Genomic DNA, 56,898 nt, shown 5'->3' with positions numbered 1-56,898 from the left:
AGCTCCATATCGAAGGCATTCGAATGGGTCACGAACGGCCGGGCGCTCGCCCCGCCCTGCAGTGCCTGCAGCATCGGGGTTTCCACCTCGATGTAACCGTGCTCGTCGAAGGTGTCCCGCAGGGAACGCACCACGGCCGCGCGGTTCCGCACCGTGTCCCTGGCCTGCGGGCGCAGGATGAGATCCACGTACCGCTGGCGGATGCGGGTCTCCTCGGCGAGGTCCTTGTGCGCGACCGGGAGCGGGCGCAACGCCTTCGAAGTGATCCGCCATTCGTCGGCGAGCACGGAAAGCTCACCGCGTTTCGAGGTGATCACCTCGCCGTGCACGAACACGTGGTCGCCGAGATCGACCTCGGACTTCCATTCCGTGAGCGATTCCTCGCCGATTTCCGCGAGCGAGAGCATGGCCTGTATTTCGGTGCCGTCGCCCTCTACCAGCTTGGCGAAGCAGAGCTTGCCGGTATTACGGATGAAACGCACCCGGCCGGTGATGCCGACCGACTCGCCGCTTCGCGTATCGGTTTCCAGATCCGCGTACTTTTCCCGCAGCTGACCAAGGGAATGGGTACGCCCGACCGCGACCGGATAGGGGTCGACACCGCGAGCGAGCATTCGCTCACGCTTCTCCCTCCGGATTCGCATCTGCTCCGGAAGGTCTTCACTGGGTTCACCGGATTGCGCCGTCACGGTGGCCAGGGTAGATCAGCCCCGATTACGTTCGAACACCAGCCGCAATCCGTAGAGAGTGAGCTCGGGGACGTGCCGGTCGATCACCGAGGTTTCCCCGACGAGCAGTCCGGCCAGCCCACCGGTGGCGACCACGGTCACCTCGTCGAGCCCGAGTTCCGTTTTGATCCGCCCGACGATTCCGTCCACCTGACCGGCGAATCCGTACAGCATTCCGGACTGCAGGCATTCCACGGTATTGCGCCCGATCACCGCGCGCGGGCGGACCAGTTCCACCTTGTGCAGGGTCGCGGTGCGCATGGCGAGGGCGTCCAGGGAAATCGTCACCCCCGAAGCGATCGCCCCGCCGAGGAATTTCCCATCAGCCGAGATGACGTCGATATTGGTCGAGGTGCCGAAATCCACCACGATGCACGAGGTGCCGAACAGTTCTCGCGCGGCGAGCGTGTTGACCAGCCGGTCGGCTCCGAGTTCCCGCGGGCTGTCCACGTGCAACGCCACCCCGGTGCGCACCCCCGGTTCGACCAGGACGGTCGGCAGGCTCGCGTAATAGCCGGAGAGCATTTCGCGCAGTTCGTGCCGCACGGTCGGCACCGTGGACAGCGCGGCGACCCCGGTGATGCGGTCCGCGTATTCCCCGAGCAGCCCGCGCAGCTGGAGCGCGAGTTCATCGGCGGTGATCGCGGGTACGGTGCGCATCCGCCAGAGCCGGGTCAGCTCCGGCCCCCTGCCGGGCTCGTCCGGGTAGAGCCCGAGCGCGGTGTTCGTGTTCCCGACGTCGATGCACAGTAACAATGGTTCGGCTCCTCATTCGCTGCGCTCCTCGCTCGCCGGGGCTCGCTACGATGCTCACTCGCCCGCGCCGAGGGTGAGCCCCGAATTGTCGATCAGCCTCGTCTTGCCGAGCTTCGCGGCGATCAGCATCCGCGCCTGACCGGAAACCGGTGCGGGGCCCAGATCCGGGGCACGCAGCTCCACGTAGTCGGGTTCCACCTCGGGCCGGGCGGCGAGTACCTCGTGCGCCGCGGCCAGCGCGGCGGCACCGTCGTGGCGCCCCGCGGCCCTGGCCGCGGTGAGCGCGGCCGAGATCGCCAGCGCCGATTCCCGCTCCTGCGCGGAGAGGTAGACGTTCCTCGAGGAAATCGCCAGCCCATCGGGCTCGCGAACGGTGGGAATACCGATCACGTCGACGCCCATGTTCAGTTCCGCGGCCATCCGCTTCACCAGGACGAGCTGCTGATAGTCCTTCTCGCCGAAATACGCGTAATCGGGGCGCACGATGTTGAACAGTTTCGCCACCACGGTGAGCATCCCGGCGAAATGCCCTTCCCGATGCGCGCCCTCCAGTTCCGCGCCGAGCGGTCCGGGCTGCACGGTGACCTGATTCCCGCCTTCGGGATACATCTGCTCGACCGGGGGCGCGAATACGAATTCCGCTCCGGCACTGGCACAGGTCGCCACATCGGAGTCGAATGCGCGCGGATAGCGGTCGAAATCCTCGTCCGGGCCGAACTGCAGCGGATTCACGAAAATCGAGACGACCACGGTCGTTCCCGGTACCCGCCGGGCTCGCGCGATCAGCTCGGCGTGCCCGGTGTGCAGCGCGCCCATGGTCGGCACGAGCGCGATCCGGCGCCCGGTGCCGCGCAGCGCCCGCATCAGCTTCGCCAGCTCGGCCGGGCTCCGGTACACGGTCGGTTCGGTCATGCGAGCGGGTCCTTTCCGCGCATCGCAGCGAGCCCCGGCGAGCGAGGAGCACAGGAAAGACCCGATCGGAACAACACGGTCATGAGCGCCCTTCGAGTGCGTCCAGAATGTCCTGCTCGCCTGTCGCGCCGAGCAGCCCGGCCCCCTTCGCTCGTGTGGCGGTTCGCTTGGCCAGTTCGCGATAGGCGGCCACGGAGGCCGGAGCGTGTTCGTCGAGCTCCCGCAAATGGGCCCGCACCGTCTCGGCGTCCCCACGCGCGACCGGTCCGGTCAGCGCACGGTCGCCGAAGCGCAAGGCGTTGTCCAGCGAGGCGGACAGCAGCGGGGCGAGCAGCCGCTGGGGCACCTCGGCCGATGCCGAGCGCAGCAGTTCGGTGGCTTCGGCGACCAGGGTCATCAGGTGGTTGGCCCCGTGAGTGAGTGCGGCGTGGTAGAGGGCGCGCGCGGTCTCGGGGATGCGCACCGGTTCGGCTCCCATCTCCATGACGAGGGCCTCGGCCACGTGCCAGGCGCCCTCGTCCCCGTCCCGCGCGGTGACCCCGAAGCAGCAGGAGGTGAGCCGTTCGATGTCCTCCGCGCGCCCGGTGAAGGTGAGCACCGGATGCAGCGCGAGGGTGAGCGCACCCAGTTCCTCGGCGGGGCGGAGCACCTCGATGCCGTGTGCCCCGGAGGTGTGCGCGACGATCTGGCCGGTCCGTAGCGCCCCGGCGGCGACCAGCCCGCGCACGGTACCGGCGAGCGCGTCGTCCGGGATGGCGAGCAGCACGAGATCGGCGGGAGCCGCGGTCCGGTCCGGCGGTTCCACCGGAACCCCGGGAAGCAGCTGCTCGGCGCGTTCGAGCGAGGCCGCGGACACCCCGGAGACCGCCGTGATCGTGTGGCCCGCGGTGCGCAGCGCGGCACCGAGTACCGTGCCGACCCGGCCCGCCGAGACGATGCCGATCGCGAGGCGCGCTGGCCTGCTCATGGTTCGTACCTCCTCGGCGCCACAGTAGCCAACGCCCGCACCCGCGCAGCGGCCGCGTCGAGTTGGGCCAGCAGTTCCCCGGTGCGCTGCTGCACCTGCCATGCGGGGAGTCCGCGGCCCATCGAGCGGCGCAGAAAGGCCAGTTCGGTGACCGCTGCCTGGTATTCGCGCACCGCGTTCCCGGCCTGCCTGCCGTGCCGCGCGGCCACGGTCTTGCGCCATTGTTTGCGCCCGCGCAGGCTGGCGAGCAGTTCGACCTCGCTCGGCGCGATCCAGCCCGCCTCACTCATCCATGGCAGCGCGGAGCTGATGGCATGCTGCTCACGGCGGCGCTGCCAGCCGAGGAACACGATCACCCCGATCCCGACCGGCACCATCACCAGCAGGTACAGCCACACGAAGCCGCGCATCCCGCCGAAGGTGGCGCTCGCGTTCCACGCCGCGTGCAGCCCCACCGCGAGCGCGTAGCCGAGGATCGGGGCGAGCCAGCGGTGCTTGCGCCTGCTCGCCGCGGCGATCCCGATACCGATCCCGGTCATCACGGTGAACAGCGGATGCGCGAACGGGGAGAACACCCCGCGCACGATGAAGGTCTCCACGAGCGCCCCGTGTTCCCCGGAGAGCCCGGCGACGTCGAAGGCACGCCCGAAGTACGTGATGTTCTCGGTGAACGCGAACCCGGCCGCGGTGATGCCCGCGTACACCACGCCGTCGATCACGCCGTCGAACTCGGCGCGCAGGAACAGCCAGATACCGAGCACGAACGCGGCCTTGACCGCCTCCTCCACCAGTGGCGCGGAGACCAGCGCGGTGCCCGGCACGTCCCCGGTACCCCCGCTGACCAGGTAGTCGGCCGTGCTGTTGATGGCGAGCGCGGTGAGCGCGGCGACGCTGGCTCCCCAGCCGAACGCGGCGAGCAGCAGCTTCGGCGGCTCGGCCTCCCAGCGATCCAGCCACAGGAAGACCCCGACGACGGGGCCGACCGGGATGAGGGCGAGCGCGGCCCCGGCGGGCAGTCCGCCGTCGTTGCCGAGCACGGCGAGCAGGACGAGGGCGAGGGCGGCGACGACGCACAACACGAACACGACGGTGAGCACGGTCGTGGTGCGCCTGCGGAAGTACGAGGCTTGGCTCACTACTGGAAACCTACCGATACCCCCGCGGCGGGCCGGTCACCCCCGTATCGGGTGAGCGGAGTACGTCGGAACTCTCGTCCGTCGCGAGCGGGTGTCCAGCGTGGATGAGGTGTCCTGCGGGACACCCGCACCTGAGGCAACGTCGGCGGAATGAGTCGCAGCGAGTTTCTGTGACGATTGACGACAACGCATGCCGTGCGCGCCGGCACCGGAGGCCGTCAGAGCACCGCGCTGGCCCCGCGCAGCAGGACATGGAGCTTTCAGGCGTGTTCCTAGTCCTCGCGCCTGCGCCGGCGGCCGGTCGATCCGGGATCCTTGCGCCCGTGCGCGGCGAGCAGATCGGAGACCGCGACACCCGCACCGTGCGCGCCCGGCTCCTGCTCGGGTTCCGGTTCGGGCTCGGGTTCCGGTTCAGGCTCCGGTTCGGGCTCCGGTTTGGCGTGTCCACCGCTCTGGGCGGCCGGAACCCCGTGCCGTCCGCTCGACTGTTCGGGGCGCGGCAGGCCGCCGAACGATTCGGTGAAGCTCACCCCGTCCGGGCGGCGGCGGCGACCCCCGGTCTCGGCGGCGGGCTGGGGGGTCTCGGCGCTGTCCCGGTCACCGCCCGGGACGGGACCATCCGGCGCGGTGTTATTCGGCGCGGTGCTGCTCGGGACGGAGCCGTTCTGCGCTGCCGCATTCGCCCCAGCACCGTTGGATCCGGCACCGTTCCGGATGCCGCCCGCGTGCCCGGTCGAGCCGTTGGTGCCGTGCCCGTTGGAACCGTTGCCGCCCGCGACACCGGACAGATCGGGCTGCCAGGAGTTGGCCCAGTCGCCGGAGGCGGGCTGCCTGGCCTCCCGGTCCTGCCGGTGCCCCGCCCGGTTGGCCGATTCGGCCGCTTCCCAGGACGGGGTCCAGCTGGGATCGATCGTGGGCACGTGGCCGTTGCCGTTGACCCCGAACTGTTTGGGGGCCTGCCTCGGCTCCTGGCGCTGCGGTTCCGGCTGGCGCTGCGGTTCCGGCCGACGTTGGGGCTCGGCGGGTTTGGCCACCGGCTGCTCGGCAGGATGGTGCTGCGCCGCCGGGGGCTGCTGGCCGGGCTGGCCGGGCTGATTCGCCTGGCCCGGCTGGTTGGTCCGCGGCAGCGAGGGCCACATCGCCGAGGCGGGCTGTTCGGTGCGCGGTGCGCGGCGCTCGGCGGAGCGCTGGTGTGGCGGCGGGGTGTTCGGCGCCTGGGTGCCGGTGGACTGGCTGTTCGCGGCGGCGGCTCCCGCGGCCGAACCGTTCACCACCGGGTTGGGACCGCTGACCGGGTCGTGGCGCATCGTCTGCTCGCTCGCGGCGAGGTTGGCTGGTCTTCGGGCGGGTGCCGCGCGACCGGCCGAGCCGAGCTGCTGGTCGAGCGGTTCCTCCTGGTTGCGGTTGCTGTCCCCGAGCCCGAGCATCCTGGTCGATTCCGCGTGCAGGGCGACCCGTTCCACGAGCACCTCACCGCCGAGCAGGGTCTCCAGGTGTTCCCGCAGCGTGCGCAGTTCCGCGCGCAGTGCGGCGATCTGTTCGGTGGACGCCGTTTCCGCCCGTTCCTTGGCCTCGGCCTCGATCTGCTGTTCGCGCTCGCGATGGGCAGTGATCTCCCGCTCGAGTTCGAGTTCGTAGGCGGTGTGCAGGGTTTCGATCTCCGCGGAGCGCACGGTGGCGTCCCTGCGGTAACGGGCGGTCACATAGGCACCGGCGAGCGCGGCCCACAGTGCGGCGATCAGGCCGAACCGGAGCAGATCGAGGCTGTTCGCGAGGACGAGGGCCAGCGTCGCACCGATCGCGAGCACCAGGCCGACGACGACGAGCACCCGGACGAGCGTGACCTGGGGTAGTCGCTTCGCTCGGTCCTGCGCACCCTCCTCGGCGGGCGCGAAGTCTTCGTCATCGGGCATGTCCCCTACGATACCTGTTCGTTATCGAGAACCAAGCACCCTTGCCCTGACTAGCGTTTTTGATCTTGCTCCGCGTCGTCATCGGGGCCCTTCGGGACTCGGCAGCAGTGCTCGAGCCACAACCCGGCAGCGGCGAGCGCGACCGCGCACAGGCCGCCGACGACACTGGACGTGACGTCGTGACCGATCACGTCCGAGCGCCCTTCGCTCGGCAGCAGGTAGGCGAGCAGACCGGCCCAGGCGCCGAGCATGAGCGCGCCGAGAATCGCCGAAGCCTTCGCGGCGGCGAGCACCCGCAACGCGGTCACCGCGGCCACCGGGGTGGTGCCCTTGCGCCGTTCGAACCGCGGCCGGAACGCGATGGCCAGCAGCACGTCGATGATCGCGATCGCGAGCAGCACCAGGCCCGCGATGATCGGCATCCGGGGCAGCGAGTCGTAGTTGAACCACACGAGCAGGTGCACGAGGACGAGCACGATCACCGCGACGATGACGAGGTCCCGGATCCGCGTGGGTTTCACGGCAGCTCCAGGTCCGCGCGGACGAGCACCCCGGAGCGCTCGGTCTCGGAAAGGGCGGCGGCGAGCTCGGCGACCGGACCGTGCCCCGGCAGGTTCGCATCCGGATCGGCGGCCAGCCAGGGCAACAGCACGAATCCGCGCAGCTGGGCCCGCGGATGCGGAAGGGTGAGTTCGGGATCCGCGCTGCGCTGCTCGTCCACGGTGATCACATCCACGTCGAGGGACCGCGGTCCCCACCGGCGCCGGCGCACCCGCTGCGCCTCGGCCTCGCATTCCCGGCCGAGCTCCAGCCAATCACGGGCCGACGCGGTCCCCTCCTCGGCGATCAGCACGGCGTTGAGGAAGGCGGGCTGATCGGTCACCCCCCAGGGCGCGGTCTCGAACACCCCGGAACTGGCCAGCAGCCGGGTACCGAGCCGCGCGGTCACCAGGCGCAGATTGGCCAGCCGGTCCCCCAGATTGGAGCCGATGGAGAGCACCGCACGCGTCATACCCGGCTCCGGGAAACGGTGACGGCGACATCGGCGAACTCGTGCGGGATCGGGGCGCTCGGTTTGTGCACGGTGATCTCGCAGCGGATCAGGCGCTCGTCGTGGTCGAGCACCGCGTCCGCGATCCACGCGGCCAGCTTCTCGATCAGGTTCACCGGTTCACCGGTGATGTGGGCGACGACCAGATCGGCGACCGCTCCGTAGTCGATGGTGTCGGCAAGCTCATCGCTCGCGGCGGCCGCGGTCATGTCGAACCACAGCCGCAGGTCCACCCCGAATTCCTGGCCCTCGCGGCGTTCGTGGTCGAACACCCCGTGATTGCCGCGCGCCCGGAGACCGGTCAGCGTGATGTGCTCGGTCGGGGTCAATGGTTCGCTCGCAAGCTCGCTCACGGTGTCCCCCGCCGCCAGGCGGCGGCCACCGTCACCGCGTCGACCGAGCGCCGCACATCGTGCACCCGGACCGCGGCGGCGCCGTGTACCGCGGCGAGCGTGGAAATGGCCGCGGTGGCGTCCTCGCGGCCCGAAGGCGGCCGGGGTGCCCCGTGCTCGGCGAGCAGCGCGCCGAGGAACCGTTTGCGGGAGGCGCCGACGAGCACCGGGAACCCGAGCGAACACAGCGTCTCCAGGCCGTGCAGCAGGGCCCAGTCGTGTTCGGCGCGCTTGGCGAACCCGAGCCCGGGATCGAGCACGATGGCTTCGCTCCGCACCCCGGCGGTGAGCGCGGCCTCGATCCGCGCGCTCAGTTCCGAGCACACCTCGGCCACCACGTCGGTGTAGGTGGCCAGCTCGGTCATCCGCTCGCTGTGCCCGCGCCAGTGCATGAGCACATAGGGCACCCCGGCCGCGGCGGCGGTCTTGCCCATCTCGGGGTCGGCGAGCCCGCCCGAGACGTCGTTGATCACCCCGGCGCCCGCGTCCACGGCCGCTTCGGCGACCGCGGCGCGCGTGGTGTCCACCGAGGTCGGCACGCCGGCCTCGGCGAGCGCGGCGACGACCGGGACCACCCGCCGGCGTTCCACATCCGCGGCGACCCGTCCGGCACCCGGCCGGGTCGACTCGCCGCCGACGTCGATGAGGTCGGCCCCCTGGGCACGCATCAGCTTGCCGTGTTCGACGGCGTCGGCGACGTCCAGATAGCGCCCGCCATCGGAGAACGAGTCCGGGGTGACGTTGAGGACCCCGACGACGGCGCACCGATCCTCGCGTACCAGCATCGCGGTCACCGGCTCCTGATCAGCTGGAGCGCCTCAGACCTCGATGTCGCCGAACTCTTGTGGATCCCGCGTACCGCCGAGGTCGTGGTGCGCGAGCCGGCCTTGCGGATCCCGCGCATCGACATGCACAGGTGCTCGGCGTCCATGACCACGATCACCCCGCGCGGGTCGAGCCTGCGCACGAGCGCGTCGGCGACCTGCGAGGTGAGCCGCTCCTGCACCTGCGGGCGGCGCGCGTACAGGTCGACCAGCCGCGCGAGCTTGGACAATCCGGTCACGTGCCCGTGCGCGTTCGGGATGTAGCCGACGTGCGCGACGCCGTGGAACGGGAGCAGGTGGTGCTCGCAGTGCGAGTAGACGGGAATGTCGGTGACGAGCACGAGTTCCTCGTGGCTCTCGTCGAACGTCTTGTCCAGCACCTCGTCCGGTTCCTGGTAGAGCCCGGCGAACATTTCCTGGTAGGCGCGAGCGACCCGGGCCGGGGTCTCCCGGAGACCGTCCCGATCCGGGTCCTCACCACAGGCGCGTAACAGCTCGGCTACCGCACGCTCGGCGCGCTCGGCGTCGAATTCCCTCGTCACGTCCCCTCGCGACCGTTTTGCTCCGGATCCCTGTTCGACCAGTCCGCGCCCTGGTTCCCGCCGTTCCACGACGGGGTCCACGGCTGCGGATCCCGCTGCGGCTGCGTCGCGGGCTGCCAACCGGGAGGCGCGTCGTAGTACGGCGGGCCCGCACGGTGGCGGCGCGGCTGCTCACCCGGCTGCGGCTGGTAGCCGTTCGGGGTGGGCTGCTGCTGTTCGGCACCGGTGGGCTGCGGCTCGGCCGGAGCGGTGGGCGCGGGGGTCCTCGGCTGTTCGTCGGTGACCGCCGCGGCGGGCAGCGACTCGCCGCGCTCGCGGGCGAGCTCGACGCGGGTCTTGATCGGCGGCTTGTCCGAGGGGACGCGGTCACCGAAGTCGTTGAAGTCGGTGATCCGCGGGCGCTTCTGTACCCGCGTGAAGATCCGCTCCAGGTCCCTGCGGTGCAGCGTCTCCTTGTCCAGCAGTTCGAGCACGAGGTCGTCGAGCACATCGCGGTAGGTGTTGAGCACCTGGTAGGCCTCGGTGTGCGCGGCCTCGATGAGTTTGCGCACCTCCTCGTCGATCTCGTGCGCCACCTCGAGCGAGTAGTCGGTCTGGTTGCCCATGGACCGGCCGAGGAACGGGTCGCCCTGTTCCTGCCCGTAGCGGACCGCGCCGAGGCGGCCGCTCATGCCGTACTCGGTGACCATCGACCGGGCGATCTTGGTGGCCTGATCGATGTCCGAGCTGGCACCCGTGGTCGGCTCGTGGAAGACCAGTTCCTCCGATGCGCGCCCGCCGAGCGCGAACACCAGCCGCGCGATCATCTCCGAGCGGGTCATGAGGTCCTTGTCGTCCTCGGGGACGGCGAGCGCGTGCCCACCGGTCCGGCCACGGGCGACGATGGTCAGCTTGTAGACCGGTTCGATGTCCGGCATCGCCCACGCGGCGAGCGCGTGCCCGCCCTCGTGGTACGCGGTGATCTTCTTCTCTTTCTCGGAGATGATCTTGCTCTTCCGCCGCGGTCCGCCGACCACCCGGTCGACCGATTCCTCGAGAGAGGCCCCGTTGATCGCGTTGCCGTTCTCCCGCGCGGTCAGCAGTGCCGCCTCGTTGATCACGTTGGCCAGGTCCGCACCGGACATGCCGATCGTGCGCTTGGCGAGGCTCTCGAAGTCCACGTCCTTGCCGAACGGCTTGCCCTTGGCGTGCACCCGCAGGATCTGCTTGCGGCCGGCCAGGTCCGGTGCGGTGACCGGGATCTGACGGTCGAAGCGTCCGGGGCGCAGCAGCGCCGGGTCCAGGATGTCGGGCCGGTTGGTGGCCGCGATCAGGATGATCCCGCCCCTGGTGTCGAACCCGTCCATCTCCACGAGCAGCTGGTTCAGGGTCTGCTCGCGTTCGTCGTGCCCGCCACCGAGCCCGGCACCGCGCTGACGGCCGACCGCGTCGATCTCGTCCACGAACACGATGCACGGCGCGTTCTGCTTGGCCTGCTCGAACAGGTCGCGGACCCGGGATGCGCCGACACCGACGAACATCTCCACGAAGTCCGAACCGGAGATCGAGTAGAACGGCACCCCGGCCTCACCGGCGACCGCGCGGGCCAGCAGCGTCTTACCGGTGCCCGGCGGTCCGTAGAGCAGTACGCCCTTCGGGATCTTCGCGCCGAGCGCCTGATAACGGCCGGGATTCTGCAGGAAGTCCTTGATCTCGTGCAGTTCCTCGACGGCCTCGTCCGCGCCCGCGACATCGGTGAAGGTGTTCTTCGGCATGTCCTTGGACAGCTGTTTCGCCTTGGACTTGCCGAAGTTCATCACCCGGTTGCCGCCGCCCTGGGCATTGTTCATGACCCACATGAACAGCAGCAGCATGATGCCGACCGGGATCAGGATCATCAGGAACTGACCGAAGAAGGAGTCCTGGGTGACCTTGGTGTCGAACTTGACGTTCTTGTTGCGCAGTGCGCCGAAGATGTCGTCAGAGGCACCGGCCGGGTAGTACGAGATGACCTTCTGACTGCCGTTGACCGGGTTCTTCAGTTCCAGCTTGAGTTGCTGTTCCTTGTCCCCGATCGTGGCATCTTTGACGTTGCCAGCGTTGACCTGGGCAACGGCCTGAGAGGTCGGAACCTGTGCGTAATCCCGGTTCTCATCGAAGAGCTGGGTGAATACGAAGTACAGGATCACGAAGGCCAATATCCACAGAAGTGGGTTACGAAGCAGGCGCTTACGGTCCATGAAACTACGGCCGCTGGTCGGCCTCGACCCTCCCTGTGTTCCGCCTGTTGATGTCGCTGGTTAACCGGCAGGCTCCGTGCCTGACATGCCCGGTTCCCCAAGCGTACCGCTCTGCACGAACCACCATCGTCTCACGGCGGTGGCCGCTTGCTCACGCTGGTCAACGGCCGGGGGCTCCCTGGTGTTCCATGCTGGACATGTGGTTTCGATTACGAGGAGTACACGCGGGGCTCGAGGGTGCCGATATAGGGCAGATCCCGATAGCGCTCGGCGAAGTCCAGGCCGTATCCGACCACGAACTCGTTCGGGATGTCGAACCCGACGTAGTCCACCTCCACGTCCACGCGCACCGCGTCCGGCTTGCGCAGCAGCGTGCACACCCGCAGGGACCGCGGATTGCGCTGTGCAAGGTTTTTGACCAGCCAGGACAGGGTCAGCCCCGAGTCGATGATGTCCTCGACGATGAGCACATCCCGGCCCGCGATGTCCCGGTCCAGGTCCTTGAGGATGCGCACCACTCCCGAGGAACTGGTGCCCGCCCCATAAGAGGTCACCGCCATGAACTCGAGCTGTGCCGGGACCGGGAGCGCGCGGGCGAGATCGGTCATGAACATGACCGCACCCTTGAGCACTCCCACGAGCACGAGGTCGCCCGCCGTCTCCTCGCTGTCGGCGGCGATGAGTTTGGCTAGTTCGTCGATCTTCTCGCTGAGCTGCTGCTCGGAGAGCAACACCGAGGCGATATCGCCGTCATACACCCGGACGACTCCCTGATTCTCCCGGCTCCCTGCTGTGCCCGACCAGCTTGCCACAGGCGGGTCAGCCGCCTTGCCGAACGGTCAGCGCATCCCGCTCGCGCAGCACGGCGATGCCGCCGGGCAGCCAGTGCGGCCCCTGCCCACGCCACGCAGTGACCAGGGATTCGACCGCGCGCAGGTGGGCATCGCTGAGCTCGCGCACCCCGGAACCGAGCAGCCAGCGGCGCAGCACCCGCCTGCGCACCGGCCCGGCGAGCGCGGCCAGTTCCCGGACCGAGAGGTCACCGCTCGCCCGTTCGCTCGCGGCGAGCTCGTCGAGCACCGCGGAGTCCTCGCGCACCTGTCCCGCGGTGCGGGCCAGCGCTTCGGCGACCCCACCGTGCAGCACCTCCTCGAGCAGCGGAAGGACCTCGGTACGCAGCCGAACCCTGGTGTAGGCCCGGTCGGTGTTGTGCGGATCGGACCAGAACGGGAGCCCGAGCGCGGCACAGGTGCCCTCGGTGTCCGTCCGGCGCACACCGAGCAGCGGGCGCACCAGTCCGCCGTCGAACGGGGCCATCCCGGCGATCGAGCGCGCACCGGATCCACGCGCGAGTCCGAGCAGTACCGTCTCGGCTTGGTCGTCGAGGGTGTGCCCGAGCAGCACCGGAGCGTCCCCGGCCGCCGCGCGCAGTGCCGGATAGCGCGCTTCCCTGGCCGCGGCCTCGGGCCCGCCGCTTTCCCCGACCCGCACTTCGAGCACCCGCGCCTCGTCCGCGCCGAGTTCCCGCGCCTGCGCCGCCGCGGCCTCCGCGACCTCCGCGGATCCTTGCTGCAACCGGTGGTCCACGACCAGGCAGCGCACCCGTTTCCCGTTGCGGTGCGCCAGCGGGATCGCGAGCGCGGCCAGGGCAAGCGAATCGGGGCCTCCGGAGAGCGCGACCACGAACGTCTGCGCCTCGAGCAGATCCAGATGTTCGCGCACAGCTGAACGAACGGCGGCCACCCGCGGGTCCCTGATGCTCAGCGGCCCCGGGGGGTGCTCAGCCATGCACCCGCTTGCGCCACGCGACGGGGTCGGCGATCTCCTCCCTTGTCGGCAGGGTCTCCGGGCTCGTCCACACCGCGTTGAACCCGGCCATGCCGACCTCCTCGATCACCGCCCTGGTGAACGCGGCCCCTTCGGCGTACTGGCGCAGTTTCGCGTCGATGCCGAGCGCCGCGCGCAGCACCCGGTCGAACAGCCCGCCCCCGGAGCGGCGCGCGGTGAACCGGTTCCTGATCCGCTCCACACTGGGCACCACGGTCGGGCCGACCGCGTCCATCACGTAGTCCGCGTGCCCCTCCAGCAGCGTGGAGACCGCGAGCAGCCGGTGCAGCACCGCGCGCTGTTCCGGTGTCTGAAGCAGTTCGAACAGGCCGATCGCACCGCCTTGCAGGGTTCCCGAGCGCAGCGCGCCGACCGCGTCCCTGCCGATCTCGAGCAACCGCCCCGGTCCGGCGTTCGCGGTCTCCTCGAGCCCGCCGATGAGCCCGCGCACCTGCTCGGAGAAGTACTCCGCCAGCCAGTCCACCGCGGTGAACTGCAGGCGGTGGGTGCTCTCGTGCAGGCACACCCACATCCGGAAATCGCTCGGATCCACATCCATCGCCCGCTCGGCCGCGACCACGTTCGGCGCCACCAGCAGCAGCTTGCCCCCGCCGGGAGCGAACGGGTCGAACTGGCCGAGTACCCGCCCGGACAGCAGCGCGAGCACCGCGCCCGCCTGCGCCCCTGAGGTGCCGGCGAGCACCGGAAGCAGCGGCGATTCCTCGGCGCTGATCACGCCGTCGGTCAGCGAACGCAGCCCGGAGATCGCCGAGACCACCCAGCCGGACCGGTCCACGACCTCGGCCTCGAGCAGTGGCAGCCCTTCACCGAGCCCGGTCAGTTCGCGCACGTGCTGCTCGGCGACCGGGGACACCGCACGCAGTTCGGCGACCGCCGCTTCCGCCTCGGCGCGCGGGATCACCGGGCCGCCGCGGGCGAGCCGGCTGCCGACGCTCGAGGCACGCTCCCAGTCGACAGGTGAGTTCGTTGACACCACCGGGCTCCTCACTCCGTTCGGGGGCTGGAGCACGCCTGACGATTCCATGTCCTCAGACCCGCTCCGGGGCCGAGGCTACCCGCAGCCGCAGTCCCGCAGGGTGGCCGCGATCGCGTCGAGCGCGGGCTTCTGCTGGGCGAGATCCCCGCCGTTCGACATGAAGGAGAAGGCGAGCACCTGATTGTCCTTGGTCTGCACATACCCAGCGAGCGCGGAGACCGCGGTCAGCGTCCCGGTCTTGGCGCGCACCCAGCCGCGGCCCTGCGCCGAGGGACCGGACTGGTACCGGTTCTCCAGGGTTCCGGTGCCGCCCGCGATGGGCAGCCCGTCCAGGATCGGGCGCAGTTTGCCCGCCCGTTTGCCCTCCCCGGTCGCCGCGCCGAGCACCGAGGCGATCAGCTGGGCGGGCACCCGGTCCTGGGTGGAGAGCCCGCTGCCGTCGACCATGTTCATCCCGCTGATGTCGAACCCGTTCTTGGTGAGCACCTGGCGCACCGCGGCGACCGCGCCCTCGAACGTCGGCGGATGCCCGGTGGCGATGGCCAGCTCACGCCCGACCGTCTCGGCGAGCACGTTGTCCGAGATGGTGAGCAGGTTCGCGACGAGGTCCTTGAGCGGGGCCGAGCGGATCTCACCGAGCACCTTCGCGTTCTTCGGCGCGCTGCCCTCCCCGGCTGCGCTCGCCCCGATCCCGCCCGCGAACCCGGTGAGCAGGTCCTTGCCCGGGTTCGGGGTGCGCGGGGTCTGCTCGGCCATGGTCGGATCGGCACGCCCGCCGTCCAGCATCGCGGGCACGATCGGGGTGTAGTTGCCCGCCTGGATGTCGGCCTTGTCCCAGCCCTTGGCCGCGGAGTCCCCGGTGTACCGGCTCTGGTCGATGCGCACCGTCTTGATCCGCCCGCCGCTGGCCTTGCGCACCTGGGCGACCAGATCGGAGAGCCGCGGCGCGTTCCAGTACACGGAGTCCTTCCCCGCGGGCATGGAGTTGATCGTGGGATCCCCGCCGCCGACCAGTACCGCGGTCGAGGGGTCACTGCCCTGCACCACCTTCGTGGTGAACCGGGTGTCCGGGTCGAGTTGCAGCGCCGCGGCCGCCGCGGTGAGCAGCTTCTCGGTCGATCCCGGTGCGCTCGGGGTTCCCGGACCCTGCTGCCACAGCGTGTCCCCGGTGCGCGGATCCACGACCATCCCGGTCAGTTTGGCCAGCGCCGGATTGCTCGTCACCTTGGCCAGCGCCGCGTTCACCCCCTGCGCGCTCGGCGACTTGGCATCGGAGAGTCCCCGCAGCTGACGCTGGACCGCGATGGGTTCGGGCGGCGCGTCGGTGCCCCTCAGGGCGCTCGGCAGCGGCACCCCGATGCGGTCGGCGAGCCCGGGGATCCCGACCAGCGCCCCGGCCGCGAGCAGGATCACCACCACGACGGCCCCGGTGATGATCAGACCGCGTTTGCGGCGCTTCGGCTTCGGCCGGTCCTCCGCTGCTTCCCAGTCCTCGCCGTGGTCCTCGGGATAGTCGTGGTCACCCTCGTGATCGTCCCGGTGCTCCTCGGCGGCTTCCCCTGCCGGTTCGATACGCACCGGCAGGGCGCGCTCGGTCGGCAGATACCGGTCCTCGTCCTCCTCGGGCAGCGGCAGCATCCGCGTCGGCCCCTCGACCGGGTTCGGCATATTCCGGGGCTGAGGTTCGGGCCGCTGAGGTTCGGGCCGCGGAGGTTCGGGCCGCTGAGGTTCGGGCCGCGGAGGTTCGGGCCGCGGAGGTTCGGGCCGTGGAGGTTCCGGCGGCCACTGGGCGTACCTGGGCGGTTCGTTCCTGGGTGGTTCCGGCCTTGCCGATTCGACCGGGAACATGGCGTCGTCGGTCGGGGGATCGTCGTAGCCGGGTTCCTCGTGCTCGGGTTCGTCGGGGTCCCGGACCGGTTCGAGCACGGAGGTCACCTCACCGGGGCGCGGACCGGGCTCCTCCTCCGGTTCCTCCTCCCGCTCCCCCTCCGCGGTGATCGCCGGGAACACCGTCGTGGTCTCGCCGACGGTTTCGGCCTGCCCGGCCGGTTCCCGGTCTTCGTCCTGCCTGTCGGGCTCGTCGTCCACGTCCTCGTCGACCTGCGGCCACAACGGCGGCTGCTCGTCTTTGCCCGGTTGCTCGTCGGTCACCCGACCACCTTTACATCCTTGCCCGGTTCGGCGTCTGCCGCGCTCATGGTTCAGACTAGAGCGTCACATCGACAACACAGCGACGTGTTGACCGAACATCAGCGTTGGCGCATCGTTTCGCGCCGGGAGCGAGGACATTCCGTGGAGTTCGACGCCACTATCGAGATCCCCCGAGGGGAGCGCAACAAGTACGAGCTCGACCACGAGACTGGTCGCATCAAGCTCGACCGCACCCTGTTCACCGCGACGCAGTACCCGGCGGACTACGGGTTCATCGACGACACCCTCGGCCAGGACGGCGACCCGCTCGACGTGCTCGTGATCGTGCAGGAACCCACCTTCCCCGGCTGCCTGATCCGTTGCCGCGCGATCGGCATGTTCCGGATGACCGACGAGAAGGGCCCGGACGACAAGGTGCTCGCGGTGCCCACCGATGACCCGCGCCAGGAGCACCTGCGCGACATCCACCACCTCAACGAGTTCCACCGGCTGGAGATCCAGCACTTCTTCGAGGTGTACAAGGACCTGGAACCGGCCAAGAGCGTCGAGGGCGCGAACTGGGTCGGCCGCGCCGAGGCCGAGGCCGAGATCAAGGCCTCGCTGGACCGCGCGAAGAACGTCGGACACTGAGCGGACCCGTCCGGGGCACCCGCGCCACGCGTGCCCCGGACGGACCGGTTCAGCGCCGTTCGGCCTGCTGATTCACCTGCTGGACGAACGCCTCGAGCAGTTCGGGCATGCGCTGCTCGTAGTCCGCGGTGAACTGGTCGAACAGCTCGGCGAACCGCTCGCGCTGCGCCTGGGGCCAGTGCGCGACCACGCTCGCGATGCTGCGGTTGCGCCGTTCGCGGTGCTGCTCGAGCAGTTCGATGCCCTGCCCGGTGATCCCGAGCATGCTCACCCGCCCGTCGCTGGGATCGGCCCGGCGTTCGACAAGGCCGTCCGTGACGAGCCCGGCGACCTGCCTGCTCACCGTGGACTGGTCCACGAACACCAGCTCGGCCAGCGCGCTCGAGCGGCACGGCCCGTTCTTGGCCAGCTCGATGAGCAGCATGAACGCCGATCGTTCCAGTCCGCCGTTCGCGCTCGCCTTGGCCTGTGCGGCCGCCGACATCCGGCCGAGTCTCGCCATCGCCATCCCGATCGAGTCGGCGAGGCGCAGCTCCTCCTCGGTGGGCACCGGAGCTCCGGAGGACTCGGCGAAGGTCATGCTCACAACCAATCCATGCGGGCCGCAACTACTTGTATATGCCAAGTATTGCTTCCGACCCCGGAACGGACAACGTGACCTCGCTCGCAGCGGCCGCTACGCTCGGCTGATCATGGGCAGCGCAGAGGACGAGGCGACCCGCCGTATCGAACGGGCCCTCGCGTCCGGGGACACCCGGCTCGGTCTCGCCGGGCTCGGGCTCCTGGAGATCCCGGACCGGTTGCGCGCACTCACCGACCTCCGGGTGCTCGACATTCAGGACAACGCCCTCGCCGCGCTTCCGGAGTGGATCACCGGACTGCGCGAGCTCGAGGTACTGCACGCCGATGGCAACGAGCTGACCGCCCTCCCCGATTCGCTCGCCGATCTGCCGAGGCTGACCGTGCTCGGGGTGCACGGCAACCCGATCCTCAGCCCACCACCGGAGATCACCGCGGCCGGTTCCGACTCGGTGCTCGAATTCCTGCGCGCCAGGGCCAAGGGCAGCACCGCGCAGTGGGTCTCCAAGCTGATGGTCGTCGGCGAGGGCGGGGTCGGCAAGACCTCCCTGGTGCGCGCGCTCGCCGAGCAGCCACACGATCCGCACGAACCGTCCACGCACGGCCTGCGCATCGAACACCTGGAGGTCGACCACCCGTTCCTGCCGGAGATCCAGATGCGCCTGTCCGCCTGGGATTTCGGCGGCCAGCAGATCTACCACGCCACCCACCAGTTCTTCCTCACCAACCGTTCGCTGTTCCTGCTGCTGTGGAATTCCCGGCTCGGCTGGGAACAGGGCAAGCTGCGCTACTGGCTGGACATCATCACCGCGCGCGCACCCGAGTCCCCGGTGCTGCTCGTCGCCACGCACACCGAACACCGCGAACCCGATCTGCCGCTGGACGAACTGCGTGCCGAATACCCCAATCTGCGCGCGCATTTCGCCGTGGACAACGCGTCCGGGGCGGGCATTCCACAACTGCACGAGCAGATCGCCGAACTGGCCGCGCGGCTGCCGCTGATGGGTTCGGAGTGGCCGACCAACTGGTTGCGCGCGGCCGACGCGGTGCGCGAGGCACCCGAACGCACCGCGGCCTACCGGCACGTGACACCGGCCCGGCTGTGGTCGATCATGACCGAGGCCGGGGTCACCGATCCCGCCCACCAGCACTACATCGCGACCGCGCTGCACCAGCTCGGCGAGGTCCTGTACTACGACCAGGACCCGGAACTCTCGCAAACCGTTGTGCTGCAACCGGAATGGGTCAACGAGTACATCAGCAAGGTGCTCGACAGCCCGGAGGTGGCCGCGCGCAAGGGAGTGCTCTCCCGGCGGCACCTCGGGCAGCTGTGGGCCGATCTGGACATCGGCATGCGCGAGCATTTCCTCGGCATGATGGACAAGTACGACCTGTCCTACCGGATCGACGACGCCGAGGATGTGAGCCTCGTCGTCGAACGGCTGCCCTGGTCCGCGCCGGACTACACGGTGCTGTGGGAGGAACTGGGCGAGCAGACCCAGATCCGGGTGCGCTATCAGCTCAACACCATGCCGCCGGGGATCCCGACCTGGTTCATCGCACGCTCGCACCGGTTCTCCACCGGCATCCATTGGCGCACCGGTGCCCTGCTGCGCCACACCGATCGCCGCCATCTGGCCCTGCTGCGCGCGCACACCGGGCGCAACACCGTCGAACTGACCGTGCGCGGCCCCATGCCACTGGCGTTCTTCTCCATTCTCGACGAGGGCCTCAACCGCACCCTCGAACGGTTCCCCGGGCTGCGCATCTCGCGGCGCATCCCGTGCCCCTGCCAGGACGGGACCGGGCACGCCTGCGATGAGCTCTACGAGTACGAGGACCTGGTGCACCGGCTCACCCGCGATCCACCGCGCGAGGAGATCGAGTGCCACAAGACCGGGGAATTCGTGAACGTGCGCGAACTCCTGCTCGGCCTCGCCCCTTCCGAGCACGAACGGGAGAACACCCGGCTGGACCGCATCGAGGCCAAACTCGATCAGTTGCGCGAGAACGGGGAATACAACCAGCTGGAATTCCTGCGGCTGCGCCGGATCCTGCAGCATCAGCAGGAAACCCGCTGCCCGAGCGTGTTCGCGATCGTGCCGGCCAAGCGGCGGAAGCTGTTCGCCACCGCCTACGAGCTGCACCTGTACTGCGAGCAACCGGGCGCCTGGCACCGGCTGCCCGAACCCGAGGGCTGCTATCCGGTCTCCGAACCCGCCGAGTGGCTACGGAAATTCGGCCCCTATCTGAGCACCCTGCTGCGCGTGCTCAAACACGTCGCCCCGCTCGCCGGCCCGATTCTCGGCATGACCGTGGACCAGCTGGACGAGAGTCTCAAGGCCGACTGCGAGTTCATGAAGGAGCTCATGCAGCAGGTTCGGGTCGAACTTCCCGGATCCGGCCCGGCCGCCGCATACCCGGAAACCGAGCCCGCCGCGCACGCCGCGACCGACGCGGATTTCCGTGCCCTGCTCGCCATGCTCACCGAGCTCGATCCCGCGCGGCGCTGGGGCGGGCTGAGCAGGCACACCACCCCGGAAGGGCTCACCCTCTACCTGTGCCCGCACCACCTCACCGCCTACGAGCCCGCGACGAGCTCTGCGGGTGAGTGACCCGGGATTTCCATGCCCTGCAAGGGACTCCAGTAGTCCCGCCAGTACGCGATCCGTCCATCCTGGACCGTCAGCACGTTCACATACCGCAGCACATAAGGCTTTCCGGTCGCGGTGACCACTCCGTGCACCACGGGATCCGCGAATTCCCGGTGATCACCCGCGGCACCCCGGGCGGGGCGAAGGGCAGTTCGTCCACCCCATCCTCGGCGAATAAAATCAACGTACAACGAAACTGCCGATTCGGGCAACGCTCGCACAACGAGCTCATGGGACAGCACTCCCCGGGCACCACGCGGGCCGCACAACGCAGGGAGACCGAACAGCGCATCCTCGACGTGGCAAGGGAAACCTTCGCCGAACTCGGCTACGACCGGGCAACTGTGCGAGCGATCGCCGAGGCCTCCGGGGTGAACCCGGGCCTTGTCATGCACTACTACGGCAGCAAACAGCGGCTGTTCCGGACCGCCACCGCCGAACCACCGGCCCCGGCACCGGGTGAATCGCCGGAGGATCCGAGCGAGCGCTGGCTCGCCGCGCTGCACGAGAAGCTGGCAGGCGAACCCACGGCCACACTCGCCATGCTGCGTTCCATGCTCACCCATCCCGAGGCCCAGGACGAGGTGCGCGAATCGATGCGCGCCCAGCAGCGTGAACCGGCCGCGGAACTCGGAGCGGACGACGCGCTGCTGCGCACCGGACTACTCGGGGCGATCACCCTCGGCGTGCTCGTTTCCCGTTACCTGCTGCGCCTGGACGGGATGCCGGAGGCCGATCCGGACAAGGTCCTCGAACTGCTCCGCCCCTGCGTGGAATCGCTCAACGGCGAGACACCCGGTGAGAAATCATAGGCGCGCGCGGCGCGAAATCCGGAGAATCGCCATCATGACGATCCTGGTGACCGGCGCGACCGGCAATATCGGACGAATCCTGGTGGACAAGCTCATCGAACAGGGCGCGGAGAACATCCGTGCGCTGACCAAGAACCCGCGCAAGGCCGCGCTCCCGGACGGCGTCGAGGTTGCCGAGGGGTACCTGCGCGAACCGGAGACCCTGCCGAAGGCGTTCGCGGGCGTGGAGCGCATGTATCTCGCCCCGACCCCGGACATGGTCGCCGAGGTCCTCGCGCTGGCCCGCGCGGCGGACATCGGGCACATCGTGGACCTCTCCGGGGAGAAGGACGGCTGGTGGGGTTCGGTCACCCTGGCCGTCGAGAAGTCCGGAATCCCCTGGACCCACCTGTCCCCCGGCGATTTCATGGAGAACACGACCATCTGGGCCGAGCAGATCGATCGCCTCGGCGAGGTGCGCGAGCCGTATCCGGACGGTTCCAGTGCCCCCATCGCGATGGCCGATATCGCCGAGGTCGCCGCGACGGCACTGCTCGGGGAGGGGCACATCGGCGAGTCCTACCCGCTGACCGGGCCGGAGACGTTGCGCCGCACCGAACTGCTCGAGCACATCGGCGCGGCGCTCGGCAGGCGGATCCCGTTCGTGACCGCGAGCTCCGCGGAGACCGCCGAAGCGCTGCGCCCGGTGCTGGGCGGGCAGTCCGAGTGGTACGTGCAGAACATCCTGGACGGCTTCGTGGCCGGGGCCGTCGGCGTGCACAACGACACCTTCAGCCGGGTGACCGGGAAAGCCGGGACCCGGTTCGCGGACTGGGCGCTCGCCAACGCCGAGAAGTTCCGCGGATGAACGCGGGCCCGTTTTCGGGTACGGTCCACACCACCTACCCACCAGTATCAGGAGATCGCGATGGGGACCTACGGGACCGTACTCGTCGGAACGGACGGCTCCGATTCGTCGTACCGCGCCGTGGACAGGGCAGCCGAGATCGCCAGGGACACCTCGGCGAAGCTGGTCATCGTGTGCGCCTACTACCCGGCGAGCAAGCGCGAGGTGGACGCGGCGGCCGATGAACTCGGCGACATCGCCTACCAGGTCGTCGGCTCCACCCCTGCGGAGGAGACCCTGCGCACCGCGAGCGAGCGGGCCACCGCTCAGGGGGCCGCCGACATCGCGACCGACGCGGTCGTCGGGGAACCGGTGAAGACCCTGATCGAGGCGGTCGAGCGACACAAGGCCAACCTGCTCGTGACCGGGAACCGGGGGCTGAACACCCTCGCCGGGCGCATCCTCGGCTCGGTGCCGGCCAACGTCACCCGGCAGGCGTCCGCCGATGTGCTGATCGTGCACACCACGGGCCGGTGACCGGGAACGAGGCCGAGCCGGACGACCGGGCGAAACTCGTAGGCGAACTCGAGAACACCCTGCTCGGCGGACAGCGCCGGTACACCAGGGGCGAGGTCGCCGAGCTGAGCGGGCTCGACCCCGAACGCACCCGCAGGCTGTGGGTGGCGATGGGGTTCCCCGCCGCGGGTGACCAGGACCGGATCTTCACCGACGGGGATGTCACCGCGGCTCGGCTGCTCGGCAAGCTCGTCGAGTTCGGTGCCCTCGACTCCGAGGCGGAGCTGGCCATGGCCCGCACCCTCGGGCAGTCGCTTTCCCGGCTCGCCGAATGGCAGACCAGGGACATCACCGCGCGGATCGGCGATCTCGCCGCGAACGAGCAGGAAGCCCTGGAACTGGCCGTCGGGCTGCTGCCGCTCATCGAGGAACTCATGTCCTACGTGTGGCGCAGGCACGTGGCCTCGGCAGCGGGCCGGGTGGTCGGTTCCGCGGAGGGACAGGACCGCCAGGACAAGACGGTCGGGTTCGCCGACATGGTCGGTTACACCAGCACCACCCGCAGGCTGCGCGCCACCGAGCTCTCCGCACTGCTCGAGCGCTTCGAGGAGGACGCCAGCGAGATCATCGCGACCCGGCGCGGCCAGGTCGTCAAGCAGGTGGGGGACGAGATCATGTTCACCGCCGACGATCCGGGCGACGCCGCCGCGATCGCGCTGGCCCTGTGCGCCGAGGACCGCCCCGAACGGGGCCTTCCGGAACTGCGTGTCGGGCTCGCCGCGGGTGACGTGCTGCTGCGCTACGGGGATGTGTTCGGTTCGGTGGTCAACCTCGCCGCACGGCTCACCACGACGGCGCACCCCTCCTCGGTGCTCGTGGACGCCACGCTGGCCGAGCGCCTCTCCGGGGACCCCCGGTTCGCGCTGCGCCAGCTGCGCCCGGTCTCCGTGCGCGGCTACCGGCACCTGCGCCCCTGGGTGCTACGCGTGAACCGTGGGTGAGCCGCGTGCGCGGGCACCGTGGCGATGCCGATAGTGTGTGCGTTGTCCCCGCGCAGCCGACCAGGAGAGCGGTTACATGGCGTCCGACATTGTGCCGATCGAACTCGGCCTGCCACAGGGTGATCTCGTCACCCTGTGGGCCCCGCGGTGGCGGGAGGACGGCGAGGAATGGGAGGCCTTCCTCGGCGACGAGGACGACCTCTACGGCTTCGAGAACCCCGCCCAGCTGGCGGCCTTCGTCCGTACCGTTCCCTCGCACGATCTGACCGACCACCCCGCCTGGCACGTGGTAGCCGGCCTCGCGGCCAGCGAACTCGTGCCCGATGACGACCACTCCTACGACCTCGTCGGAGTGCCCGAACTCGTCGCGGAGACCCCCGACTCGTGGACCATCTCCGAGCTGGACGAGATCGTCGGGATGGTCCGTTCCATCGCCGAGGTCTGCGAGCTGGAGAAGACCGAAGAGGTGCTCGGCTCGACCCAGGGCTTCCGGCTGTTGCACCAGGGCACCCTGCCGTTCACCGGCAAGGACGGGCAACGCGTCTGGGAGGAGCTCTGCGAGGTCGTCGCCGAGCGCTGGGACGAGGTGCTCGACGAGATCGACGAGATCGTCTCGGTCCCCGGCGTGGACGGCGCGGCCGTGGCCAAGGCGGACGAGGAACTCGCCGCCTACTCCGCCGAGGTCAACGACGACGAGGACGAAGAAGACGAAACCAGCCTCGTCGGTGTGGACAGCGACGACATCGACAGCGAAGAGGAATCCGCCACCCCAGCCCTCGGCAACGAGGACGAGGAGGAGGAACCCGGCTTCTGGGCCGAGATCGGTATCGATCCGATCAAGATCATCATCGACGGCAAGGAGCACTACACGCTGCGCTGCTACCTCGACGACAAGCCGGTCTTCCTCGGCTCCGAGGGCCGCATCGACGTGTTCGGCTCGCCGCGCGCCCTGGTCCGCCACATCGCCGGTGGCGAGGCCGCCGAATCCGGTGCGTCCATCACCGAGGTCGCCACCTGGAGCGAGGTCGCCACCAAGGCCACCGCCGGTGAGCTCGAGGTGGAGGTCGACGAGGAGAACACGTACGTGCTCACCGGGGTCGCCGAGGACATCGCCGAGGGGCCGGACGCGATCGATCCCAACCAGCTCGACCTCGCCGTCGAACTGTTCGGGGACGCGGCGCAGTGGGCCGGGGACGACTCGGTGGACGAGGCGCTGGCGCCCGCGGAGAGCCTCGGCTGGTTCATCTCCTTCGTGTTGCGCCCGGATCCGACCAGGCTGGCCCCGAGCGAGCCCTACACCGACGAGGAAGCGGCGTGGCGCGAGCTCGCGGAGAGTTTCGAAGAGCGACTGCGCACCCACTGATGACCGGATCGTGATCCGGTCATCAGTGGCCGCACCCCGCCCGAGCACCCCTGATCGGTCGTCTCTCTCGCGTCGCTTTGCCGTTTCGGCACCGTTCGAGGAAAATATGCGCCATCATTCCTCTTGAACGGAACCGTGGCCGGAGCCGCCGCGTCCGAGGATTGGCCGACGAACGGGGAGCACGGTGGAGAACATCAGGGCGGATCTGAACGAGCTCGGGAGCTATTCCTCGAAGGCTTCCGGGCTCTCCGAGCACATCGGCTCGATCGCGGGCAAGCACCTCGCCGACCAGCACATCGGCGCGGACATGCTCGGTGACCTCGGTGAGGAGTCCGGGCTGCACGGCAGGATCTCGGCGCACATCGGCTCGCTGCACGGCGCGACGAACACGGCGTCAAGCTACGTGGAAAGCCTGGGACACGCGGTCTCCGGAGCGCATGGCGACTACCAGTCCGACGCCGAGGCGCACAAGGCCACGTTCGACAAGATCCGCAACGAGCAGCTCGGACAGTAGACCGAGGGGAAGCCAGGCGATGGGCGACATCAACGTCGAGTCCTACATGGGGCCGCTCAACACGGCCGTGCAGAAGCTGACCATCAACGAGGGCGCGGCAGGCAAGGTGCAGGGCAGCCTGAGCAGTGCCTCCTCCGCGCTCGACGACAGCGCCGCACAGGCCAAGGGGGACGCGGGCAAGCTGCGTTCGGAGTGGTCCGGCGGCAAGGGCACCACCTTCGAGGGCAAGGCGGGACCCGCGCCCAAGGAGCTGGAGCAGGCGAGCTCGGACGCGAAGAAGGTCGCCGATATGGTCGGCAGCGCCACCGCGAGGCTCAAGGCCGCCCAGCACGAGGTACAGCAGCTGCGCGACGAGTTCCGGCAGAAGGCGCAGGCCATCGCGGATGTGGCCAACGCGGCCAAGGACAATCCCAGCCTGCAGCAGCAGGCCACCGGGATGCTCGAGCAGATGAAGGCGCAGTACGCGCAGGCCGCGGCCAAGATCGTGGCCGCGGCCAAGGGCGCGCTCTCCGACGGCGGGGGCAACGCCGGCGGCACGACCACCACGAGCGCCGGGCCGAGCAGCGCGGGCACCATCGGCTCCAGCGGCGGTGGCAGTGGTGGCGGAGGCGGCGGCACCGGTGGCGGTGGCGCCGGTGGCGGTGGCGGTGGCGCCGGTGGCACCACCCCGTCCTCCGGAAAGGCCGAGTTCGTCGAGCCACCCAAGAACAACTACAACGACGGCACCAAGAAGGTGCAGCTGCCCGGCGGCAAAGAGGTCGAGGCGCCGAACGAGCGCGCCGCCGCCGCGGTGCGCGCCGCGCTCAGCCGCAAGGGACTGCCGTACGTGTGGGGCGGCACCAACCCGACCAAGGGCATGGACTGCTCCGGGCTGACCCAGTGGTCCTACGGCCAGGCCGGGATCAAGATCCCGCGCACCGCGGCCAGCCAGACCGTCGGGCAGAAGGTCGACCCGAAGGACAAGCAACCCGGCGATCTGCTCATCTGGACCGGGCACGTGGCGATGTACATCGGTGACGGGCAGATCATCGAGGAGCCGCAGCCCGGGGAGAACTGCCACATCCGGCCGGTGCGCATGACGAACGCGGGCGAGAAGATGCTCGGCGTATTCCGGCCCGCGGCGTAAGGTCGGTACATGAATTCTGCGGAGTTCTCCCGCGCCGCGCGATACCAGCGCGAGCAGCGTGCGTACGAGCACAGCGAACGGGTCAAGGAGTCGGTCGCCGGTTTCGGCCCGCTGACCGGATCGGCGAGCAGCGCGGACGGAACGGTCACCGTCGAGGTCGCCGCGGGCGGGCTGCTGCGCGGGGTGCGGATCTCCCCGCAGGCGCTCACCAGGGGCGCACCCGCGCTGCGGGCGAACATTCTCACCGCGGCCAACAGGGCGACCGCGCGGGCCAACCACCGTGCGCAGCAGGCGTTCGCCAAGGCGATGGGCGAGCCGGGCGCGGACACCGCCCAACGGCTCGGGCTCGACTACGATCCCGCGCTGCTCGAGGACGAGGAACCACCGAGGAGCTGGCGGTGACCGGGCCGATGGAGCCGACCGGGCCGCGCCCCGGGATGCGCCCGGACGCGATGGGCTACCTGCCGAACGGGCGCCCCACCACCGAGCGGCTGGTGCAGGACGCCGAGGAACGCCTGGAACGAGCAGAGAAACTGCCCGAGGCGCTGGCCTCCATCCGGGGCTGGGCGGTCAACGAGCCGGAAACGATCACGGTCACCGTGAACAACCTCGGCGAACTGGTGGACATCGACATCGCCGAGATCGTGCTCACCGCCGACCCCACGGCGATCGGCGAGCAGATCGTGCGGCTCGCCGCCGAGGCGCACCGCGCGGCCCAGGCCGAAGGGCTCGGGGTGCTCGCCCCGGTCGTCGGCGATGCGCAGGTGCTCGAGCTGGCGCGCGAGGCGGGACTGACCGAGCGGGTCGAGCCGGACGCACCCGTCGTGCCGCACGAGGACGGAATCCTCACACCGGGGTCCGCGCTGGAGCCCGAACCGGTGCACGGCGATACATCCGCTCCGGGAGGAGACTGGCAGGACGACGAGGCCGACATCAGCCAGTTCGACTTCTCCAGATTCCGCTCCGATCGCTGAACGCGACCCCGACCGCCGAAACCTGGCACAATCACCGCCACCACGCGCAACGGATGGATGAGGGCAACGATGACCGAACCCAACACGCCGGAGACCCCGCGGCCGCCCGCCGAGTTCACCGACGAGACCCCGACCCCGCCGAGCGGGCTGTCCATCGAGGCACGGCAGTGGCAGCAGGACGACCAGGAAGACGTCCGCGAGCTCGACTTCAACCAGTTCCGGACCGACCGCTGACCGGTTCCGGACCGGCCGTCATCCGTTCCCCGGAGACCGGGGTGACCACGATCGCGAGCAGCGGGAACACGGTGGCGATCACGAACGCCGTGCCGTAACCCGTCGCGCCGATCAGCGCGCCGAGCAGCGGCGGGGTCAGCGCGGCCGAGACGTTCTGCGCCGCGTTCTGCGTGCCGAGCGCCCGGCCCGCCCAATCCGGGCCCGCCAGCTCGGCGACCGAGGCGAACGCCAGCCCGTTGTCCGCGACGGTGAGCACCGCACCCAATCCGAGCGCGAGGATCGCCAGCCACGGGGTCCAGGCGTCCCCGAGCGCGAACAACAGCAGCACCCCCGCACTGGCCACGGCGAGCAGCCGCATCGGGCGCAGCCGGGACCCGGCCAGATCCGACCACCAGCCCGCGCCGATCCGGCCGAACGCGCCCGCCAGCTGGAACCCGGCCACCACCACCCCGGCGAACTGCGGGGCCCAGCCGTGCTCGCGTACCAGGTACTCCAGCGCGAAAGCCGAGATCGCAAACTGCGGCACCACGAGCAGGGTGCTCGCCGCGTGCAGCCGGGCGAGCACGGGCGAACCGCGATAGGGCGAGCGGGACCGCCGCGCCCGCTGCGCGCCCACCGGGCGGGCCGGATCCCGTGCGAACACCGCGACGAACGCCGCGCCCAGCACCGAGAAGAAAGCGGGGAACACCAGCGCGAGGCGGAATCCCCAGGCCGCGCCCAGCATCGGGAGCCCGAGTGAGGCAAGCGCGGCACCGACTGGCTGCGCGGTCTGCCGCAGCGCCATCGCCCTGCCCCGCTCGGCCGCGGCGAACCAGCCGAGCACCAGCTTGCCGCTGGCCGCGTTCACCGAGGCCGCCGCGGCGCCCGCGACGCCGAGCAGCACGGTGAGCGCCGTCAGCCCGTGCACCGCAGCGGCCACGTACAGCACCAGCAGCCCGGAAACGCCGAGCCCGAGGGCGAGCGGGTACCGCTCCCCGAACCGGTCCACGACCGCGCCCCAGGGGATCAGCCCGATGGTCAGCCCGACGAGCGGGGCCGCGGCCACCACTCCCGCCCCGGAAAGCGCGAGCCCCTCCTGCGAGCGCAGCGCGGGGATCAGCGAGGGCATCCCGTAGAGGAACGAACAACTCCCGACCTGGGCGAACCATCCGAGGCCGAGCATCAGCCAGCGATTACGCATCCTGTCTCACACAATAGGAACAGTCTCCTGTCATATGGACAGTAGTGAGCAGGGCTCACTAACCGCAAGCGCCGTCCCAGCGGGTGGTCAGCCCTCGTGCCAGGTCAGTGCCGCGTAACCGGGTTTGATCTGGTTATTGATGATCTCGAGGCGGCCGTCGAATCCGATGAAGGCCGATTTCATCGCATTCACCGTGAACCACTGAAGATCACTGAGCGTATAACCGAACGTGTCGGCGAGCTTGCGCATTTCGGAGGTCATCGTGCAGTGGCTCATCAAACGATTGTCCGTATTCACGGTGACCCGGAAACGAAGTGCGGAAAGCAGTTTGATCGGGTGCTCCTCGATCGAATTCGCCGCACCGGTCTGCACATTCGAGGAGGGGCACATCTCCAGCGGGATTCGCCGGTCCCGCACGTAGGAGGCGAGCCTGCCCAGCTGGGCCGATCCGTCCCCGGCGGTCTTGATGTCGTCCATGATCCGCACCCCGTGCCCGAGCCGTTCGGCACCACAGTGCTGGATGGCCTCCCAGATCGAGGGCAGCCCGAAGCCCTCACCGGCGTGGATGGTGAAGTGCGCGTTCTGCTGGCGCAGATACTCGAAGGCGTCCAGGTTGCGGGTGGGCGGAAACCCGGCCTCCGGTCCCGCGATGTCGAACCCGACCACCCCGGAGTCCCGGTAGCGCACCGCGAGCTCGGCGATCTCGAGTGAGCGCGCGTTCTGCCGCATCGCGCACAGCAGGGTGCCGATCCGGATCCGGTGGCCCCCTTCGGCCGCCTCACGCACTCCGTCGGCGAACCCGGCCTGTACCGCCTCCACGATCCGCTCGAGATGCAGGCCCTGTTCGGTGAACAGTTCGGGCGCGTACCGGACCTCGGCGTAGACGATGCCGTCCGCGGCATAGTCCAGCACGCACTCCCTGGCCACCCGGCGCACCGCGTCTTCGTGCTGCAGCACGCCGATGGTGTGCACGAATGTCTCGAGATACCTTTCGAGCGAACCCGAGTCGGCGGATTCGCGGAACCACGCGCCGAGCGCGTCCACCTCCTGCGCAGGAAGACCGGTGTAGCCGAACTGGTCGGCGAGTTCGATGATGGTGCCCGGCCGGGGTCCTCCGTCGAGGTGATCATGCAGGAGAACTTTGGGGGCCGCGAGGATCTGCTCGTCGCTCGGACGATTCGCTGGGTCGATCATGGGCCAACCTTACGCAATGCGACAGTAGCGGTACCATGACATCGGGTGGTCTTCACCAGCAAAAAAGCGCGCACGGCGAGTAGTTTCCGGCGATCGCGCGCACCCTGCGTGTGCATGTATTGGGTACTAATCGAATGCCCATCCCGCGAACTGATGATATCGATTCCACTTGCCCGACAGACAATAGCGAACCCGGTGAAAAGCGCTCGCGGAATGGTGGCTAGGCTCGCGGCATCAATCAGCACGCACTCCCCAAGCCCGACCCTAGGTGGTTGCCGTGAACGAGATCACCCAGTCGACGATGTCTTTCGACAGGATGCGCACGATGTTGGTGCGCGCTGCCGAAATTCGGGAAAGCGAGCAGCAGCAGATCTTCGACACGCTCGACGAGATCCACGGCAAGCTCTCCTCTCTCGACTCGATCGGCGCCATCCGCAAGCGCATCTCCGAGCTGCCCGACCGCACCGAGATGAGCGTGCTCGCCGAGCGACTCGACGAGACCGTGGCCAAGCTGGAGGCGAACGACACCGCCGTCGCCTCACTGTCCCGCTCGGTCGAAGCGATCGTGGACAAGCTGGCCAAGCCCTTCGCCCAGCTGGACGGGCGCCTCGACGGCGTCGCCGGACGGTTCGAGGGCGTCGCCGGGCGGATGGACGGCCTCGAGGACAAGCTCTCCAACATCCACCGCAGGCTGGACGAGCTCGAACTGCACCTGGACAAGCAGGACAACAAGACCGACGGTCTGCCGCGCGAGATCAACGGCAACATCAAGGACCGGTTCGAGAACTTCGAGTCCAACCTCCAGGGCAAGTTCGGCGATCTGGACACCTCGGTGCGGGACACCGTCACCACGATGTCGAACAGCATTTCGGAAAGCCGCGAAGAACTGAGCTCGATGAACAGCGACCTGAGCGGGAAGATCAGCTCGGGAACCGAGGAACTGCAGGGCGCCATCGCCGAGACCACCGATGTGCTGCACGGCAAGCTCGCCGAGAACCACGCGGCGGCGACCGACACCACGCAGATGGAATTGCTCGGCGAGCGGATCGAAGCACTCGCCGGCGCCGTCGAGTCGATCACCTCGCGGCTGGACAACGTGGAGTCCGACCTCGGCTCCCGGGTCACCGGGCTCTCCAGCGAACTGCGCACCGAGATCTCCGGGGTCAAGGACACCGTGGAGACCCGCCCGGACGCGGAATCCCTGGATGCCCTGGTGCGCAAGGCCAACAGCGAGTCCGAGCAGCGCAACGCGGGCCAGCTGGACGAGGCCATGGCCACCTTCGCCGAGCTGATCCTCGGTGGCGGAGCGGCGAACCTGCCCGCGGCCACCCCCTCGCTGCCCAAGCAGGCCGCCCGCAGGCGCACCTCGAAGGCGCGCACCAACGGAAATGGGAACGGGAACGGGAACGGCAACGGGAACAAGGAGCCGGAGGACGAGTCGGTCTGAATTCCCTTCGCAGGATCGATAAACGGGCCCCGCTCAGTGAGCGGGGCCCGTTTATCGATCAACCGCGCAGCACGTCGATGACCAGCGGGCGTGATTCCGGCTCGGTCTCGGTGACGGTGACCGCGCCCTCGAGCCCGGCCAGCGCCGGTTCCACCGCCTCCGGAGTGTCGGTGTGCAGCCAGGCGAGCGGTTCGCCCGTGCGCACCCACGCGCCGCGCTTGGCGTTCAGCACGATCCCGGCCGCGTGCTGCACCGGATCCTCTTTACGGGTCCGGCCCGCGCCGAGGCGCCAGGCCGCGACACCGAAGGAGTACGCGTCCAGTTCGGCGAGGTAGCCGTCCGACGGTGCGGTCAGCTCGCGCACGTGGGCCGCGGCGGGCAGCGGCGCATCGGGATTCCCGTCCTGGGCACGCACCATCGCCCGCCAGGTCTGGTACGCCGCTCCGGAGGCGAGTACTCCGGCCGGGTCGGCGGAGAGCCCGGCCAGCCGCAGCATCTCCCCGGCGAGCACCGAGGTCAGTTCCACCACGTCGGCAGGCCCGCCGCCGCGCAGCACCTCGACCGACTCGGCGACCTCCACGGCGTTCCCGATCGCGTAACCGAGCGGGGCGGACATATCACTGAGCACCGCGGTGGTGCGCACCCCGGATGCGGCGCCGATGGAGACCAGGGTCTCGGCCAGTTCGCGCGCCCGCGGCAGGTCTTTCATGAATGCACCCGAACCGACCTTCACATCCAGCACGAGCGCCGAGGTGCCTTCGGCGATCTTCTTGCTCATGATCGAGCTGGCGATCAGCGGGATGGATTCCACGGTCGCGGTGACATCGCGCAATGCGTAGAGCTTGCGGTCCGCGGGGGCCAGTGTCGGAGTGGCCGCGGCGACCACCGCGCCGATCTCGGCGAGCTGGCTCGCGATCTCCGCCGCGGAAAGGCCCGCCCGCCAGCCGGGCACCGACTCCAGCTTGTCCAGGGTGCCGCCCGTGTGCCCGAGTCCCCTTCCGGACAGCTGCGGGACCGCCGCTCCGCAGTGTGCGAGCAGCGGGCCGAGCGGCAGCGTGGTCTTGTCCCCCACTCCTCCGGTGGAATGCTTGTCCACCAAGGGTTTCACCAGTTTGGGCAAGCTCAGCCGTTCCCCGCTGTCCACCATCGCCGCGGTCCAGCGCGCGGTCTCGGCCGCGGTCATCCCGTTCAGGTAGATCGCCATCGCCAGCGCGGACATCTGTTCCTCGGCGACCACTCCCCTGGTGTAGGCATCGACGATCCAGTCGATCCGGTCCGGGGACAGCTCGCCGCCGTCCCGTTTCACGCGGATGATCTCGACGGCGGTGAACGGTTCCATCTACTCACTCCGGTAGGTGTTCGGGGCCAAAGGCGTACGGCAGGATCCCGGCCACGGTGACGATCCCGTCCGGGGCGTCCACCAGACAGTCGGGCCCGCCGTGTTCGTAGAGCAGCTGGCGGCACCGGCCGCAGGGCATCAGCAGCTGCCCCTCCCCGCCCCGGCAGGCGAACGCGGTGAGCCGCCCGCCACCGGTCATCCGCAGCTGCCCCACCAGCGTGCATTCCGCGCACAGCGCCAGGCCGTAGGAGGCGTTCTCCACATTGCAGCCGGTGATGATCCGGCCATCGCCGACCAGTGCCGCGGCTCCCACGGCGAGCCCGGAATAGGGCGCGTAGGACCGTGCGGTGGCCTCGATCGCCTTGGCGCGCAACAGCTCCCAGTCGATCTCGGCCACCCTCAGCCCCCTCTGCCCCGCTGATAGATGAACCCGTCCGCGGCGGGCATCCGCAATCGCTGCGCGGAGACCGCGAGCACCGCGAGGGTCACGAAGTGCGGCGTGTAGGGCAGCAGCTCGCTCGGGATCTCGTCCACCGCCCAGTAGAACCAGTAGAGCAGTCCGGCGCAGGCACCGGCGATCACGCAGGCCAGCCACTTGCGCTGGAGCAGTTTCCACACCGCGATCGCGCCGATGAGCAGCACCACCCCGTACACCAGCGCCATCACGATCTTGGGCCCGGTAGTCAGCTGCAGCCCATCGGTATAGCCGAACAGCGCCGAACCGGCGAGCAGCCCGCCCGGTTTCCAGTTCCCGAAGATCATCGCGGCCAGGCCGATGTACCCGCGGCCGTCGGTCTGCCCCTCCAGGTAACCCGAACCGCCCCGGTTGAGCACCAGGGTCGCCCCGCCGATCCCGGCAAGCGCCCCCGAGGCGATCACCGCGACGTACTTGTGCAGATAAACCCGCACCCCGAGGGATTCGGCCGCGACCGGATTCTCCCCGCAGGAGCGCAACCGCAGGCCAAACCGGCTGCGCCAGAGCACCAGATAGGTGATCGGCACCAGCGCGAGACAGAGCATGGTCAGCGGTGAGACCCCGGTGATCAGCCCGTGCACGATCCCGGCGAGATCCGAGATACCGAACCAGTTCTTCTGCTCCAGCCTCTCGAGCCAGGGCCCGATCCCGACCGAGGAATAGGTGTCGAACTTGGGCACCAGCGGGGATTCCCGCGGATTGTTCGAGATCGGCTGGAAGATCAGCGTGGACAGGTACTTCGTCACGCCCTGGCCAAGCAGATTGAGCGCGACACCGGAGACGATGTGGTTCACCCCGAAGGTCACCGTGGCCACCGCGTGCAGCAGGCCGCCGAGCGCGCCGAACACCGCGGCGGCGAGCAGGCCGATCCACGGCCCCGCGAAGTAGCCGCCCCAGGCCGCGCCCCAGGTCCCGAAGATCATCATGCCCTCGAGGCCGATGTTGATCACCCCGGAACGCTCCGCCCACACCCCGCCGAGCCCGGCGAGCAGGATCGGCAGCGCCCGCAGCAGGCCGTTCTGCACGGTGTTGGTCGAGGTGAGATCGACCGCGCCCGTCAGGTACTCGGCGAGGAACACCGCGAGCAGCGAGACCAGGACCCAGATCAGCGAGGTGCTGCCGCGCGGCATCCGGCGGTTCGGCTGCTCGAGTGGGGCCGTGGCGGGAGCGGGCGGACTGAGTAGGCTCATGCCTCGCCTCCCGCCGTTTTACCGGAAAGGAACTCGGTACCGACCCGTTGCTGCTGGGTCTTGAGCTCCCTGCGCCGGAAGATCTCGTACGCGACGACCACCGAGAGCACGATCACCCCCTGCATGATGGTGACGATCTCCCGGGAGACCCCGATGTTGTCCAGCGAGACCGCCGACTTGTCCAAAAAGGACCACAGCAACGCGCCGATCGCGATCCCGGTCGGCGAATTGCGCCCGATGAGCGCCACCGCGATCCCGGTGAACCCGTACCCCTGCGGTGCGTTGATGCCGTAGGAGAAATCCCGGCCGAGCAGTTCGGGCATCGCGATCAGCCCGGCGACCGCCCCGGAGAGCAGCATCGCGATCAGCACCATCCGGCGGGCGTTCACCCCACCGGCCGCGGCCGCGGTCGCCGACTCCCCCGAGGCCTGCAGTTCGAAGCCGAACCTGGTGCGCCCCAGCGTGAACCAGTACCCGACGCCGAGCAGCACCGCGAGGAAGACCAGACCGAACAGGGTCCCCGCCGAGCCGAGCGGGATACCGGGCACCCGGCCAGACGGCGGGATCGGCGCGGTGGCCAGGTTGTTCCCGCTCTGCACCCCGAACATGTCCGGTTTCACCAGCACTCCGGTGATCCCGGCGACAATCGAGTTGAGCATGATCGTGGAGATCACCTCGCTGACCCCGCGATAAGCCTTGAGCAGCGCGGGAATCAGCGCGTACACGGCACCGGCCACCGCGGCGACGAGCAGGATGGTCAGCGTGTGGATGCCCGGCGGCAGGTGCACCGCACCGCCGTAGATGGCCGCGACGATCACCGCGAACCGGTACTGGCCCTCGATGCCGATGTTGAACAGGTTCATCTTGAACCCGATCGCGACCGCCAGGCCCGCGATGAAGTACACCGCACCGGTGTTGATCACGTTCACCGCGGTCTGGCCCTCGCCGACCTGGGTGATCATCGTGGTGAAGGCCTGCACCGGATCGTCCCCGGAGATCAGCAGGGCCACCGAGCACAGCAGCACGGCGAAGATGACCGCGAGGATCGCGGGAAGGATCCGGTTCACGAGGCGGCACCCCCTTCGCTGGCCCCGGTCATCGCGGCGCCGAGTTCCTGTGGGGTCACCGTCGCCGGATCGGCCTCGGCGACCAGCCGCCCGCGCAGCATCACCTGAATGGCATCGGAGAGCCCGATCAGTTCGTCCAGATCGGCCGAGACGAGCAGTACTGCGAGCCCGGCCGAGCGCGCCGCGCGGATCCGTTCCCAGATCAGCGCCTGCGCACCGACATCCACCCCGCGGGTCGGGTGCGCGGCGAGCAACAGCGCCGGATCCTGCGAGAGTTCCCGGCCCACGATCAGCTTCTGCTGGTTGCCCCCGGAAAGCGCGGCCGCCTCCACGTTCACCGAAGGCGTGCGCACGTCGTACTCGGCGACGATGCGCTCGGTGTCCCGGCGCGCCCCTGCCGGATCGAGCAGCGCGCCCTTCGCGATCGGCGCGCGCGTCTGATAGCCCAGGATCCGGTTGACCCACAGCGACTGGTGCTCGAGCAGCCCATGCCGGTTGCGGTCCTCGGGGATGTAGCCGATGCCCAGTTCCCTGCGGTGCAGCGTGTCCAGCTCGGTCAGCTCGTGCTCGGTGCCGTCCGAACCGCGCATGGTGATCGCGCCCGCGCTCGCCTTGCGCAGGCCCATGATCGTCTCCACGAGCTCGGTCTGACCGTTGCCTTCCACCCCGGCGATGCCCAGGATCTCCCCCGCGCGCACCCGCAGGCTCACCCCGTCGAGCAGCTTGCGGGTGCCGTCCGCACCGAGCAGATCCAGCCCCGCGCATTCCAGGGTGACGGTCTCGGTCACCGTCGCGTCCTCGGTGCACGGGGACGGCAGGCTCGCCCCGACCATCATCTCGGCGAGTTCCCCGCTGGAAACGGTGCGCGGATCCGCGGTGCCCACCGACTCACCCCTGCGGATCACGGTGACCGAATCGGCGATCGAGCGGACCTCGTCCAGTTTGTGCGAGATGAACACGAAGGTGTAGCCATCCGCGCGCATCCCGCGCACCGTGGCGAACAGCTCCTCCACCTCCTGCGGCACGAGCACCGCGGTCGGCTCGTCCAGGATCACGATCCGCGCGCCCCGGTAGAGCACCTTCAGGATCTCGATGCGCTGCCGGTCGGCCACCCCGAGCCGTTCGACCAGGGTGCCCGGCTCGGCGCGCAGCCCGGTCTGTTCGGCCAGCTCGGCGATTCTCGCGCGGGCGCGCCTGCCGATCCCGTGCAGCGCCTCGGCGCCGAGAATCACGTTCTCCGCGACGGTCAGATTGTCCGCGAGCATGAAGTGCTGGTGCACCATGCCGATCCCGGCCGCGATCGCGTCGGTGGGGCTGCGGAACCGCACGGGCTTCCCGCTCACCCGGATCGTGCCCTCGTCCGGGGCCTGCATCCCGTAGAGGACCTTCATCAGCGTGGACTTGCCCGCGCCGTTCTCCCCGCAGATCGCGTGCACCTCGCCGCGGCGCACCCGCAGCGACACGTCCGAGTTGGCCACCACACCGGGGAACCGTTTGGTGATCCCCTCGAGTTCGACGGCTGGTTCGGTCTCTTCGCTCCCGTCACGCGGTGACGATGGTTCGCTCGTCCGCTCGCTCACGGCTTGTCCTTGACCTGGATCTTGCCGTCGATGATCTGCTGCTTGTACGCGTCCAGCGGCCCGGTGATGTCGTTGATCTTGCCGCCCGAGCGGGTGTAGCCGACCGCCCCGGTGGACAAGTCGAACCGCTTCGGATAGCCGCCGAGCTTGTTCGAGGCGAAGGCCGCGAGATAACCGAACACGGCCTGGTCCACCTTCTTGACCATCGAGGTCATGATGATGTCCTTGTCATTGGCCACGGTCGGCTGGAAGTACTGGTCGGAGTCCACCCCGATGCCGAGCGCCCCGCCGCCCGCCTGCTTGACCGCGTCGAACACGCCCTTCCCGGAGGCGCCCGCCGCGTGGTAGATGACGTCGGCGCCCTTCTGCAGCTGTCCGCTGGCCTTCAGGCTCGCCGTGGAGGGGTCATTGAACCCGGAGTTGTCCCCGGCCGGTTTGAGGTAGTCGTCCTCGATCTTGATGCCCGGCGCCGCGGCCTTCGCCCCCTGCAGGTACCCCGCCTCGAATGCCTGGATCAGCGGGGTGCGCACCCCGCCGACGAAGCCGATATGGCAGTTCTTGGACTTGTACGCCGCGGCGACCCCGATCAGGAAGGAACCCTGCTCGGAGGCGAACACCAGCGGGTGCACGTTCGGCAGTTTGATCGTGTCATCGTCCACGATCGCGAACTGGGTCTTCGGGCGCTGCTTCGCGACTGCCTTCAGCGACTCGGCGTAGGAGTAGCCGACGGTGATGATCGGGTTGAAGCCGTCGTCGGCGAGCTGGCGCAGCCGGGACTGGCGCTGGTCCTCGGTCTCGTTCGGCTGCGCGCTGACCTCGCGGCTGTCCTTGACCCCCAGCTTGGCGCGCGCCTCCTCCAGGCCACGGTAGGCGGCGTCGTTGAACGAGGCGTCCCCGCGCCCGCCGATGTCGTAGGCCAGCCCGACCCGCATCTTCGAGCCGTCCACCCCCTTGCCCTGCTCCTGCGAGCTGGTGGCCGCCGCGGGCGCGGCCGGTGGCTGCGCCGCCAGCTTGCAGCCCTGCCCAGTGCCCGAACCACCGCCGGAGGAGGCACCGGAGCCCGGGCCGTTCACATCCTTGGCGCACCCGGCGAGCATCAGCGTTCCCGCGAGCGCGGCGACGCCAAGCGCCCCTAGGCGCCTCCTGTGCTTCATTGCTCGGCTCCCTCATCACCTGCACTTGACGCGCGAACGGTACCCGGACGAATGGTGAATTGGGTAACAGCCCGCCGATTCCGTTGCCAATAATTTTCGGATGGAGTACTCATCGTCCACACACATGCGCACCTGGTGAGCGGGGCGCTGCCCGTGTCTCCTCGATCACACGAGCGAGATGCCGTGTTCTCGGTGTCAAGACCCGGGACTAGCATCCGGAAACGTGCTGCTCGCGGTCGATTTGACCGTGCGGCGAACATACGTCCCGACTGTGAAGCGCGCGACGACGATCGAGTCCGGACCCCGCTGCCGGCGGGACCGGGCGAGTGAGGAGTCAAGCAATGGTTTGGAGGGCCCGACACCATGGCCACCAGTGAGGTAACGACCGCGGGCTCGGGAGGCCGCGCGCGGAAGAAGGCGGGCACGCTCTACCGCGGCGACATCGGCATGTGGTCCTGGGTCGCACACCGGATCACCGGGGTCGCGACCTTCCTGTTCCTGTTCGTGCACGTGCTGGACACCGCGCTCGTCCGGGTCTCGCCGAACACCTACGACTCGGTGATCGACACCTACAAGACCCCCCTGGTCAACCTGATGGAGCTCGGGCTGGTCGCCGCGGTGCTCTACCACGCGCTCAACGGTATCCGGGTGATGCTCGTGGACTTCTGGAGCAAGGGCGCCAAGTACCAGCGGCCGATGCTGTGGGCGATCATCGTCATCTGGGTCGTCGTGCTCATCCCCAGCGCGTACTTCATGCTGCGTCACAACGTCGAGAAGATCTTCGGGGCCTGATCACCATGACCACTACACCGAGCGAACTCGCCGCACCCCGCACCCAGCGCCGCCCCGCCGCGCGCCGGTCCAACTTCGAGCTCTACAGCTGGCTGTTCATGCGGCTGTCCGGGCTCGTGCTGATCATCCTGGTGCTCGGCCACCTGCTGATCATGAACATCCTCGACGGCGGCGTGCACCGGATCAACTTCGCCTTCGTCGCGGGACGCTGGTCCTCCCCGTTCTGGCAATTCTGGGACCTGGCCATGCTCTGGCTCGCCGAGCTGCACGGGACGAACGGCCTGCGCACCGTGATCAACGACTACGCGCGCAAGGAGACCACCCGGTTCTGGCTGAAGATGCTGCTCTACGCCTCCGCCGTGCTGATCATCGCACTCGGCAGCTTCGTGATCTTCACCTTCGACCCGAACATCTCGAACTGATCCCTCGCGGACTACAGGAGCTCCCACCATGCAGGTTCACAAATACGACGTGGTCATCGTCGGCGCGGGTGGCGCCGGGATGCGGGCCGCCATCGAAGCCGGTCCACGGGCCCGCACCGCCGTGCTCACCAAGCTGTACCCGACGCGTTCGCACACCGGTGCCGCCCAGGGCGGAATGTGCGCGGCACTGGCGAACGTCGAAGAGGACAACTGGGAGTGGCACACCTTCGACACGATCAAGGGCGGTGACTACCTGGTGGATCAGGACGCCGCGGAGATCATGGCCAAGGAAGCCATCGACGCGGTGCTCGATCTGGAGAAGATGGGGCTGCCGTTCAACCGGACCCCGGAAGGCAAGATCGACCAGCGCCGGTTCGGCGGGCACACCCGCGAGCACGGCAAGGCAGCGGTGCGCAGGGCCTGTTACGCGGCCGACCGCACGGGGCACATGATCCTGCAGACGCTCTACCAGAACTGCGTCAAGCACGACATCCAGTTCTACAACGAGTTCTACGTACTCGACGTGCTGCTCACCCCGGACTCGGACGGCAACCCGGTCGCCTCCGGGGTGGTCGCCTACGAGCTGGCCAGCGGCGAGATCCACGTCTTCCACGCGAAGTCGATCGTGTTCGCCTCGGGCGGGGCGGGCAAGATCTTCAAGACCACTTCGAACGCGCACACCCTCACCGGTGACGGGCTCGGCATCATCTTCCGCAACGGCCTCCCGCTCGAGGACATGGAGTTCTTCCAGTTCCACCCGACCGGGCTGGCCGGACTCGGCATCCTCATCTCCGAGGCGGTCCGCGGTGAGGGCGGCATCCTGCGCAACGCGGACGGCGAACGGTTCATGGAGCGCTACGCCCCGACCATCAAGGACCTCGCCCCGCGCGACATCGTGGCCCGCTCGATGGTCCAGGAAGTGCTCGCCGGGCGCGGCTGCGGACCGGACAAGGACTACGTGGTCCTGGACGTGACCCACCTCGGCGAGGAAGTGCTCGAGTCCAAGCTCCCGGACATCACCGAGTTCTCCCGCACCTACCTCGGCGTGGACCCGGTCAAGGAGCCCGTCCCGGTGTACCCGACCTGCCACTACGTGATGGGCGGTATCCCCACCAACATCGAGGGCGAAGTCCTGCGGGACAACGAGAACGTGATCCCCGGCCTGTACGCCGCCGGTGAATGCGCCTGCGTCTCGGTGCACGGCTCCAACCGGCTGGGCACCAACTCGCTGCTGGACATCAACGTGTTCGGCCGCCGCGCCGGGATCGCCGCGGCGGAGTACGCGAATGCCCACGAGTTCGTCGAGCTGCCCGAGGAGGCCACCACGACCGTCGACGACCAGCTCGCCCTGCTGCTCTCCGAGCACGGCCACGAGCGGGTCGCCGATATCCGCACCGAGCTGCAGGCCACCATGGACGCCAATGCCTCGGTGTACCGCACCGAGGAGACGCTCAAGCAGGCGCTCAACGATGTACAGGCGCTCAAGCAGCGCTACGAGCACATCCAGGTGCACGACAAGGGCAAGCGGTTCAACACCGACCTGCTCGAAGCCGTCGAACTCGGCTTCCTCCTCGAGATCGCCGAGGTACTCGTCGTCGGCGCACTGGCCCGCAAGGAATCCCGCGGCGGGCACGCGCGCGAGGACTACACCAACCGCGACGACACCAACTACATGCGCCACACCATGGCCTACAAGCAGGGCAGCACCCTCGCCGCGGACATCCGCCTGGACTACAAACCGGTGACCCAGACCCGCTACGAACCGATGGAGCGCAAGTACTGATGACCACTACCGAGGCCGCACCGAAACCGGCACCCGTTCCAGAGGGCTCGCGCACCGTCACGCTGAAGATCCAGCGGTTCAACCCCGAGGTGGACGATGCGCCGCACTTCGAGACCTACGATGTGCCCGCCCTGCCCACCGACCGGGTACTCAACCTGCTCTTCTACGTGAAGAACTACCTGGACGGCTCGTTCGCGTTCCGCCGCTCCTGCGCGCACGGGGTGTGCGGTTCGGACGCGATGCGCATCAACGGGGTCAACCGGCTCGCCTGCAAGGTCCTGATGAAGGACATGTTCGCGGCGAACGGGAAGCAGACCACGCTGACCATCGAGCCGATCAAGGGCCTGCCGCTGGAGAAGGACCTCTATGTGGACATGGAGCCCTTCTTCGAGGCCTACCGCGCGATCAAGCCGTACCTGATGACCTACGGCAACGACCCGACCCGCGAACGGATCCAGTCCGCCGCGGACCGCGCGCGGTTCGACGACACCACCAAGTGCATCCTGTGCGCCTGCTGCACCACGTCCTGCCCGGTGTACTGGAGCGAAGGCTCCTACTTCGGCCCGGCCGCGATCGTCAACGCGCACCGGTTCATCTTCGACTCCCGGGACGAGGGCGCCGAGGAGCGGCTGGACATCCTCAACGACGTCGAGGGCGTCTGGCGCTGCCGCACCACCTTCAACTGCACCGACGCCTGCCCGCGTGGCATCCAGGTCACCAAGGCCATCCAGGAGGTCAAGCGCGCGCTGCTGTTCAAGCGCACCTAGGCCGAAGCCACCCAAAACGGGCGCCATACCGATCGGTACGGCGCCCGTTTTCCATTTGCCCAGGTAGGACGAATGGACGAGGGATGATCACTCGGTCAGCCGCTACCGGTCCACGAGCACCGGCAGCACGATGAAGTGTAACCGGGTGTGACGAGTCGGTCGGAGGTGGTCGCGATGAGCAACCTGAAACCCCCGGAACGGCCGAGACTGCTGGCTTTCGTGGACGAGTCCGGACACAGCGCACGCTCTCCGACGGCGAGTTCGCATTTCGTACTGGCCGCCGTGGCGTTCGCCGAGACCGACGCACCGAAGGCCACCGAGTTGATCGCCGACCTCAAACGGGACACCGGTCAGTCGGAAAAACTGCATTGGCAGAAAGCGTCTCACCACTTCAAGCGGCTCCGGATGGCGCAGCTGCTCGGCCTCGCCGACTGGTTGACGATCTCCGGCGTCGTCACCTGCAAGTCCCGGCTGAACAGCTCGACATGGAACGCGCAGACGGCCTATAACTACGCCACGAAGCTGTTGCTCGAACGGCTGTCCTGGCTGGCGGAGAGCCGAGCGGAGCAACTCGACTGCAAGCTCTCGCATGTCAGGGGCGGACATCACGAGGAACACCTCGGCCCATACCTGCGCGAGCTCAAGCTCGGCAAGCAGAACTGCGGGATCGACTGGTCCGCGGTCCATCACATCGAAATCGTTGATCCCTCCTCGGATGAGTCCCTGGACCTGGCCGATATCGCCGCCTCCGGGATCGCGAGCGCCTTCGAAGTGGACGAGTTCGGCAGCTACGAGACCCGCTATCTCCGGCGGATGCGCGAACGCTTCTACCGGAAAGGGCAGAACCTGTTCTCCTACGGGCTCAAGGTCTTCCCCGATCCGGACGGGGCCGAGACCCATCCCTGGCTGCCGGAACTCGCCCGCACCATGGGTGTGGACGCGCCGGGCTGACATCGCAAGCAGCGCCTTCTTGCTGTCCGGATGTCGGAGTTCACCTCCCCCATGGTGGGAGAACCACCCTCGGTAATCCCCCGCGGGGGCCCGCATCGCTTTCCTGCAAGCTAGCCTGTCGCGGTGCTAGTGACACGCGCAAGCAGGGCCCTGATCGCGTTGTTGGTCGCGGGGCTGCTCGGCTGCCTCACGGCGCCGCTCGCCGTGGCCGCGCCGCACCGGCACGCGGTGCCGCTCACCGACACGCGGCCGAACACGACGAACTGCCCGCAGAAGCAGGCGCCACCGAAGGCCGTGGACACCTCGGAGAAACCGAAGCCGGGCGCCACCGCCCCGCAGCCGCTGCCGGTCCCCGCGACCCCGGCGGGCGGGCCACGCATGGCCGAATGCGGTTACGTGCTCCCGGAAGGCGCCGGTCCGCTGCCGAAGCACCTGGACTTCGGCTCCTGGGTACTGTTCGACCTGGACAGCGGGAACGTGCTCGCCGCCAAGGACCCGCACGGACGGCAGCGCCCCGCCTCGATCCTGAAGAGCCTGTTCGCCCTCGTCGTGCTGCGCGATCTGAAGATGAACAAGGTCGTCACCGGCACCCAGGCGGACGCCGACGCGGAGGGCACCCGGGTCGGCATCGTGCCCAAGGGGCGATACACGGTCGAACAGCTGCTCACCGCGCTGCTGCTGAAATCGGGCAACGACCTCGCGCACGCGCTGGCCACGCAGCTCGGCGGGATGGACAAGGCCGTCGACAAGATGAACGAACTCGCCGCGCAGCTCTGCTGCAAGGACACCAGGGCGGCCACTCCGTCCGGCCTGGACGGGCCGGGTATGTCCACGTCGGCCTACGACATGGCGAACATCTTCCGCACCGCCATGGCGAACCCGACCTTCGCCAAGATCGTGCACACCCAGAAGATGAGTTTCCCGGACGGGCACGGCAAGTCCTACGAGGTCGCGAACGACAACAAACTGCTCGGCAAGTACCCGGGTGACCTCGGCGGGAAGACCGGGTTCACCGACGACGCCCAGCACACCTTCCTGAACGCGGCCGACCGCGACGGGCACCGGGTCGGGCTGGTCATGATGCACGGCATGAACCATCTCGAGGGCATGTACCAGAACGCCACCGGGCTGATGGACTACGGATTCGCGCTCTCCGGGGCGAACGTGGCCCCGGTCGGGCATCTCGACCGGCCCGCTCCCACCGCGCAGGAGCAGCACAACCAGGGTTCCCCCGCGATGGCGAACTCGGCGAACGACAGCTGGAGCCCGACCTGGCTGATCGTGGTCGCGGTGCTCGTGGTCATCGTGCTCGCCCTGCTGCTGGTGCTGTGGCTGTACCGTCGCAGCCGCCGCAAACCCACCGCGGACGCCGATTAACCGAGTACCCAGTTCGGTTCGCCGTCCGGTTCACCGAACCACACGGTCTGCCGCTCGGGGGTGACCGTGAGACCGAAGGCGTCCCATCCTGGCTCGCCGAGCGCCACCCAGTGCTCGTGGGCCGCCTCGACGATCCGCCACAGCTGCCGTGGCCCATGCTCGCGCACCTGGTGGGCACCCGAACGCGGGCGCACCGAGACCGAGGCGAGCGAGCCGTCCGCGGTCGCGAGCCGGAACTGGCGCCGTTCGTAGCCGAAGAACCCGAAGGCGGTCACCGGCCCGAGCTCGAGGCAGGCGAGAAACCACGCCACCAGCCCGCGGTCGAACAGCGGTCCGGGCGCGAGCTCGCTCTCCCTGCGCTGCCCTTCGCCCCGTGACGGCGGCCAGCCCGATTCGGCCACCCGGCCCGCATCGTGGCGCAGGTCCATGAAGGTCGCGTAGCCGCGCTCGAACCGCCCCTGCGCCCGTTCCCGGCCGACCCGCACCAGCCGCACCAGATTGCCCGCCGAGCGCACCGGTTTCAGATCGCCGAGCAGCACCCCGCCGATCCGGCACTGCTCGACCCAGGCGAACGGGATCGCGGGCACCGCGCAGGTCGCCAGCACCCGGTCGAACGGGGCGTGCTCGGGCAGTCCGGCGGAACCGTCCCCGACCACGAGGTCCGGGTGATAGCCGAGCCCGGCGAGCCGATCCCGGGTGGTGGCGACCAGTTCCGGTTCCACATCGATCGAGTACACCCGCCCGGCGCCGAGCCGGTGGCAGAGCAGGGCCGCGTTGTAGCCGGATCCGGTGCCGATCTCGAGCACCCGCATCCCGTCCCGCAGCGCGAGCGATTCCAGCATCCGGGCCATCACCCCCGGCTGTGAGGAAGTGGAGAGCACCTCGCCGTCCCCGCTGACCGCGGTGACCAGAACCGTGTCCGAGTAGACGGTGGCCAGTTCGCGCGCGGATTCCCGGCGCTGCCAGCCGTGTTCGGTGCGCTCCAGGTAGACCGGGACGAGTACGTGCCTCGGAACCTCGCGGAAGGCCGCGCCGAGCCGTGGATCGGTGAGCAGGCCGGCAGCGGCCAGTGCCCCGGTCAGTCGCCGGGAGCGGCGCCGCCAGCCACCGTTCACCGTCTGCGCCAGAGCAGGATGCCCAGCAGCGCGCCCGCGCCGAACAGACCCGCGGCCTGTCCCCCGCTCGGCCCGGTGTGCACCCCGAGCACCGGACGGACCACCGCCCCCGGTGCGGGCACCTCGACGTGTTGGTTCTCCTTCGCGGTCGCGGTCCACGCGGTGAGGAACAGCAGCAGCTGGGAGACGAAATTGGCGAACACCATCAACCCGAGGATCGGCCCGAACAGCGTGAACGCCGGGTTGCTCTGCAGCGAGCGCAGATAGATCGTCATCACCTGCTTCAGTATCTCGAATCCGACCGCCATCACCAGGGCGCCACGGACCGCGGTGCGCATGGAAACCCTGGCCCGTGGCAGTCGGGCGATCACCCACAGGAAGATCAGCCAGTTCGCCGCGATGGAGAGCAGCAGCGAGACGACCACGAGCACGTACCGCGCCGGGCCGTGCGGGTCGAAGCCGGCGAAGGTGAGAATCTGGCGGGTGAACCCGCTGCCGAGCGCGGTGAGCCCGAACGACACCATCAGCGCGACACCCAGACCGAGCATCGCGAGCAGATCCTTGACCAGGGTGGACAGGAACGGCAGCGCGGGCTTCTTCAGTCCCCACTGCGCGGTGAGCGCGTTGCGCAGGTTGCCCATCCAGCCGACCCCGGAGTACAGGGCGATCACCAGCCCGACGATCCCGGTTCCGCCGCGCTGCTTGATCGCCGTGTCCATCACGTCGCCGATCAGCTCGCGCAGGGCACCGGGCGGGAGCGCGCCCTTGATGCCGTCCCGGATCTGGTTCTGCAGCGCCATGTCCCCGGCGAGCACGAAACCGAGCACGGAGAACGCCAGCAGCACCATCGGGAACAGGGACAGCACGCTGAAGTAGGTCAGCGCGGCGGCGTAGTGCACCCCATAGCGCTCGGTGTAGGCGTCATAGGCGCGCAGGACGTGGTCGATCCCCGGCCTTCTGCGGCGCAACCGCGTGATGAACCCAGGTCGTTCCTCAGCGGGTTTCGCACCCGTGTCTACTCGTGTACCGCGCGCCACGGATGGACCGTATCCACCGGGACGGACTACCGCAAAACCGACGCACCGAGCGCACGCGCAGCTACCGCGTCGGGGTGAACCCGACCTTCTCGTAAGCCTCGGCGAGGGTGACGGCGGCGGTCTCCCGGGCCCGCGCGGCACCCTTGGCGAGCACCCTGCCGAGCTCGGCCCGGTCGTCCAGGTACTCGTGCACCCGGTCCCGGATCGGGGTGACGAACTCGACCAGTACCTCGGCGAGCGCCTTCTTCAGGTCCCCGTAGCCCTTGCCGGCGAAGGTGTTCTCGAGTTCGGCGATCTTCTCCCCGGTCAGCGCGGAGTAGATGGACAGCAGGTTGGACACCCCGGGCTTGGCCTGCTCGTCGTAGCGGATATCGCGGTCGTTGTCGGTGACCGCGGAACGGACCTTCTTCGCCGAGCGCTTCGGATCCTCCAGCAGTTCGATGATCCCGTTCGGCGCGGACGCCGATTTGGACATCTTCGCCGTCGGGTCCTGCAGATCGAAGACCTTGGCCGTCTCCTTGAGGATGTAGGCCTCGGGGACGGTGAACGTGGCGCCGTACCGGCCGTTGAACCGCTGCGCGAGGGTGCGGGACAGCTCCAGGTGCTGGCGCTGGTCCTCGCCGACCGGCACCTGGTTGGCGTTGTACAGCAGGATGTCCGCGGCCTGCAGCACCGGATAGGTGAACAGCCCGACGCTGACGTGATCGCTTTCCTGTTTGGCGGACTTGTCCTTGAACTGGGTCATCCGCGAGGCCTCCCCGAATCCGGCGAGACATTCGAGCACCCAGCTCAGTTGTGTGTGCTCGGGAACATGCGACTGCACGAACAGGGTGCTCACATCCGGGTCGATCCCCGCAGCGAGCAGCTGGGCGGCCGAGACGAAGGTGCGCTCGCGCAGCTGCGCCGGATCCTGCTCCATGGTGATCGCGTGCAGGTCGACGACGCAGTAGGTGGTCTCGTGGGTCTCCTGCAGTGCGACCCACTGCCGGACCGCGCCGAGGTAGTTGCCGAGATGGAAGGAATCGGCCGTCGGCTGGATACCGGAGAACACCCGGGGCCGCTCGGGGAGCGAGGATTCGTTACTGCCGAGCACACTCACGACCGCACCTCGCTGACGCTCGGCTTGGCCGCTCGTGGCCCTGCTGTGTTTTCCGGTTCGCTCGCAAGCTCGCTCACGGCACGAATCTTGCCAGGCGTGCTCAGCCGCGGTGTACGCGCACCCGGACCTCGGTCTCACCGCGCGGGTGCGGGATCCGCTCGGCCCGTTCCCTGCGGGCGGCCTCGGCGACCTGGCGGCGTTTGCGCACCAGCCCGAAAACCAGGCCGATCGCGCCGAAACCGATCGCGCCGATGGCGACCGGTCCGGTCAGCGGCATCGAGGCATCCGAGCTTTCATCGACGGCGAGCGTTGCCGCGTTGCCGACGCCGCCGGGGAGCGTCAGCGCGCACGCGAGGACAGCCAGAGCGAGCACTCGGACCTGCCAGCGCAGGCGGGAGGGCATCAGTCATTCCTCCTGGTTTGACTTTCCGGAACACGTCTCGCCTGCCACCCCGACATGGCTTCGGTGAGCACGTAGCGCCGCACCTTATCGAGAGCCGTCACCCGAACAGCGGCACCCCCTCGAACCGGCGTGTCACCGGTGGTGATCCGAGACCACCGTGACCGGATGGTTATCTACTTGCCGCGCGACTACCAGGCAAGACATGGAACAAATGTGTCATAGCACACAGGAAATCCTTAGTGCATCACGAAACGGCGTCGGGCATGCTTGCGATGTACGGGATGAGGAGACCAACCAGGGTTCTCACGGCAGTCTCGCCGCCTGGGTAAGGCCTTCCCGCTACACCCAACCCCATACCTTCAAAGACCTTAGATCTTTCTGCCCAAAAGGAGACCATCATGGCTAGCATCATCATTGCCATCGGCGCGGAGGCCCTGGCGCTGTTCGGCGTCGCAGGCATCATCACCAAGGCGACGCGCAGCCACATGCGCAAGAACTCGGTCGAGACCGTCGAGGCCACCCCGGCCCTCGCGATGGCCGAGTAAGCCGCCAGGTACACACGAAGAAGGGGCGTGGCGCCCGGAAGCGCCACGCCCCTTCTTCGTCTCTGTCAATCAGGCTCTGACGCTCATGCCTTGTCCGCGGCCTGCTGGCTCGCCTCCACGAGCTCGCGCGCCTCCTCCTCGGTGGACACCGAGGGCGGAGTGCCCTGCATCGGCCGGTTCGCGGACTCCTTCATGAAGAACAGCGCGACCAGGCCGAGCAACCCGACGAAGATCAGGTAGTACCCGGGCCAGTTGTGGTCCCCGGTCGCCGCGATCAACGAGGTGATGATCACGGTCGCGGTCCCGCAGAACGCCGAGATCGAGATGTTGAACGCGACCGAGAGCCCGCCGTAGCGCACCTCGGTCGGGAACAGGCTCGGCAGCGTGGACGGTGAGGTGGTGTTGAAGCACAGCAGCATCACGGTCATCATCAGCATCCCGATGGCCACCGTCGGAATCGAGGACGACTGGGTGAGCAGCGTGGACGGGATGGCCAGCACGATGATCAGCCCGACACCGGTGAACATCACCGGCTTACGGCCGATCCGGTCGGAGAGCTTGCCGATGAACGGGATGATGAACAGCATCACCGCGAGCGCGCCGATCTGCAGGTACTCGCTGACGTGGTTCTCGGTGATCGGCTTGTTGTAGGAGTTGAAGTAGGCCGGCATGGTCGTGGTCAGCACGTAGTTGACGCCGTTCCAGCAGACCACGAGGGCTCCGCAGATCAGGATCGGCTTCCAGAACCGGACCGCGATCTCCTTGAGCTCCTTCAGCGACTGGCTGCCCTCGCGGGCCTCGGATTCCTTGGCCACCGCCTGGAAGGCCGGGGTCTCCTCCAGCTTCATCCGCAGGTAGAGCCCGACAAGACCGATCGGCCCCGCGAGCAGGAACGGAATCCGCCAGCCCCAGGACATCACGAAGTCGTGCGGCATCAGGCTGACGCCGAGCGACATGATCGCGCCCATCAGGTAGCCGATCGCGGTGCCGTACTCCAGGAAGCTGCCGAAGAAGCCACGGCGCTTGTCCGGTGCGTACTCGGCGATGAACGTCATCGCGCCCGCGTACTCACCGCCGGTGGAGAAACCCTGCACCAGCCGCAGGAACACCATGATCAGCGGCGCCGCCAGACCGATCGTGCCGTAATCCGGAATGAACGCGATCAGGAAGGTGGCCGCCGCCATGAGGATGACGGTGATCGCCAGTACCTTCGTGCGGCCGATCCGGTCCCCGAGCGGACCGAAGAACAGACCGCCGAACGGGCGGACGGTGAACGCGATCGCGAACAGGATCGCCGTCCCGATCGTCTTCATGGTGTCACCGGCCGGTGCAAGGAAGACGTCTCCGATGGTCGCCTCGAGGTTGGCGAAGACACCGAAGTCGTACCACTCGGTGATGTTACCGACCATCGCCGCGGCTACCGCGCGCTTGACGACGCCGGGGTGGGTGACATTCACATCCTTCATCGTCAGCGGCTTACCGCCCCCAGCTGCTGCTGCTGCGCTCGTCAACGGCTCAACTCCCGTCTTGCGTTCGTGCTCATGCTTCGTGGACGCGAACCCCGATGATGGCCATCCCGGCCACTACGCGCCGTCCGCTGCAGACGCACCTTAGTTGCCAAGACACCGAGAATGTCCATGCACCCGCAAAATACGCACGAATCTACGGGACCTTTCCCAATAAATTGGACAAATCGGACACTTGTTGATCGCCCGATGAACCGGGACTATCACCCGGTGCGATAACCGTGGAAGATTCGGGCCGGTTCGTCAGCTCGCGTTGACGGTGTTCTGCGCCGCCTCGAGACCCTTCGCGAGGACGGCCGCGACGGCATCCGCCCCGGCGTCGACGGCGAACGGGAGTTCCTTGCGCTCGACGCTGGAGAAGTCGCGGAGGACGAAGTCGGCGGGGTCCATCCGGCCCGGTGGGCGCCCGATACCGAAGCGCACCCGGACGAAGTCATTCGTGGCCAGGGATTTCGCGATCGAACGCAGGCCGTTGTGCCCGCCGTGGCCACCACCGAACTTGAGCCGGATGGTGCCGAAGGCGAGATCGAGCTCGTCATGGACGACGAGAATCCGCTCGTTCGGAATCTTGTAGAACTTGGCGGCCGAGGACACGTGGCCGCCGGAGAGGTTCATGTACGAACGTGGTTTGGCGAGCACGACCCGGTGCCCGTCGAGCTGCCCTTCGAGCACCTCGGCACCGGATTTGTGCGCCTTGAACCTCCCGCCTGCGCGGGAGGCGAGCTCGTCGAGCACGAGGAAACCGGCATTGTGCCGGTTTCCCGCGTGCCCGGGGCCCGGGTTTCCGAGCCCGATGACGAGATGTTGCTCCAACTCAGCTCTCGTCCGAGGACCCGGACTCCTCGCCGGCCTCGGCGGGCTCCTCGGCGCTCTCGTCGCCCTCGGTGTCGGCGTCCTGGATCGCGCCGACGTTGACCACGAGGTACTCGCCGTCGGTGACCAGTTCGACGTTCGGCGGCAGCTGGATCTCGGAGGCGTGAATCTGGGTACCGACCTCGGCGCCCTCGATCGAGACCTCGAACTGCTCGGGAATGTGCAGCGCCTCGGCCTCGACCGAGACGGTGTCCATGTCCTGGTAGTACTCGGCGCCGGCGCCCGGCTCACCGGTGACCACCACCGGCACGTCCACGGTGACCTTCTCGCCGCGCTTGACCACGAGCAGGTCGACGTGCTCGATGTAGTTCTTCAGCGGGTGCACGGCGACCGTCTTGGTCAGCGCGAGCTCGTTGCGCCCCTCGATGCTGAGCGTGAGCACGGCGTTCTGGCCGTTCTCCCGCAGCACCCGGGCGAACTCGATGGTCGGGAGCGCGAGGTGACGCGGGTCCTCGCCGTGGCCGTACAGCACGGCCGGGACCCTGCCCGCGCGCCGGGCACGGCGGGCCGCGCCCTTCCCGAACTCGGTACGTTGTTCGACGTCGAGACGAACCTCGGACACGGAAAACTCCTTGCGATGCTTGGGACAACTGGGCAGCGGTCGTGGTCGCTGGCGAAGGCTGAGCGGGCGCGCGAATCACGCGCGCACTGCGCGAGAACGCCACGTCGATCACGGTCACGCGATCGACACGCGGACCCTCGCCGAGACAACCCGGAAAGTATACGTGCCCGCCTGGCCGGTAACCGAATCGGGGTCCGCGTGAACACCGCGGACCCCGATGTGGAACAGCTGGAAAACGGTCAGGCGTCGCCGTCGAACAGACTGGTCACCGAACCATCGTCGAAGACCTCCTGGATCGTGCGCGCCAGCAGCGGGGCGATGGAGATCACGGTGAGGTTGGCGAACCGCTTCTCCTCGGGGATAGGCAGCGTGTTGGTGAAGATGACCTCACGCGCGCCGCAGTTGGCCAGCCGCTCGGGTGCCGGGCCGGACAGGATGCCGTGCGTCGCGGCGATGACCACACCGGACGCGCCCTCGTCGAGCAGCTGCTGCACCGCCTTGGCGATGGTGCCCCCGGTGTCGACCATGTCGTCCACCACCACGCACAGTCGCCCCTTGACCTCGCCGACCACCCGGTTGGCGACGACCTCGTTCGGCCGCAGCGGATCCCGGGTCTTGTGCACGAAGGCGATCGGGCAACCGCCGAGCCGGTCGGCCCACTTCTCCGCGAGCTTGGTGCGCCCCGAATCCGGGGAGACCACGGTGATGTCCTCGCCACCGTAGGTCTCGGAGACGTGCTCGGTGAGCACTTTCTGCGCCCGCATGTGGTCGACCGGTCCGTCGAAGAAGCCGGTGATCTGGTCGGTGTGCAGGTCCACGGTGATCAGCCGGTCCGCGCCCGCGGTCTTGAACAGGTCGGCGATCAGCCGCGCGGACACCGGCTCGCGGCCCTTGTGCTTCTTGTCCTGGCGCCCGTACGGATAGAAGGGCATGACCACGGTGATGCGCTTGGCGGAACCGCGCTTGAGCGCGTCCACCATGATCAGCTGCTCCATGATCCACTTGTTGATCGGATCGGTGTGCGACTGGAGCACGAAGGCATCGGTCCCGCGCACCGACTCCTGGAAACGCACGAAGATCTCACCGTTGGCGAAGTCATAGGCGTCCTGCGCGGTCACGGAGATGTCGAGCTCCTTGGCGACCTCGTCGGCCAGCTCCGGGTGCGCGCGCCCGGAGAAGAGCAGCAGATTCTTTTTCGGTGTGCCGGACTTGGAACTCATGACCGCTTCTACTCCTGATCGTTCGAATCCGCGGACGCCTGTGCTGCCTCGGCGGCCTTCGCCGCCGCTGTTCCCGGCCGCTTCTTCGCGACCCAGCCTTCGATGTTGCGCTGCGGCCCCCCGGACACCGCGAGCGCCCCCGGTGGCACATCCTCACGGATCACCGCACCGGCCCCCGAGTAGGCCCCGTCCCCCACCGTCACCGGGGCCACGTACATGTTGTCCGAACCCATCCGCACATGCGAGCCGACCACCGTGCGGTGCTTGTTCGTGCCGTCGTAGTTCGCCATGACACTGGCCGCGCCGATGTTGGAGTGCTCACCGATCGTCGCGCCGCCGATGTAGGACAGGTGCGGGACCTTGGTTCCCGCCCCGATCGAGGAGTCCTTGACCTCGACATAGGCGCCGATCTTGCCCTGCTCGCCGAGCTCGCTGCCCGGCCGCAGGTAGGCGAACGGCCCCACCTCGGCCCCGTCCCCGATCACCGCGTCCGTGCCGTGCGTACGCACCACCGAGGCACCCGCCCCGATGCGCACCGAGTTCAGCGTGGTGTCCGGGCCGACGGTGGCTCCCTCGCCGACCACGGTCCGCCCCCGCAGCTGCACGTTCGGCTCGACGAGTACATCCCTGCCGAGTTCGGCCTCGGCGTCCAGCCACACCGTCGAGGGATCGGTCATGGTCACCCCGCCCAGCAGCGCGGTGCGCACCAGCCTGCGGTTGTACTCCGCGCCGAGGGTGGCCAGCTGGGCCCGGTCGTTCACGCCCTCCACCTGCCAGGGATCCGCGCACACCAGGGCGCCGACCGAACGTCCCTGGGCGCGGGCGATGGAGAGCACATCCGGAAGGTAGAGCTCGCCCTGCACATTCTCCGTGGACAACTGGCCGAGCGCCCAGCGCAGCAGGGCGAGGTCGAAGGCGTAGACGCCCGCGTTGATCTCCTGGATCCCGCGCTGCTCTGCGTTCGCGTCCTTGTGCTCGACGATCCCGGTGACCGCGCCGGATTCGCGCACGATGCGCCCGTATCCGGTCGGGTCCGGCACGACCGCGGAGAGAGCGGTGACGGCGTTGCCGCGCTCGGTGTGCTCGGTGAGCAGTTCCTCGATGGTCGCGGTGTCCAGCAACGGCACGTCACCGTAGGTCACCACGACGGTTCCGGTCAGGTCTTCCGGAAGGGCGGCGAGCCCGCAGGCGACCGCGTGCCCGGTGCCGAGCTGCTGTTCCTGAACGGCCGTCTCGACGCGGGCACCGATCCGCTCGCCGAGCTCGGTCAGGTGCGCGCCGACCTCCTCGCGCCCGTGCCCGGTCACCGCGACCAGATGGCCAGGGGAGAGCGCGGCGACCGCCCGGACCGCGTGCTCCACCAGCGTCCGCCCGGCGATCCGGTGCAACATCTTCGGGATGCGTGAGCGCATGCGCGTGCCCTCACCCGCGGCGAGCACGATCGTGCTCAGTTCTCGTCCAGCCAGCGTCACACCCGGAATCCTACGGGCCTGCCGTCGCGGCCTCGTCGCCCGTGCCGTCCAGTACCACGACGGTGTTGCCCCCGCGCCGCTTCGCCTCGTACATGGCCGCGTCCGCGCGGGCGAGCACACCGGTCTCGGTCTCGGTACGGGTCATCGAGACCACACCGACCGAGAGCGTCACCCCCCTGGTGATCTCCTCGGGCAGCCGGTCCACCGCGGCGACCGCCCTGCCGAGTGCCGCGTGCGCGGCGTGCAGCGGGGCGCCGCCGAGCACCGCGACGAACTCGTCCCCGCCGTAGCGCGCGACCAGATCGTCCCCGCGCAGTACCTCACGGAGAGTGTTCGCGATCGCCCGCAGCACCTCGTCCCCGCGCCCGTGCGAGTACCGGTCGTTGACGAGCTTGAACCCGTCCAGATCGATGAGCGCGATCGCGAGCGGGAAGCAGCGCGCGTCATCGCTCATCGCCAGCAGCCGCTCGGTGAGGGCACGCCGGTTGGGCAGTTCGGTGAGCGGATCCTGCATGGCCTGCGCGGAGACGGCGCCGTGCTCGCGGGCGAGGCGCTCGTGTTCCCTGCGGGTGTTCAGGGTGACCATCCTGGTCTCGCGCAGTTGCCACAGTTCCAGCTCCAGCTGGTGGATGTAGTCCTGCACCGCGCCGGTGCGCTGGGCGTTCTCGGCGAGCTCGGTCATCCTGGCCAGTTCGCGGTACAGCGAGACCCGCAGCAGCGGGAACAGCATCCGCACTCCCGCGGTGCTCCCCACCACCGAGGACAGCAGCTCGGTCGCCCGCGCGTACTCCCCTTCCCGCTCCATGCACCTGGCCAACGGCAGCGCGACATCGATCTTGTCGTGCGGAGCGCTGGCCCGCTCCAGCCGGTCACCGAGCCGGGCGTAGTGCTGACTGCCCGGGTTGGCGTAGGCATGCGCGACCGCGAGCGCCTGGTGCTGGTCGGCGACCGGGCGGTCCGGGTCCACCGGGAATCGTGAGCTCAGGAACACCTGTTCGGTCTGTTTGGCCAGCATCGAGGCCTTGACGAAGTTCTGCCGCGCGGTGTCCGGAAAGTTGAGCCGCTCCAGCCGCCTGCCCCATTCCAGGAGCAGAAAGATGCGGTTGCTGTTGAGCACGACCTCGAGGTGGGTGTCGTTGGTCGCCTCGGCCACCTTCTGCGCGCGGCGCATGATCTGGTCCGCGATCTCGAACACGCCCAGAGCCATGAGCACCACGGAGATGTCCACGAGCACGGTGCCGAGTACCGCGTGCGGTAACCGGACCTCCTCGGCGGCGTCCACATCGTCGAGCACCGCGAGCGCTCGGGCGATCTCGCTGATCGCGGTGTCCTCGTGCCCGGAGCCGAGTGCCACCTTCGCCCGCAGCGCGCCGGCATCGGACAGCAGGACGAGCAGTCCGTTACGTCTGCAATACGCCTCGAATTCGGCGAGCGGTTCGCGGGTGGACTGTTCCCCGCCGTCGACCGCGAGCCGCACCACGACCGCGTATCGGAGCAGCTGCCCGACGACCGAGACCTCGCCCAACCGCTTGGCCACGGTGACCAGCTGGTCGACCTCGGCGATGTGCTCGTCGCTGCGGGAGTCGCTCTGCGCCGCCGCGAACACCACGCGTGCGCGTTCGAGCAGGATCTCCGAGCCGGACGGATCCCCGGGTGAGCTCCCGGGCGCCGTGCCCGGGTCCTCCCCGGTGAGGTCATCCAGCGTGCCCTGTTGTCGTAGCACGTAGCGTGGGTCGCCCATGTCCCGCATCGACCAACCCAATACCCATCTGCCAACGACCGATAAGCTCACTTACCGCTCCGCCGCCAGGACTCGAACCTGGACTATTGGAACCAAAATCCAAGGTGCTGCCATTACACTACGGCGGATCAGCGCGATCAACGGCTCCGGTCCACGCGGACACTGTCTCCGTATGGACGCTGTGCAGTCGCGACCGACCCCATCCTTGCATGCGTACGATATCGCCCACTCAAGGGTTCCGCCTGATCGAAAAAGGCGCGAAAATCACAGTGACCGCCATATCGGACTCGAGCGCGAGTAACCTACGGTGAAGTAAGTTACGGTGTCGTAAGCAAAGATCTCCTAATTTTGGGTACGGTGAACCCATGACAAGCGCCCTCGCCCCCGAACATCCCCCGGAAGCGAACGGCCCGAAACCGATCATAACGGGCAAGCGGCCGTTCAGCGCCCAGATCGGCGTGATCGTGTTCCTCCTCCTGCCGATGGTCGCCCTGCTCGCCGCTATCCCGTTCGCCTGGGGCTGGGGGCTGAGCTGGCTCGACATCATCCTCGGCTTCGCCTTCTACTGGGTCTCGCTGCTGGGCGTGACCGCGGGATTCCATCGCTACTTCACGCACGGCTCGTACAAGGCCAATCGCGGCCTGCGTGCCGCGCTCGCCATCGCGGGCATGACCGCCCTGCAGGGCCCGGTGATCTTCTGGGTCGCCGACCACCGCCGTCACCACGCTTTCTCCGACCGGGAGGGCGATCCGCACTCCCCGTGGCTATTCGGCAACAGCCCGGCCGCGATCGCCCGCGGTTTCTGGCACGCGCACATGGGCTGGGTCTTCGACCGGGACAAGACCAACAAGGAGCGGTTCGCCCCCGACCTGCTCAATGACTCGCTGATCACCAAGCTGTCCAAGCTGTTCTGGCTCTGGACCCTGCTCTCCCTGCTCACCCC

At 68.6% G+C, this 56,898-nt stretch carries 56 protein-coding genes and 1 tRNA gene (2 of these 57 cut by a window edge); 21 read left to right on the top strand and 36 right to left on the bottom strand.

Features of this window, described 5'->3' with window-relative positions:
• The 16 genes from lysS to dacB form a co-directional block, all read right to left on the bottom strand.
• Positions 1–644, bottom strand: the beginning of a protein-coding gene (gene lysS / locus A37U_RS0108390; RefSeq protein WP_051111598.1) for a lysine--tRNA ligase. The gene continues 811 nt to the left of window position 1, outside the view; the window shows 644 of its 1,455 coding nt (coding positions 1–644); the start codon lies at positions 642–644; its stop codon lies off the left edge, out of view.
• Between the two features lie 60 nt (positions 645–704).
• A complete protein-coding gene (locus tag A37U_RS0108385; protein ID WP_020496178.1) occupies positions 705–1,484 on the bottom strand; it encodes a type III pantothenate kinase in 780 nt (259 codons plus the stop codon).
• 54 nt (positions 1,485–1,538) lie between these two features.
• Positions 1,539–2,396, bottom strand: coding sequence for a pantoate--beta-alanine ligase (gene panC / locus A37U_RS0108380; protein ID WP_020496177.1), 858 nt, complete (start codon positions 2,394–2,396; stop codon positions 1,539–1,541).
• 79 nt (positions 2,397–2,475) lie between these two features.
• Positions 2,476–3,363: a Rossmann-like and DUF2520 domain-containing protein gene (locus tag A37U_RS0108375; protein WP_020496176.1), complete on the bottom strand. Its 888-nt coding sequence runs from the start codon at positions 3,361–3,363 to the stop codon at positions 2,476–2,478.
• The gene (locus A37U_RS42835; RefSeq protein ID WP_020496175.1) at positions 3,360–4,499 is read right to left on the bottom strand and encodes a PrsW family intramembrane metalloprotease; all 1,140 of its coding nucleotides are present in this window, start codon (positions 4,497–4,499) and stop codon (positions 3,360–3,362) included. Before A37U_RS42835 ends, A37U_RS0108375 begins: the two co-directional genes overlap by 4 nt.
• Positions 4,500–4,771: 272 nt before the next feature.
• Positions 4,772–6,412: a DUF6779 domain-containing protein gene (locus tag A37U_RS0108365; RefSeq protein WP_026196992.1), complete on the bottom strand. Its 1,641-nt coding sequence runs from the start codon at positions 6,410–6,412 to the stop codon at positions 4,772–4,774.
• 50 nt (positions 6,413–6,462) lie between these two features.
• A complete protein-coding gene (locus A37U_RS0108360) occupies positions 6,463–6,933 on the bottom strand; it encodes a DUF3180 domain-containing protein (protein WP_020496174.1) in 471 nt (156 codons plus the stop codon).
• Positions 6,930–7,424 carry a 2-amino-4-hydroxy-6-hydroxymethyldihydropteridine diphosphokinase gene (gene folK, locus A37U_RS0108355; protein ID WP_020496173.1) on the bottom strand — a complete coding sequence of 165 codons (495 nt, stop codon included), beginning with the start codon at positions 7,422–7,424 and terminating at the stop codon, positions 6,930–6,932. The genes A37U_RS0108360 and folK overlap by 4 nt, the downstream gene beginning before the upstream one ends.
• Positions 7,421–7,816, bottom strand: coding sequence for a dihydroneopterin aldolase (gene folB, locus A37U_RS0108350; RefSeq protein ID WP_020496172.1), 396 nt, complete (start codon positions 7,814–7,816; stop codon positions 7,421–7,423). Before folB ends, folK begins: the two co-directional genes overlap by 4 nt.
• A complete protein-coding gene (folP, locus tag A37U_RS0108345; protein ID WP_040587111.1) occupies positions 7,813–8,640 on the bottom strand; it encodes a dihydropteroate synthase in 828 nt (275 codons plus the stop codon). Before folP ends, folB begins: the two co-directional genes overlap by 4 nt.
• Positions 8,641–8,645: 5 nt before the next feature.
• Positions 8,646–9,221: a GTP cyclohydrolase I FolE gene (gene folE / locus A37U_RS0108340; protein ID WP_020496170.1), complete on the bottom strand. Its 576-nt coding sequence runs from the start codon at positions 9,219–9,221 to the stop codon at positions 8,646–8,648.
• Complete coding sequence (ftsH, locus tag A37U_RS0108335) at positions 9,218–11,440, bottom strand: ATP-dependent zinc metalloprotease FtsH (RefSeq protein WP_026196990.1); 2,223 nt, start codon at positions 11,438–11,440, stop codon at positions 9,218–9,220. The genes folE and ftsH overlap by 4 nt, the downstream gene beginning before the upstream one ends.
• Before the next feature lie 209 nt (positions 11,441–11,649).
• Positions 11,650–12,198 (bottom strand): hypoxanthine phosphoribosyltransferase, encoded by a 549-nt coding sequence (hpt, locus tag A37U_RS0108330; protein ID WP_020496168.1) that lies wholly within the window; start codon positions 12,196–12,198, stop codon positions 11,650–11,652.
• 61 nt (positions 12,199–12,259) lie between these two features.
• The gene (gene tilS, locus A37U_RS42830; protein ID WP_086010773.1) at positions 12,260–13,228 is read right to left on the bottom strand and encodes a tRNA lysidine(34) synthetase TilS; all 969 of its coding nucleotides are present in this window, start codon (positions 13,226–13,228) and stop codon (positions 12,260–12,262) included.
• Complete coding sequence (locus A37U_RS0108320; RefSeq protein WP_020496166.1) at positions 13,221–14,264, bottom strand: zinc-dependent metalloprotease; 1,044 nt, start codon at positions 14,262–14,264, stop codon at positions 13,221–13,223. The genes tilS and A37U_RS0108320 overlap by 8 nt, the downstream gene beginning before the upstream one ends.
• A gap of 75 nt (positions 14,265–14,339) precedes the next feature.
• Complete coding sequence (dacB, locus tag A37U_RS42825; protein WP_020496165.1) at positions 14,340–16,415, bottom strand: D-alanyl-D-alanine carboxypeptidase/D-alanyl-D-alanine endopeptidase; 2,076 nt, start codon at positions 16,413–16,415, stop codon at positions 14,340–14,342.
• Between the two features lie 141 nt (positions 16,416–16,556).
• On the opposite strand from dacB, the gene A37U_RS0108310 reads away from it, so the two are divergent.
• On the top strand, positions 16,557–17,045 hold the full coding sequence (locus A37U_RS0108310) for an inorganic diphosphatase (protein WP_020496164.1): 489 nt from the start codon (positions 16,557–16,559) through the stop codon (positions 17,043–17,045).
• 49 nt (positions 17,046–17,094) lie between these two features.
• Here A37U_RS0108310 and A37U_RS51345 read toward each other — a convergent pair whose 3' ends face one another.
• Positions 17,095–17,625: a MarR family winged helix-turn-helix transcriptional regulator gene (locus A37U_RS51345; protein ID WP_020496163.1), complete on the bottom strand. Its 531-nt coding sequence runs from the start codon at positions 17,623–17,625 to the stop codon at positions 17,095–17,097.
• Between the two features lie 112 nt (positions 17,626–17,737).
• Here A37U_RS51345 and A37U_RS42815 point away from each other — a divergent pair, with 112 nt between their 5' ends.
• The 11 genes from A37U_RS42815 to A37U_RS51340 all read left to right on the top strand — a co-directional run bounded on the left by A37U_RS42815 (position 17,738) and on the right by A37U_RS51340 (position 27,644).
• On the top strand, positions 17,738–20,239 hold the full coding sequence (locus A37U_RS42815) for a COR domain-containing protein (protein ID WP_020496162.1): 2,502 nt from the start codon (positions 17,738–17,740) through the stop codon (positions 20,237–20,239).
• Between the two features lie 125 nt (positions 20,240–20,364).
• Positions 20,365–21,090, top strand: coding sequence for a TetR/AcrR family transcriptional regulator (locus A37U_RS0108290; protein ID WP_020496161.1), 726 nt, complete (start codon positions 20,365–20,367; stop codon positions 21,088–21,090).
• A gap of 34 nt (positions 21,091–21,124) precedes the next feature.
• Positions 21,125–21,937: an NAD(P)H-binding protein gene (locus A37U_RS0108285; protein WP_020496160.1), complete on the top strand. Its 813-nt coding sequence runs from the start codon at positions 21,125–21,127 to the stop codon at positions 21,935–21,937.
• A 60-nt stretch (positions 21,938–21,997) separates the two neighbouring features.
• A complete protein-coding gene (locus tag A37U_RS0108280; protein WP_020496159.1) occupies positions 21,998–22,453 on the top strand; it encodes a universal stress protein in 456 nt (151 codons plus the stop codon).
• Positions 22,450–23,433 (top strand): adenylate/guanylate cyclase domain-containing protein, encoded by a 984-nt coding sequence (locus tag A37U_RS0108275; RefSeq protein WP_020496158.1) that lies wholly within the window; start codon positions 22,450–22,452, stop codon positions 23,431–23,433. The genes A37U_RS0108280 and A37U_RS0108275 overlap by 4 nt, the downstream gene beginning before the upstream one ends.
• Positions 23,434–23,509: 76 nt before the next feature.
• Entirely contained in the window at positions 23,510–24,796 is a 1,287-nt protein-coding gene (locus A37U_RS0108270) for a hypothetical protein (RefSeq protein WP_020496157.1), read from the top strand.
• A 184-nt stretch (positions 24,797–24,980) separates the two neighbouring features.
• Positions 24,981–25,310, top strand: a complete 330-nt coding sequence (locus A37U_RS0108265; protein WP_020496156.1) for a hypothetical protein — start codon at positions 24,981–24,983, stop codon at positions 25,308–25,310.
• A gap of 19 nt (positions 25,311–25,329) precedes the next feature.
• The gene (locus A37U_RS50885; RefSeq protein ID WP_020496155.1) at positions 25,330–26,436 is read left to right on the top strand and encodes a C40 family peptidase; all 1,107 of its coding nucleotides are present in this window, start codon (positions 25,330–25,332) and stop codon (positions 26,434–26,436) included.
• Positions 26,437–26,445: 9 nt separating this feature from the next.
• A complete protein-coding gene (locus A37U_RS42805) occupies positions 26,446–26,838 on the top strand; it encodes a YbaB/EbfC family nucleoid-associated protein (protein ID WP_020496154.1) in 393 nt (130 codons plus the stop codon).
• Complete coding sequence (locus A37U_RS0108250; RefSeq protein ID WP_020496153.1) at positions 26,835–27,410, top strand: YbaB/EbfC family nucleoid-associated protein; 576 nt, start codon at positions 26,835–26,837, stop codon at positions 27,408–27,410. The genes A37U_RS42805 and A37U_RS0108250 overlap by 4 nt, the downstream gene beginning before the upstream one ends.
• Before the next feature lie 69 nt (positions 27,411–27,479).
• Positions 27,480–27,644: a hypothetical protein gene (locus A37U_RS51340; RefSeq protein WP_020496152.1), complete on the top strand. Its 165-nt coding sequence runs from the start codon at positions 27,480–27,482 to the stop codon at positions 27,642–27,644.
• On the opposite strand, the gene A37U_RS42800 is transcribed toward A37U_RS51340, so the two are convergent.
• Complete coding sequence (locus A37U_RS42800) at positions 27,619–28,824, bottom strand: MFS transporter (RefSeq protein ID WP_051111587.1); 1,206 nt, start codon at positions 28,822–28,824, stop codon at positions 27,619–27,621. The genes A37U_RS51340 and A37U_RS42800 overlap by 26 nt on opposite strands.
• A gap of 87 nt (positions 28,825–28,911) precedes the next feature.
• Positions 28,912–30,018 (bottom strand): adenosine deaminase, encoded by a 1,107-nt coding sequence (locus A37U_RS0108235; protein ID WP_020496150.1) that lies wholly within the window; start codon positions 30,016–30,018, stop codon positions 28,912–28,914.
• A gap of 301 nt (positions 30,019–30,319) precedes the next feature.
• Between A37U_RS0108235 and A37U_RS0108230 the strand changes: the two genes are divergently transcribed.
• Positions 30,320–31,465: a PA containing protein gene (locus A37U_RS0108230; protein ID WP_157182732.1), complete on the top strand. Its 1,146-nt coding sequence runs from the start codon at positions 30,320–30,322 to the stop codon at positions 31,463–31,465.
• A gap of 58 nt (positions 31,466–31,523) precedes the next feature.
• Here the strand turns inward: A37U_RS0108230 and A37U_RS0108225 are convergent, their stop codons facing one another.
• From A37U_RS0108225 to A37U_RS0108200, 6 genes are read right to left on the bottom strand one after another with little or no spacing between them, the layout of a single operon-like run.
• Entirely contained in the window at positions 31,524–32,804 is a 1,281-nt protein-coding gene (locus A37U_RS0108225; protein WP_020496148.1) for a thymidine phosphorylase, read from the bottom strand.
• Between the two features lie 4 nt (positions 32,805–32,808).
• Complete coding sequence (locus tag A37U_RS0108220; protein ID WP_020496147.1) at positions 32,809–33,201, bottom strand: cytidine deaminase; 393 nt, start codon at positions 33,199–33,201, stop codon at positions 32,809–32,811.
• A gap of 2 nt (positions 33,202–33,203) precedes the next feature.
• On the bottom strand, positions 33,204–34,469 hold the full coding sequence (locus tag A37U_RS0108215; protein WP_026196988.1) for an ABC transporter permease: 1,266 nt from the start codon (positions 34,467–34,469) through the stop codon (positions 33,204–33,206).
• Complete coding sequence (locus A37U_RS0108210; RefSeq protein ID WP_020496145.1) at positions 34,466–35,536, bottom strand: ABC transporter permease; 1,071 nt, start codon at positions 35,534–35,536, stop codon at positions 34,466–34,468. The genes A37U_RS0108215 and A37U_RS0108210 overlap by 4 nt, the downstream gene beginning before the upstream one ends.
• Positions 35,533–37,116 (bottom strand): ABC transporter ATP-binding protein, encoded by a 1,584-nt coding sequence (locus tag A37U_RS0108205; protein ID WP_020496144.1) that lies wholly within the window; start codon positions 37,114–37,116, stop codon positions 35,533–35,535. Before A37U_RS0108205 ends, A37U_RS0108210 begins: the two co-directional genes overlap by 4 nt.
• The gene (locus A37U_RS0108200) at positions 37,113–38,270 is read right to left on the bottom strand and encodes a BMP family lipoprotein (RefSeq protein WP_026196987.1); all 1,158 of its coding nucleotides are present in this window, start codon (positions 38,268–38,270) and stop codon (positions 37,113–37,115) included. Before A37U_RS0108200 ends, A37U_RS0108205 begins: the two co-directional genes overlap by 4 nt.
• A 363-nt stretch (positions 38,271–38,633) precedes the next feature.
• Here A37U_RS0108200 and sdhC point away from each other — a divergent pair, with 363 nt between their 5' ends.
• The 6 genes from sdhC (at position 38,634) to A37U_RS0108170 (ending at position 44,362) form a co-directional block, all read left to right on the top strand.
• Complete coding sequence (gene sdhC / locus A37U_RS0108195) at positions 38,634–39,062, top strand: succinate dehydrogenase, cytochrome b556 subunit (protein WP_020496142.1); 429 nt, start codon at positions 38,634–38,636, stop codon at positions 39,060–39,062.
• Positions 39,063–39,067: 5 nt separating this feature from the next.
• Complete coding sequence (locus A37U_RS0108190) at positions 39,068–39,484, top strand: succinate dehydrogenase hydrophobic membrane anchor subunit (protein WP_020496141.1); 417 nt, start codon at positions 39,068–39,070, stop codon at positions 39,482–39,484.
• Positions 39,485–39,512: 28 nt separating this feature from the next.
• Positions 39,513–41,267 carry a succinate dehydrogenase flavoprotein subunit gene (gene sdhA / locus A37U_RS0108185; RefSeq protein WP_020496140.1) on the top strand — a complete coding sequence of 585 codons (1,755 nt, stop codon included), beginning with the start codon at positions 39,513–39,515 and terminating at the stop codon, positions 41,265–41,267.
• Entirely contained in the window at positions 41,267–42,034 is a 768-nt protein-coding gene (locus tag A37U_RS0108180) for a succinate dehydrogenase iron-sulfur subunit (RefSeq protein WP_020496139.1), read from the top strand. The genes sdhA and A37U_RS0108180 overlap by 1 nt, the downstream gene beginning before the upstream one ends.
• 174 nt (positions 42,035–42,208) lie before the next feature.
• Positions 42,209–42,985, top strand: a complete 777-nt coding sequence (locus A37U_RS0108175) for a DUF3800 domain-containing protein (RefSeq protein ID WP_157182687.1) — start codon at positions 42,209–42,211, stop codon at positions 42,983–42,985.
• Positions 42,986–43,108: 123 nt separating this feature from the next.
• Complete coding sequence (locus tag A37U_RS0108170; RefSeq protein ID WP_157182686.1) at positions 43,109–44,362, top strand: D-alanyl-D-alanine carboxypeptidase family protein; 1,254 nt, start codon at positions 43,109–43,111, stop codon at positions 44,360–44,362.
• Here the strand turns inward: A37U_RS0108170 and A37U_RS0108165 are convergent.
• The 4 genes from A37U_RS0108165 to A37U_RS0108150 form a co-directional block, all read right to left on the bottom strand.
• Entirely contained in the window at positions 44,359–45,477 is a 1,119-nt protein-coding gene (locus tag A37U_RS0108165; protein WP_020496136.1) for a methyltransferase domain-containing protein, read from the bottom strand. The genes A37U_RS0108170 and A37U_RS0108165 overlap by 4 nt on opposite strands.
• Positions 45,474–46,514 (bottom strand): YhjD/YihY/BrkB family envelope integrity protein, encoded by a 1,041-nt coding sequence (locus A37U_RS0108160; RefSeq protein WP_026196986.1) that lies wholly within the window; start codon positions 46,512–46,514, stop codon positions 45,474–45,476. The genes A37U_RS0108165 and A37U_RS0108160 overlap by 4 nt, the downstream gene beginning before the upstream one ends.
• 61 nt (positions 46,515–46,575) lie before the next feature.
• On the bottom strand, positions 46,576–47,613 hold the full coding sequence (gene trpS / locus A37U_RS0108155) for a tryptophan--tRNA ligase (RefSeq protein WP_020496134.1): 1,038 nt from the start codon (positions 47,611–47,613) through the stop codon (positions 46,576–46,578).
• Positions 47,614–47,713: 100 nt separating this feature from the next.
• Complete coding sequence (locus A37U_RS0108150; RefSeq protein ID WP_020496133.1) at positions 47,714–48,016, bottom strand: hypothetical protein; 303 nt, start codon at positions 48,014–48,016, stop codon at positions 47,714–47,716.
• A gap of 398 nt (positions 48,017–48,414) precedes the next feature.
• On the opposite strand from A37U_RS0108150, the gene A37U_RS51335 reads away from it, so the two are divergent.
• Positions 48,415–48,561 carry a hypothetical protein gene (locus tag A37U_RS51335; protein WP_020496132.1) on the top strand — a complete coding sequence of 49 codons (147 nt, stop codon included), beginning with the start codon at positions 48,415–48,417 and terminating at the stop codon, positions 48,559–48,561.
• Positions 48,562–48,644: 83 nt separating this feature from the next.
• Here A37U_RS51335 and A37U_RS0108140 read toward each other — a convergent pair whose 3' ends face one another.
• The 7 genes from A37U_RS0108140 to A37U_RS0108110 form a co-directional block, all read right to left on the bottom strand.
• A complete protein-coding gene (locus A37U_RS0108140) occupies positions 48,645–50,027 on the bottom strand; it encodes an MFS transporter (RefSeq protein WP_040586843.1) in 1,383 nt (460 codons plus the stop codon).
• A gap of 303 nt (positions 50,028–50,330) precedes the next feature.
• Positions 50,331–50,900: an aminoacyl-tRNA hydrolase gene (gene pth, locus A37U_RS0108135; RefSeq protein ID WP_020496130.1), complete on the bottom strand. Its 570-nt coding sequence runs from the start codon at positions 50,898–50,900 to the stop codon at positions 50,331–50,333.
• A gap of 1 nt (position 50,901) precedes the next feature.
• Entirely contained in the window at positions 50,902–51,522 is a 621-nt protein-coding gene (locus tag A37U_RS0108130) for a 50S ribosomal protein L25/general stress protein Ctc (RefSeq protein ID WP_020496129.1), read from the bottom strand.
• Between the two features lie 239 nt (positions 51,523–51,761).
• Complete coding sequence (locus A37U_RS0108125) at positions 51,762–52,742, bottom strand: ribose-phosphate diphosphokinase (protein WP_020496128.1); 981 nt, start codon at positions 52,740–52,742, stop codon at positions 51,762–51,764.
• Positions 52,743–52,750: 8 nt separating this feature from the next.
• Positions 52,751–54,214 carry a bifunctional UDP-N-acetylglucosamine diphosphorylase/glucosamine-1-phosphate N-acetyltransferase GlmU gene (gene glmU / locus A37U_RS0108120; RefSeq protein ID WP_020496127.1) on the bottom strand — a complete coding sequence of 488 codons (1,464 nt, stop codon included), beginning with the start codon at positions 54,212–54,214 and terminating at the stop codon, positions 52,751–52,753.
• Positions 54,215–54,224: 10 nt separating this feature from the next.
• Entirely contained in the window at positions 54,225–55,955 is a 1,731-nt protein-coding gene (locus tag A37U_RS42795) for a GGDEF domain-containing protein (RefSeq protein ID WP_020496126.1), read from the bottom strand.
• 57 nt (positions 55,956–56,012) lie between these two features.
• Positions 56,013–56,083 (bottom strand) — tRNA-Gln (locus A37U_RS0108110).
• Positions 56,084–56,320: 237 nt separating this feature from the next.
• Between A37U_RS0108110 and A37U_RS0108105 the strand changes: the two genes are divergently transcribed.
• Positions 56,321–56,898, top strand: the 5' portion of a protein-coding gene (locus A37U_RS0108105; RefSeq protein ID WP_020496125.1) for an acyl-CoA desaturase. Its footprint extends 376 nt past the window's final position; only the first 578 of its 954 coding nucleotides appear in the window; it begins with the start codon at positions 56,321–56,323; its stop codon lies beyond the right edge, outside the window.

It is taken from the genome of Sciscionella marina DSM 45152 (assembly GCF_000379465.1).
GTDB classification, from domain to species: Bacteria; Actinomycetota; Actinomycetes; order Mycobacteriales; family Pseudonocardiaceae; genus Sciscionella; species Sciscionella marina.
The sequence above is the reverse complement of the archived record's forward strand: the minus strand, read 5'-3'. Positions and strand labels throughout refer to the sequence as shown.

What these genes read in the sequence shown, in the direction of transcription:
- panC (WP_020496177.1), bottom strand. Translation starts at nt 2,396, where the DNA reads ATGACCGAACCGACCGTGTACCGGAGCCCGGCCGAGCTGGCGAAGCTG.
- A37U_RS0108375 (WP_020496176.1), bottom strand. Translation starts at nt 3,363, where the DNA reads ATGAGCAGGCCAGCGCGCCTCGCGATCGGCATCGTCTCGGCGGGCCGG.
- A37U_RS0108365 (WP_026196992.1), bottom strand. Translation starts at nt 6,412, where the DNA reads ATGCCCGATGACGAAGACTTCGCGCCCGCCGAGGAGGGTGCGCAGGAC.
- folK (WP_020496173.1), bottom strand. Translation starts at nt 7,424, where the DNA reads ATGACGCGTGCGGTGCTCTCCATCGGCTCCAATCTGGGGGACCGGCTG.
- folP (WP_040587111.1), bottom strand. Translation starts at nt 8,640, where the DNA reads ATGCTGGTACGCGAGGATCGGTGCGCCGTCGTCGGGGTCCTCAACGTC.
- ftsH (WP_026196990.1), bottom strand. Translation starts at nt 11,440, where the DNA reads ATGGACCGTAAGCGCCTGCTTCGTAACCCACTTCTGTGGATATTGGCC.
- tilS (WP_086010773.1), bottom strand. Translation starts at nt 13,228, where the DNA reads ATGGCTGAGCACCCCCCGGGGCCGCTGAGCATCAGGGACCCGCGGGTG.
- A37U_RS51345 (WP_020496163.1), bottom strand. Translation starts at nt 17,625, where the DNA reads ATGACCTTCGCCGAGTCCTCCGGAGCTCCGGTGCCCACCGAGGAGGAG.
- A37U_RS42815 (WP_020496162.1), top strand. Translation starts at nt 17,738, where the DNA reads ATGGGCAGCGCAGAGGACGAGGCGACCCGCCGTATCGAACGGGCCCTC.
- A37U_RS0108285 (WP_020496160.1), top strand. Translation starts at nt 21,125, where the DNA reads ATGACGATCCTGGTGACCGGCGCGACCGGCAATATCGGACGAATCCTG.
- A37U_RS0108280 (WP_020496159.1), top strand. Translation starts at nt 21,998, where the DNA reads ATGGGGACCTACGGGACCGTACTCGTCGGAACGGACGGCTCCGATTCG.
- A37U_RS0108270 (WP_020496157.1), top strand. Translation starts at nt 23,510, where the DNA reads ATGGCGTCCGACATTGTGCCGATCGAACTCGGCCTGCCACAGGGTGAT.
- A37U_RS50885 (WP_020496155.1), top strand. Translation starts at nt 25,330, where the DNA reads ATGGGCGACATCAACGTCGAGTCCTACATGGGGCCGCTCAACACGGCC.
- A37U_RS42805 (WP_020496154.1), top strand. Translation starts at nt 26,446, where the DNA reads ATGAATTCTGCGGAGTTCTCCCGCGCCGCGCGATACCAGCGCGAGCAG.
- A37U_RS51340 (WP_020496152.1), top strand. Translation starts at nt 27,480, where the DNA reads ATGACCGAACCCAACACGCCGGAGACCCCGCGGCCGCCCGCCGAGTTC.
- A37U_RS42800 (WP_051111587.1), bottom strand. Translation starts at nt 28,824, where the DNA reads ATGCGTAATCGCTGGCTGATGCTCGGCCTCGGATGGTTCGCCCAGGTC.
- A37U_RS0108235 (WP_020496150.1), bottom strand. Translation starts at nt 30,018, where the DNA reads ATGATCGACCCAGCGAATCGTCCGAGCGACGAGCAGATCCTCGCGGCC.
- A37U_RS0108230 (WP_157182732.1), top strand. Translation starts at nt 30,320, where the DNA reads ATGTCTTTCGACAGGATGCGCACGATGTTGGTGCGCGCTGCCGAAATT.
- A37U_RS0108225 (WP_020496148.1), bottom strand. Translation starts at nt 32,804, where the DNA reads ATGGAACCGTTCACCGCCGTCGAGATCATCCGCGTGAAACGGGACGGC.
- A37U_RS0108215 (WP_026196988.1), bottom strand. Translation starts at nt 34,469, where the DNA reads ATGAGCCTACTCAGTCCGCCCGCTCCCGCCACGGCCCCACTCGAGCAG.
- A37U_RS0108200 (WP_026196987.1), bottom strand. Translation starts at nt 38,270, where the DNA reads ATGAAGCACAGGAGGCGCCTAGGGGCGCTTGGCGTCGCCGCGCTCGCG.
- sdhC (WP_020496142.1), top strand. Translation starts at nt 38,634, where the DNA reads ATGGCCACCAGTGAGGTAACGACCGCGGGCTCGGGAGGCCGCGCGCGG.
- A37U_RS0108190 (WP_020496141.1), top strand. Translation starts at nt 39,068, where the DNA reads ATGACCACTACACCGAGCGAACTCGCCGCACCCCGCACCCAGCGCCGC.
- sdhA (WP_020496140.1), top strand. Translation starts at nt 39,513, where the DNA reads ATGCAGGTTCACAAATACGACGTGGTCATCGTCGGCGCGGGTGGCGCC.
- A37U_RS0108180 (WP_020496139.1), top strand. Translation starts at nt 41,267, where the DNA reads ATGACCACTACCGAGGCCGCACCGAAACCGGCACCCGTTCCAGAGGGC.
- A37U_RS0108175 (WP_157182687.1), top strand. Translation starts at nt 42,209, where the DNA reads ATGAGCAACCTGAAACCCCCGGAACGGCCGAGACTGCTGGCTTTCGTG.
- A37U_RS0108150 (WP_020496133.1), bottom strand. Translation starts at nt 48,016, where the DNA reads ATGCCCTCCCGCCTGCGCTGGCAGGTCCGAGTGCTCGCTCTGGCTGTC.
- A37U_RS51335 (WP_020496132.1), top strand. Translation starts at nt 48,415, where the DNA reads ATGGCTAGCATCATCATTGCCATCGGCGCGGAGGCCCTGGCGCTGTTC.
- A37U_RS0108140 (WP_040586843.1), bottom strand. Translation starts at nt 50,027, where the DNA reads ATGAAGGATGTGAATGTCACCCACCCCGGCGTCGTCAAGCGCGCGGTA.
- A37U_RS0108125 (WP_020496128.1), bottom strand. Translation starts at nt 52,742, where the DNA reads ATGAGTTCCAAGTCCGGCACACCGAAAAAGAATCTGCTGCTCTTCTCC.
- A37U_RS42795 (WP_020496126.1), bottom strand. Translation starts at nt 55,955, where the DNA reads ATGGGCGACCCACGCTACGTGCTACGACAACAGGGCACGCTGGATGAC.